This window comes from Pseudomonas sp. YA1 (assembly GCF_058680555.1).
Window position 1 is genome coordinate 57245 of record NZ_JBZWBG010000025.1, and the last position, 45985, is coordinate 103229.

The window sequence follows — 45985 nt, forward strand, 5'->3', positions numbered from 1 at the left end:
GGAGCACTGCTTCCACCACCTGGAGGCGCCGATCGAGCGCGTCACCGGTTGGGACACCCCCTACCCGCATGCCCAGGAGTGGGCGTATTTCCCCGGCCCCGCGCGCGTCGGCGCGGCATTCAAGCGTGTGATGGAGGTCTGAATGGGTACCCATGTGATCAAGATGCCGGACATCGGGGAAGGCATCGCCGAGGTCGAACTGGTGGAGTGGCATGTCCAGGTCGGCGACTCGGTCAATGAAGACCAGGTCCTCGCCGAGGTGATGACCGACAAGGCCACGGTGGAGATTCCCTCGCCGGTGGCCGGACGCATCCTCGCCCTCGGCGGCCAGCCGGGCCAGGTGATGGCGGTGGGCGGCGAACTGATCCGCCTGGAGGTGGAAGGCGCCGGCAACCTCGCCGAGAGTCCGGCCGCGGCGACGCCGGCCGCGCCCGTCGCAGCCGCCCCGGAGGAACCCAAGGAGACCCCGGTCGCGCCGCCGAAAGCCGCCGCCGAAGCGCCGCGCGCCTTGCGCGACAGCGAGGCGCCACGGCAGCGGCGCCAGCCCGGCGAACGCCCGCTGGCCTCCCCCGCGGTGCGCCAGCGCGCCCGCGACCTGGGCATCGAGTTGCAGTTCGTGCAGGGCAGCGGTCCCGCCGGACGCGTCCTCCACGAGGACCTCGATGCCTACCTGACCCAGGACGGCAGCGTCACGCGCAGCGGCGGCGCCGCGCAAGGGTATGCCGAGCGACACGACGAACAGGCGGTGCCGGTGATCGGCCTGCGTCGCAAGATCGCCCAGAAGATGCAGGACGCCAAGCGACGCATCCCGCATTTCAGCTATGTCGAGGAAGTCGACGTCACCGACCTGGAAGCCCTGCGCGCCCATCTCAACCAGAAATGGGGTGGCCAGCGCGGCAAGCTGACCCTGCTGCCGTTCCTGGTCCGCGCCATGGTCGTGGCGCTGCGCGACTTCCCGCAGTTGAACGCGCGCTACGACGACGAGGCCGAGGTGGTCACCCGCTACGGCGCGGTGCACGTCGGCATCGCCACCCAGAGCGACAACGGCCTGATGGTGCCGGTGCTGCGCCACGCCGAATCGCGCGACCTCTGGGGCAACGCCAGCGAAGTGGCGCGCCTGGCCGAAGCCGCGCGCAGCGGCAAGGCGCAACGCCAGGAGCTGTCCGGCTCGACCATCACCCTGAGCAGCCTCGGCGCGCTCGGCGGGATCGTCAGCACACCGGTGATCAACCATCCTGAGGTGGCCATCGTCGGCGTCAACCGCATCGTCGAGCGACCGATGGTGGTCGGCGGCAACATCGTCGTGCGCAAGATGATGAACCTCTCCTCCTCCTTCGACCACCGGGTGGTCGACGGGATGGACGCGGCGGCCTTCATTCAGGCCGTGCGCGGCCTGCTCGAACATCCTGCCACCCTGTTCCTGGAGTAAGCGATGAGCCAGATCCTGAAGACTTCCCTGCTGATCGTCGGCGGCGGTCCCGGCGGCTACGTCGCGGCGATCCGTGCCGGGCAACTGGGCATTCCCACCGTACTGGTGGAGGGCGCCGCCCTCGGCGGCACCTGCCTGAACGTCGGCTGCATCCCGTCGAAGGCGCTGATCCACGCCGCCGAGGAATACCTCAAGGCCCGCCACTATGCCGGCCGGTCGGCGCTGGGCATCCAGGTACAGGCGCCGAGCATCGACATCGCCCGCACCGTGGAATGGAAGGACGCCATCGTCGACCGCCTCACCAGCGGCGTCGCCGCGCTGCTGAAGAAACACGGGGTCGATGTCGTCCAGGGCTGGGCGAGGATCCTCGACGGCAAAAGCGTGGCGGTCGAACTCGCCGGCGGCGGCAGCCAGCGCATCGAGTGCGAGCACCTGCTGCTGGCCGCCGGCTCGCAGAGCGTCGAGCTACCGATCCTGCCGCTGGGCGGCAAGGTGATCTCCTCCACCGAGGCGCTGGCGCCCGGCAGCCTGCCCAAGCGCCTGGTGGTGGTCGGCGGCGGCTACATCGGCCTGGAGCTGGGTACCGCCTACCGCAAGCTCGGCGTCGAGGTGGCGGTGGTGGAAGCGCAACCGCGCATCCTGCCGGGCTACGACGAAGAACTGACCAAGCCGGTGGCCCAGGCCTTGCGCAAGCTGGGCGTCGAGCTGTACCTCGGGCACAGCCTGCTGGGCCCGAGCGAGAACGGCGTGCGGGTCCGCGACGGCGCCGGCGAGGAGCGCGAGATCGCCGCCGACCAGGTACTGGTGGCGGTCGGCCGCAAGCCGCGCAGCGAAGGCTGGAACCTGGAAAGCCTGGGCCTGGACATGAACGGCCGGGCGGTGAAGGTCGACGACCAGTGCCGCACCTCGATGCGCAATGTCTGGGCCATCGGCGATCTCGCCGGCGAGCCGATGCTCGCGCACCGGGCCATGGCCCAGGGCGAGATGGTCGCCGAGCTGATCGCCGGCAAGCGTCGCCAGTTCGCCCCGGTGGCGATCCCCGCGGTGTGCTTCACCGATCCGGAAGTGGTGGTCGCCGGGTTGTCCCCGGAGCAGGCGAAGGATGCCGGCCTGGACTGCCTGGTGGCGAGCTTCCCGTTCGCCGCCAACGGCCGCGCCATGACCCTGGAGGCCAACGAAGGCTTCGTCCGCGTGGTGGCGCGTCGCGACAACCATCTGGTCGTCGGCTGGCAGGCGGTGGGCAAGGCGGTCTCGGAACTGTCCACGGCCTTCGCCCAGTCGCTGGAGATGGGCGCCCGCCTGGAAGACATCGCCGGCACCATCCACGCCCATCCGACCCTCGGCGAAGCGGTCCAGGAAGCCGCCCTGCGCGCGCTGGGACACGCCCTGCACATCTGACTCCCGCGAACCTCGGTAGCCGGCCAACCACCGGCGCACATTACCCCCTTGCCCGTCGGGCAAGGGGGCTTTTTTCGTGGCCGCGAACCGGGTCGTCAGCAGGTCTCACCGCCCTGCGCGATCCCCCGCCCCTCACTCCGTCTCCAGCAACCCATGCCGCAAGCTCCCCGCCGCCAGGCGCTGGCGAATATCCTCGTCGATCCGCGGATCGTCCGGGCGGTACAGGCGCACCTGGCGGTAGGCGTTGATCCGGTTGATTTCCGCACCGAGGTACTCCCAGACCACCCGGCTGCATGCCGGGGTCCGCCGGTCACCGCTGGAAACGCCCATCTTCAGGCCGTTCAGGCGGGTGATACGGCTCTTGAAACTGGGAATGAGGATGGTCTGGCTCATCTCGTTGAGGGTCAGCGACTCGTAGTCGATCAGGAACACCCGGTCCTGCAACTGGAAGGCCGCGCCGAGATAGCGGCAACGCGCCCACTCCTCTGCCTGCACGTCGGTACTGCTGGTGCGCTCCTGGCGTTCCTGGCGCTCGAAGAGGAACACGCCGTCCTCCTCGTAGAGATGCACCAGGGAGAGCAGGATGCTGCCTGGCACCGACATGCAGTTGGCATATTCGAAGTAGTAGCCGCAGTAGCGGCCCAGGTCGCCGGCCTCGGCGCGCAGCGGTTGCAGCAGCCGCAACAGCGGGTCGTTGCTGGACTGGCGCGGCTGGGCGCTGGCACGGGCGCCGATCAGGCGGGCGAACTGTTCGGGCGGCAAGCCCAGCTCGTAGTCCTCGACGCCGAAGAAGTCGCCGATCCGCTTGCGGTTGTAGGGCGTCGGCTGGCTCTGGCCGCTGAGGTACTTGTTGAACTGCGCGCGATTGATCGCCAATTGCCGGCAAACCTCGGAAATCGAGCGGTAATGGCTGCAAAGCAGCTTGAGATTGGCGCCCAGGTGCTCGGACATCGGCGGCTCCGAAAGTGATGCTATGGACGCGATTCTAGCATCAGGTCGCATCAAGCAGGAGCAACCCGCGAAATTGTAACCGGGTGCGTCATGGCCAACCATGCGCCGCGCACCAAGGCGCTGCCGCAGCGCACGCCGACACCAGAATAAGAACCGAGGTAGACCTCCATGCTTGAAATGCTCAACGATTTCCTTTCCGGAAAAGTCCTCATCGTCCTGATCGTCGGCCTGGGTGCCTACTTCACGATCCGTTCGCGTTTCGTCCAGTTCCGCCACTTCGGCCACATGTTCGGCGTATTCAGGGAATCGCTGCGCGGCCAGGCCGGCCAGCTCAGTTCCTTCCAGGCCCTGATGCTGAGCCTCGCCGGCCGGGTCGGCGCCGGCAACATCGCCGGGGTCGGCATCGCCGTGACCCTCGGCGGTCCGGGGGCGGTGTTCTGGATGTGGGTCACCGCGCTGGTCGGCATGTCCAGCAGCTTCTTCGAATGCACCCTGGCCCAGGTCTACAAGCGCAGCGACGGCGACGGCCTGTATCGCGGCGGCCCGTCCTACTACATCCAGCACGGCCTGAAGCTGCGCTCGATGGCGGTGGTCTTCGCGGTGCTCCTGCTGGTCACCTACGGCTTCGCCTTCAACGGCCTGCAGTCCTACACCGTCACCCATTCGCTGCAGAACGCCTTCGGCTTCGCTCCGCAGCACACCGGGATCGCCCTGGCGGTGCTGCTCGGCGTGGTCTTCATCGGCGGCATCAAGCGCATCGCCGCGGTCTCCGACCTGCTGGTGCCGATCAAGACCCTGGCCTACATCGGCGTCACCCTGTACGTCATCGCCAGCCAGATCGAGCACGTCCCGGCAATGCTGGAAACCATCGTCAAGAGCGCCTTCGGCCTCGACCCGGCGTTCGGCGGCCTGCTCGGCAGCGCCATCGTGATGGGCGTCAAGCGTGGCGTCTTCGCCAACGAGGCCGGCCTGGGCAGCGCGCCGAACGTCGCCGCGGTCGCCGCCGTGCGCCATCCGGCGGCGCAGGGCGTGGTCCAGGCCTTCAGCGTGTTCCTCGACACCTTCGTGATCTGCACCTGCACCGCCCTGCTGATCCTGCTTTCGGGCTTCTACACCCCGGGCTTCGAAGGCGACGGCATCGTCCTCACCCAGAACTCCCTGGCCGCGGTGGTCGGCGACTGGGGCCGGGTGTTCGTCAGCGTGGCCCTGTCGCTGTTCGTCTTCACCTGCATCCTCTACAACTTCTACCTGGGCGAGAACAGCCTGCAGTTCCTCAGCCGCAACCGCCTGGTGCTGATCGGCTACCGCGCGCTGGTGCTGGCCCTGGTGGTCTGGGGCTCGGTGCAGGACCTGTCCACCGTGTTCGCCTTCGCCGACATCACCATGACCTGCCTGGCCTTCGTCAACCTGATGGCCCTGGCCCTGCTGTTCAAGGTCGGCCTGCGGGTGATGCGCGACTACGACGTGCAGCGCCGCGCCGGGATCAAGCAGCCGGTGTTCGACTCGGCGCAGTTCGCCGACCTCGACCTGGACCGCGAAGCCTGGCCCGCCGGCCAGCACGCCGAGCCCCCGGCGCAGGCGGACGCCGAGCCGCTGCCGAGCGGCACTCGCTGAGTTTCGCGCAGGCGCCCTCCCCCTGGAGCGGCGCCTGCGCCACAATGGCGTCCCCTCTTCGCACGTCCGTCGCGAAAAGGCCCGACACAAGGATTACGGATGCTCCCAGTCAAGAACCTCTTCGTGCTCTACACCGGCGGCACCATCGGCATGCTGCAGACCCCTCAGGGACTGGCTCCGGCCGGTGGCTTCGAAGCGCGCATGCGCGACCACCTGCAAAGCCTCGGCGACGCCCCGGACCTGCGCTGGCGCTTCGCCGAACTGCAACCGCCGCTGGACAGCGCCAACATGACCCAGGGCAACTGGCTGGCGATGCGCGACGCCATCGTCGCCGCGCTCGACGCCGGCCACGACGGCGTGCTGCTCCTGCACGGCACCGACACCCTGGCCTACAGCGCCGCGGCGCTGTCCTTCCTGCTCCTCGACCTGCCGATCCCGGTGCTGCTGACCGGCTCCATGCTGCCGGCCGGCGCGCCGGGCAGCGATGCCTGGGACAACCTGGTCGGCGCCCTGCGCGTCCTCCAGGAGGGCCACGCGCGCGGCGTACAGGTCTATTTCAACGATGCCCTGCTGCACGGCGCGCGGGTCAGCAAGCTGCGCAGCGATGCGTTCGACGCCTTCGCCGAACTGCCGCGACCACGCCACGCCGAGCATGCGCCGGTGCCCGCGGCGCTCGGCTACCGCCAGCCGCGCCGGGAAGTGAACCTCGCCGTGCTGCCGCTCTATCCAGGGCTGCGCGCCGTGCACCTGCGCGGGCTGCTCGACAGCGGCGTGGAAGCGCTGCTGCTGGAATGCTATGGCAGCGGCACCGGCCCGTCCGACGACGAGGAGTTGCTGGCGACCCTGCGTGAAGCCCACGCCCGCGGCGTGCTGCTCGCCGCGGTCAGCCAGTGCGCCTATGGCCAGGTCGAGTTCGGCGTCTACGCCGCCGGCAGCCGCCTGCGCGACGCCGGCCTGCTCTCGGCTGGCGGAATGACCCGCGAGGCGGCCCTGGGCAAGCTCTTCGGCCTGCTCGGCGCCGGCCTCGGACGCGACGAAGCGCAACGCTGGTTCGCCCTCGACCTGTGCGGCGAGAACGCCGACTGACCGCCCTGCGGCCGCCCGCCGGCGGCCGCTTCCTTCCGCCCTCCCCGCGATACGCGACAACGCCCGCGGCCCGCCCGTGCCCGGCGCCCATCGTCAAGCTTCAGCGAACAGTGTTTCCGGCCTTCCCCGGTTTATCCCCCGGCGGCGAGTCCACAGGATGTCGCCTTCCGCTGCCGGCCCCGCCGGCATCCGCCCACAAGGAGGAAACACCTGCATGTACGCCATCGCCGAAGACACCCTTCCCGCACGCGTATTGAAAGAACTGTTGCTCTATCGCCGCCGTTACCCCGAGCATCGCCAGAGCGCCAGCGAAGCGGACGAGATCCGCCGCATCGAACAGGTCCAGTTGCCGCGCATCGCCGCCTTCATCGAAGCCGGCGAGCCCATCGAGTTCGTCCTGCCAGCGTTTCCGGCCAAGTCGCCGAACCCCGGCAAGGTCCTCGACAGCCGTCCGGACATGGCCGAGCGCCTGTCGCTGTCGTTCCTCAACCACCTGTGCCAGCGCATCCAGCTGTTCTATGCACCGGGCGCGAAGATCACCGTCTGCTCCGACGGCCGGGTGTTCGGCGACCTGGTGAGGATCGGCGATGCGCACATCAGCGCCTACCAGGATGCCTTGCGCCTGATGATCGAGGAGATCGGCGCCACCCATATCGGCGTGTTCAACCTGGAGGACGTACGCGCCTTCGAGGCCCAGCGCGACAACCACGAGCAGCTCCGCCAGTTGCTGATCGACGGCTACGCCGAGCCGCTGGAAAGCATCCGCGAGACCCTGCTGGCCAGCGAAGAAGGCCTGCTGCTGTACCGCGCCATCACCCGCTTCCTCTACGAGGACGGCCTGACCCCCGACTACCAGGGCTCGAAGACCGCCCTGCAACGCGACGCCAAGGAGCGCGCCTACGGGGTGATCCAGCGCAGCTGGGCCTGGGGCGCGCTGCTGGCCGACCAGTTCCCCCACGCGATCCGCCTGTCCATCCATCCGCAGCCGGCGGACAGCCTGAAGTTCGGCATCCACATGATGCCGACCCGCGACGACTGGCTGACGCCCTGGCACGGCGTGGCGGTGAACACCGAAGACCGCTTCGTGCTGATGAAGCGCAGCGAGGTGCTGGAACTCGGCGGCGAACTGGTGCAGATCAACGGCCAGCCCAGTCACTACCGCCTGCCGGCCAGGGCCGCCCGGCGCGCCGCCGTGGCCTGAGCCCGAGGAGCCAGACGATGAACGCCTATCTCAGCGATCAACCGGTACGTCTCTCGCCGCTGCGCGACGAACAGGGCAACCAGCCGCGCTTCGGCCTGCTGCTGGAGCCCGGCCGCCCCGGCATGCACGTCGGCGAGCTGCCGGCGCAGTGGCTCAAGGGCCTGGCGCGCAGCCACCACCTGTTGCTCCTGCGCGGCTTCGCCGCCTTCGCCGACGCCGAGAGCCTGACCCGCTACTGCCACGACTTCGGCGAAGTCATGCTGTGGCCGTTCGGCGCGGTGCTCGAGCTGGTGGAACAGGAAGGCGCCGAGGACCACATCTTCGCCAACAACTACGTGCCGCTGCACTGGGACGGCATGTACCTGGAGACGGTGCCGGAATTCCAGCTGTTCCACTGTGTCGACGCGCCCGGCGACAGCGACGGCGGCCGCACCACCTTCAGCTCGACCCCGGCGGCGCTGCAACTGGCCGACAGTAGCGAGCTGGAACTCTGGCGCCGCGCCAGCGGCCGGTACCAGCGCAGCGCGGCGCACTACAGCAGCCGCTCGGCGGCGCCGATAGTCGAGCGCCACCCGCGCCGCGAATTCCCCATCCTGCGTTTCTGCGAACCGCCGGTCGAGGGCGACGCCAGCTTCATCAACCCCTCCGAGTTCCACTACGACGGCATCGCCCCGGAACAGCGCGGTGAACTGCTCGCCAGCCTGCGCCGCTGCCTGTACCACCCACAGGCGCACTACGCCCACCGCTGGCGCAGCGACGACCTGGTGATCGCCGACAACCTGACCCTGTTGCACGGTCGCGAGGCCTTCACCCACCGCGCGCCGCGCCACCTGCGGCGGGTGCATATCCACGCCGAGCCGGCGCTGCGCAACCCGCACCTGCAGCGCGACTGACCGCCCCGCCGGCCGTGCGCGCCACGGCCGGCGTCCCGACAAGGAACCAGCATGAGCCATTCCGTCCCCAACGCGCTGATGACCGGCGCCGACTATCTCGACAGCCTGCGCGACGGTCGCCAGGTCTACCTCAACGGCGAACGGGTCGCCGACGTCACCCGGCACAGGGCGTTCCGCAACGCCTGCCGCAGCATCGCCGGGCTCTACGACGGCCTCCACGGCGAGCAGCGCGACGTCCTCACCCGGGTCGATGCCCAGGGCCGCCGCAGCCACCGCTTCTTCACCCCCGCGCAGAACGCCGAGGACCTGCTCGGCGCGCGCGAGGCGATCGGCTGCTGGTCGCGCATGACCTACGGCTTCATGGGGCGTACCCCGGACTACAAGGCGGCGTTCATGTCCGGGCTGGAAGCCGGCGCCGGCTTCTACGGCGACTACCGGCAGAACGCCTGCGCCTGGCACCGCGCCTTCGCCGACCGCGGGCTGTTCCTCAACCACGCGATCATCAATCCGCCGCTGGACCGCAGCAAGGCGATCCACGAGATGCGCGACGTGTTCGTCCACGTCGAACGCGAGACCGACCAGGGTATCGTCGTCAGCGGGGCGAAGATGCTCGCCACCGGCAGCGCCATCACCAACGCCACCTTCGTCGCCCCGGTCGCCTCGGCGCAGATGGAGGCCGGCAAGGCCGAGGACTTCGCCGTTGTGTTCTTCACCCGCATGGACAACCCCGGCCTGCGCCTGATGTGCCGGCCATCCTACGAGGAGCGCGCGAGCAGTCCCTTCGACTACCCGCTGTCCAGTCGTTTCGACGAGAACGACAGCGTGCTGCTGTTCGACAAGGCGCTGATTCCCTGGGAGGACGTCCTGGTCTACCGCGACCTGCGCCGCGCCACCGGCTTCTATGCCGAGTCGGGCTTCGCCAACCTGTACAACTTCCAGTCCGGCATCCGCCTCGGGGTGAAGCTGGAACTGATGATCGGCCTGCTTTCCCTCGGCGTGCGCGCCAATGGCACCCAGGGCTTCCGCGGGATACAGGCGGCCCTCGGCGAGCTGATCGCCCTGCAGCACCTGCTGCAGGCGCTGACCACCGCCATGGCCCGCGACCCGGAGCGCAACGCCGCCGGTTCGGCGGTGCCGCGCCTGGAGTACGCCAATGCCCTGCGCATCCAGGTGCCGCAGATCTGGAAGCGTGTCCGCGAGTTGCTGGAAAGCGCCCTCGGCGGCGCCCCGCTGGTCACCGTCTCGGGCGCCGCCGACCTGCGCGACGGCGAGGCGCGGCGGCTGGTGGACAGCTACTACCGCGGTGCCGAGCTGGAGCCGGAGCAGCGCCTGAAGCTGTTCAAGCTGATCTGGGACGCCACCGGCAGCGAGTTCGGCGCGCGCCACGCGGTCTATGAGAGCCATTATTCCGGCAATGCCGAGCAGATCCGCCTCGACTCGCTGGCCTGGGCCAGCCGTCGCGGGCACCTGGCCTACTGCGAGGCGATGGTCCAGCGCTGCATGGCCGACTACGACATCCACGGCTGGCTGCGGGGGTCCTGGCAGCATGACTGAGCGTAAACGCTGGCTGGCCGGCTGCCTCTCGGCCCTGCTTTCCCTGCCGCTGGCCGCCGCCGTGCCGGGCCCGGACGCGCCGGCCGACCTGGCGCGCGGCAAGGCGATGGCGCAGAAGATGTGCTCGCGCTGCCACGACGACGACGGCAACGGCGGGCCACGACCGAACCGCAGCTACCCGAAGCTCGCCGGGCTCGACCGGGAATACCTGTACAAGCAGATCTACGACCTCAAGACCCAGCGCCGGCGCAACCCGGCCACCAACGGTCGCGGCGAGGAGCTGAGCGCGGCGGACGTGGTCAACGTCTCCGCCTGGTTCGCCGCCCAGCGCATGAGCGCCGGCGAGCAGACCCTGGCCGACCCGAGGCAACGCGAACGCGGCCGCCAGCTCTTCGAAGGCGGCCTGGCGCAGCGCGGCGTACCCCCCTGCGTCACCTGCCACGGCCCCGCCGCCCAGGGCCTGGCGGCGCTGAAGGCGCCGCGCCTTGCCGGGCAATGGGCGGAATACCTGGCAACCCAGTTGCACGGCTTCCGCGACGGCAAGCGTGGCAACAGCGCGACCATGCGCGCGGTCGCCGGCGGCCTGGAGGATAGCGACATCCAGGCGCTCGCCGGCTACCTGGGCAGCCTGGGGCCGTAAGGCGAATAGCCGCTCGCGGTTATCCGCCGCCTATCCATGACGTCGGTGGCGGATAACGCCGGTGGCGTTATTCGCCCTCCCGCCCAGGCACGGATGCCCGGCGTCATTCGCCCTGCGCCAGGCGGAACGGCTCGCGACCGAGATGCTCGCGCAGCGACTCGATGAACGCCCTGACCCGCACCGGCATGTAGCGCGCCGAGGGGTACAGGGCATAGATGCCGCCCTGCGGCAGGTGCCAGCCAGGTAGCAGCCGGACCAGCCGCCCGCGGGCGATCTCGCGGGCCACCAGGAAGCTCGGCAGCACGCTGACGCCGGCACCGTCGAGCACCAGGCGGTACACCGCCAGGGTGTTGTTCGCCAGCAGGCGCCCTCGGGTCTGTACCGTGGCACGCTCGCGCTGGCGTTCGAAGGTCCAGGTCCAGGGCGTGCTCAGGCGGGTATGGCCGATCCATTCGCAGCGCGCCAGGTCGTGCGGCTGGAGCACCGGCGACAAGCCGGCGAGGTATCCCGGCGTCGCCACGGCAACCTGCTGGAAGTCGCACAGCTTGCTGGCATGCAGGCCGGAATCGCGCGGCCAGCCGATACGCACCGCGAGGTCGATGCGCTGGCCGACCAGATCGCTGAACTGGTCGTCGGCCAGCATTTCCACCTGGACCTTGGGAAACTGCCGGATGAACGCCGCGGAAACGCTGCTGATGTGCCATTTGACGAAATCCTGCGGCGCGGTGATGCGCAACCGGCCGCTGGGCTCGCCCTGCAGGTCGCGCACATCGGAGAGCGCGCCGTCCAGCTCGCCGAGCATGCGCTGGGCCACGCCGAACAGCAGTTCGCCGCGATCGGTAAGGGTCATGCGACGGGTGGTACGGGTCAGCAACTGGATCCCGAGGTCGGCCTCCAGGCGTCGCAACTGCTCGCTGAGTAGCGATTTCGACAAGCCCAGGGCCTCCGCCGCGGCGGTGAAGCTGTTGTGTTCGGCGACGGCGACGAAGGCATACAAGTGATTCAGGTTCAGATGATTCAATCGCTCCAGGGCGGCGCTCATCCTGTCATTCCTTAGCCGGGAAGTGGGTCCGGACGGGTCTTGTCGAAAAAATCCTGCTGCGACGGAACGGCGGCATTCGACAGGACCCGCAACGATCGGTGAGCGTGATGACGCGACCGGGCGGTCAGGTCGTCGTTAAAGACCGCCAGGCGCGCATAAGTTTCAGCGCGCCACCTTCGTTTTCCGATAAGTGAGAACTGCTTCAGACGGTCGGCCGGGTGCTTTCATGTCAGCGAGCCCCGCCTGATTGATCGCTTTCTACCGACAAACCACTCTTAAAGTAGTTTCTCAAGTATTGGACAAACTTCCTTTTTATTTATGGAGATACGGCACATTCATTCCATTCGACATTAATAATCGAAAGCCATCATGCGAAACGATTATTCGTTTTTCATGAACAGCCTCCTGGCTGTCATGCCTGACCGCCCCTCGGTAGGCGTTTTTTTCCGTTGACGGGAATCGGCCTTCTGGTATTTTCTGAAACCGGTTTCAGCTCCTGGCATCCGCTGGCGAAGACCAGCCGGACACACCAATAAGAACAGCACCAAGAGGTACCAGGTCCGTGAATGGTTCAGTACTGCCCAGCCGTGGCCGCGTCACCATCAACCAGGTGGCCGAGGCCGCCGGCGTCTCCAAGGCCAGCGTGTCGCGCTATATCGGCGGCGACCGCCAGTTGCTCGCCGATGCCACCGCCCGGCGCATCGAGCGCGCCATCGACCAGCTCGACTACCGCCCCAACCAGATGGCCCGAGGCCTCAAGCGCGGGCGCACACGGCTGATCGGAATGCTGGTGGCGGACATCCTCAACCCCTACTCCGTGGCCGTCATGCATGGCGTGGAAACCGCCTGCCGCGAACACGGCTACAGCCTGGTGGTGTGCAATACCGACCGCGACGACGAGCAGGAACGTCATCACCTGGCCGCCCTGCAGTCCTACAACGTCGAAGGACTGATCGTGAACACCCTCGGCCACCATCCCGGCGAACTGCGCGCCCTGCACCGCGAACTGCCGATGGTGCTGGTGGACCGCCAGTTGGCCGAGCTGGATACCGACCTGGTCGGCCTGGACAACGCCGACGCCGTCGAACAGGCCCTCGACCACCTTCAACAACGCGGCTTCCGCGACATCCTGCTGGTCACCGAACCGCTCGACGGCACCAGCTCGCGGATCGAGCGGGTCCAGGCCTTCAATGCCTCCATCGGCCGGCGACCGGCGCTCAAGGGCCAGGTCCTGCAGACCGACGACTTCTTCCGCGACGGCCTGCGCGCCTTCCTTTCGGCCAGCGGCCCCGGGCCGAAGGCGCTGTTCACCTGCAACGGCGTCGCCACCCTCTGCGCCACCCGCCAACTGCGCGACCTCGGCTGCCGGCTGTTCGACGAGGTCGGCCTGCTGGCCCTGGACGAACTCGACTGGTACCCGCTGGTGGGCAGCGGCATCACCGCCCTCGCCCAACCCACCGACGAAATCGGCCGCACCGCCTTCGAGCGCCTTCTGGCGCGACTCGAAGGCGACCGCGAGCCGGCGCGCCGGGTGACCTTCCCGGCGCAACTGATCGTTCGCGGCTCGACCCATCCACGCGGCTAGCGGCCTGCCGCCGGCGCGTTGCCGGCGGCTTTCGCACGGCCTGAAATGAAACCGGTTTCAGAGGATCGCCAATGTCCCTTCACCCTGTCTCCATCAGTCTTTCCAGCTACGGCGCGGACCTCGTTCGCAGTCGCGGCCAGGCCAGCTTCCTGCCCCTGCTGGGGATGGCCGGCGCGCAGCGCGTGGAACTGCGCGAGGAACTCTTCGCCGGCCCGCCGGATACCGAAGCGCTGACCGCCGCCATCCAGTTGCAGGGGCTGGAATGCGTGTTCTCCTCGCCCCTCGAGCTGTGGCGCGAAGACGGCCAGTTGAACCCCGAGCTGGAGCCCACCCTGCGCCGCGCCGAAGCCTGCGGGGCCGGCTGGCTCAAGGTCTCGCTCGGTCATCTGCCGGAACAGCCCGACCTCGCCGCCCTCGCCCGGCGCCTGGCGCGCCACGGCTTGCAACTGCTGGTGGAGAACGACCAGACGCCCCAGGGCGGCCGGATCGATGTGCTGGAACGCTTCTTCCGCCTCGCCGAGCGCCAGCAACTGGACCTGGCGATGACCTTCGACATCGGCAACTGGCGCTGGCAGGAGCAGGCGGTGGACGATGCCGCCCTGCGCCTGGGCCGCTACGTCGGCTACGTGCACTGCAAGGCGGTGATCCGCAACCGCGACGGCAAGCTGGTCGCGGTACCGCCGTCGGCCGCCGACCTGCAGTACTGGCAGCGCCTGCTGCAGCATTTCCCGGAAGGCGTGGCGCGGGCCATCGAATACCCGCTGCAGGGCGACGACCTGCTCAGTCTCAGCCGCCGGCACATCGCCGCCCTCGCCCGCCTCGGCCATCCCCAGGAGGAACGCCAGCATGGCTGACTTCGAGATCCTCTGCTTCGGCGAGACCATGGCCATGTTCGTCGCCGAACAGCCCGGCGAACTGGACCGCGTCGAGCAGTTCGGCAAGCGCATCGCCGGCGCCGACAGCAACGTCGCCATCGGCCTCGCCCGCCTCGGCTTCGCGGTGGCCTGGCTGAGCCGGGTCGGCGACGACTCGCTCGGCCGTTTCGTACTCGACAGCCTGACTCGCGAGGGTCTCGACTGCCGCTTCGTCGAGGTCGACGCGCAAGCGCCCACCGGGTTCCAGATGAAGTCCCGCGAGGTCGATGGTGCCGACCCGCGGGTCGAGTACTTCCGCCGCGGCTCGGCGGCCAGCCGGCTGGGCCTCGCCCACATCCGCGAAGAAATGCTCGGCGCCCGCCACCTGCACGCCACCGGCATTCCGCCGGCACTCTCGGCGAGTGCCTGCGAACTGTCCCACGAACTGATGCGGCGCATGCGCGGCAAGGGCGCCAGCCTGTCCTTCGACCCCAACCTGCGGCCCTCGCTGTGGCCCAGCGAGCGCCGCATGATCGCCGAGATCAACGCCCTCGCCGCGCACGCCCACTGGGTCCTGCCGGGCCTGGAGGAAGGCCGCCTGCTCAGCGGCTGGCAGGAACCCGCGGATATCGCCGCGTTCTACCTGGACATGGGCGTCGACGCGGTGGCGATCAAGCTCGGCCCGAGCGGCGCCTACTATCGCGATGCCCACGGCGAAGGGCTGGTCCCCGGCGTACCGGTGGCGACCGTGGTGGACACCGTGGGCGCCGGCGACGGCTTCGCGGTCGGGGTGGTCAGCGCGCTGCTGGAAGGCCTGCCGCTGCCCGACGCGGTGGCGCGCGGCAACTGGATCGGCAGCCGCGCGGTACAGGTCCGCGGCGACATGGAGGGGCTGCCGAAACGCAGCCAACTGCTCGACCGCGAGCGCCGCAAGAGCGCCTGAACCCGCCGCCCACGCGGCACCTGTTGCGACAAGAACAAGACAAGCTCAGGAGATACCCGACCATGACCATGCCTCGCCTCGCCAGCAGCCGCTGGTGGTACATCATGCCGATCGTTTTCGTCACCTACAGCCTGGCCTACCTGGACCGCGCCAACTACGGCTTCGCCGCCGCCTCCGGGATGGCCGACGACCTGCGGATCACCCCCGGGCTGTCCTCGCTGCTGGGCGCGCTGTTCTTCCTCGGTTACTTCTTCTTCCAGGTGCCGGGGGCGATCTACGCGGAAAAGCGCAGCGTCAAGAAGCTGATCTTCGTCAGCCTGATCCTCTGGGGCGGACTGGCCACCCTGACCGGGATGGTCGCCAACGTCTACCTGCTGATCGGCATCCGCTTCCTCCTCGGCGTGGTCGAGGCGGCGGTGATGCCGGCGATGCTGGTCTACCTCTGCCACTGGTTCACCCGCGCCGAGCGCTCGCGGGCGAATACCTTCCTGATCCTCGGCAACCCGGTGACCATCCTCTGGATGTCGGTGGTCTCCGGCTACCTGGTGGAGCATTTCAGCTGGCGCTGGATGTTCATCATCGAAGGCCTGCCGGCGGTGATCTGGGCCTTCATCTGGTGGCGCCTGGTGGATGACCGCCCGCGCCAGGCCGCCTGGCTGAGCGGCTCGGAAAAACGCGCCCTGGAAGACGCCCTAGCCGCCGAGCAGCAGGGCATCAAGCCGGTGAAGAACTACCGCGAGGCGTTCCGTTCGCCAAAGGTCATCGTCCTCTCGCTGCAGTATTTCTGCTGGAGCATCGGCGTCTACGGCTTCGTCCTCTGGTTGCCGTCGATCCTCAAGCACGGCGCCAACATCGACATCATCGAAGCCGGCTGGCTGTCGGCGCTGCCCTACCTGGCGGCGGTGATCGCCATGCTCGGGGTGTCCTGGGCCTCGGACCGGTTGCAGAAACGCAAGCGTTTCGTCTGGCCGCCGCTGCTCATCGCGTCCATCGCCTTCTACGGTTCCTACGCCCTCGGCAGCGAGCACTTCTGGCTGTCCTACGCCCTGCTGGTGCTGGCCGGGGCCTGCATGTACGCGCCCTACGGACCGTTCTTCGCCATCGTCCCGGAAGTCCTCCCGGCCAACGTCGCCGGCGGCGCCATGGCGCTGATCAACAGCATGGGCGCGCTGGGCTCGTTCTCCGGCTCCTGGCTGGTCGGCTACCTGAACGGCATCACCGGCGGGCCCGGGGCTTCCTATCTGTTCATGAGCGGAGCGCTGCTGCTGTCGGTGCTGCTCACCGTGTTCCTCAACCCGCACGCCGACAAGCGCGAGCCCGATGCCGCTCGCGCGCACGCCTCGCGGCGGGCGGCGCCGGCCCACCCCTGACCGACTCCGGAGCATCCGATGAAGAAAGTGGTTCTCTACAAACGTCTCTCCGCGCCCCTGATGGAACGCCTGCGCGAACGGGTCGAGGTGCTCCTGGTCGAGGAGCCCGGCCGCGACGGCCTGGCCCGCCTGCGCGACGCCCTGCCCGAGGCCCACGGCCTGCTCGGCGCCAGCCTGCGCCTGGACGCCGGACTGCTCGACCTGGCACCGCGACTGGAAGCCATCGCCAGCGTCTCGGTGGGCGTCGACAACTATGACATCGACTACCTCGACCGCCGCGGCATCCTCCTCAGCAATACCCCCGACGTGCTCACCGAGACCACCGCCGACACCGGCTTCGCGCTGATCCTGGCGACAGCCCGGCGGGTAGTGGAACTGGCCGGCTGGGTGCGCGCCGGGGAATGGAAGAAGAGCGTCGGCGCCGCCCAGTTCGGTACCGACGTGCATGGCAAGACCCTCGGTATCGTCGGCATGGGCCGCATCGGCGAGGCCCTGGCCCGGCGCGGGCACCACGGCTTCGGCATGCGCGTGCTGTACCACAGCCATAGCCCGAAGCCCCACGTCGAAGAACGTTACGCAGCGAGCTACCGCCCCCTCGACGCGCTGCTCGAGGAATCCGACTTCGTCTGCCTGACCCTGCCGCTGACCGCCGCCACCGAAGGCCTGATCGGTGCCGCGCAGTTCGCCCGGATGCGCCCGCAGGCGATCTTCATCAACATCTCCCGTGGCCGGGTGGTCGACGAGGCGGCCCTGATCGAGGCCCTGGCCCAGCGGCGGATCCGCGCCGCCGGCCTCGACGTGTTCGAGCGCGAGCCGCTGTCTCCCGACTCGCCGCTGCTGCGCCTGCCGAACGTGGTGGCCACCCCGCACATCGGCTCGGCCACCGAGGAAACCCGCGAAGCCATGGCCCGCTGCGCGGTAGACAACCTGCTGGCCGCCCTCGCCGGCGAGCGGCCGCTGAACCTGGTCAATCCTTCGGCCTGGGCGCGACGGCGAGGCGCCTGAAGGCCGCGCCGGGCCGACGCCCGGCGCGCCGTTCTGCTTCACTTGCCGGTATTGGCCTGCCTGAATCCTTGCTGAAACGTTTTTTCAACGTGACACATGAACTTATAATTAGCCTGCTAATCATTATCAGAAAGACGAAACCGTGATGATCCAGAGAGGACCCCACCATGCCCGATGACAAGGCCGTCAACGGCCGCCGCGACTTCCTGCGCAAGACCCTGACCGTGATCCCGGCGGTGACCCTGGCCGGCTATGGCGTCGGCCATGCCATGCAGACGCCCGCCGCCGAGCAGGACAAACCCCGCGAACGCTACCAGCCTCGCTTCTTCACCAACACCGAATGGGCTTTCGTCAACGCCGCGGTGGCGCGACTGATCCCCAGCGACGACAACGGCCCCGGCGCCATCGAGGCCGGGGTGCCGGAGTTCATCGACCGACAGATGGAAACCCCCTACGGGCACGGCGCCCTCTGGTACATGCAGGGGCCGTTCGTCACCGACGCCGCGCCGGAGTTCGGCCATCAGTTGAAGCTGGTGCCACGCGACATCTACCGGGTCGGCATCGCCGCCCTGGAACGCTGGAGCAAGGCCAACCAGGGCAAGCCGTTCGCCGAGCTGGAGCCGTCGGCGCAGGACGACATCCTGCAACGCCTGGAAGCCGGCCAGATCGACCTGCAGGACCTGCCGGCCAAGCTGCTCTTCGGCCAGTTGCTGCAGAACACCCACGAAGGCTTCTTCTCCGATCCGCAGCACGGCGGCAATCGCGGCCTAGTGGGCTGGAAGCTGGTCGGTTTCCCCGGCGCCCGCGCCGACTTCATGGACTGGGCCGACCGTGGCGAGAAGTATCCCTTCCCGCCGGTGGCGATTTCCGGCGAGAGGGGCTGAACATGGCGACGACACTCAAACCGGTGGACGCGGTGGTGGTCGGCTTCGGCTGGACCGGAGCGATCCTCGCCAAGGAGCTGACCGAGGCCGGGCTCAACGTGGTGGCGCTGGAGCGCGGCGAGAACCGCGATACCTATCCCGACGGCGCCTACCCCAACACCCTCGACGAGCTGACCTACAACACCCGCGGCAAGCTGTTCCAGAATCTCTCCAAGAGCACCGTGAGCATCCGCCACGGGATCAACGACACCGCGCTGCCCTACCGCCAGCTCTCCGCCTTCCTTCCCGGCGACGGCGTCGGTGGCGCCGGCCTGCACTGGTCCGGCGTGCATTTCCGGATCATGCCCGAGGAACTGCGCTTGCGCAGTCACTACGAGGAGCGCTACGGCAAGAAATTCATCCCCGAAGGCATGACCATCCAGGACTACGGGGTCAGCTACGAAGAGCTGGAGCCGCACTTCGATTTCGCCGAGAAGGTCTTCGGCACCTCCGGCACCGCGCATACGGTCAAGGGCCAGGTGGTCGGCACGGGCAATCCGTTCGCCGCCGACCGCTCGGACGACTTCCCGCTGCCGGCGTTGCGCCAGGTGTACTCCGCGCAACTGTTCCGCAAGGCCGCCGAGGAACTCGGCCTGCACCCCTACGACCTGCCGGCGGCCAACGCTTCGGGGCCCTGGACCAACCCCTACGGGGTGCAGATGGGGCCGTGCAACTTCTGCGGCTTCTGCAGCGGCTACGCCTGCTACATGTATTCCAAGGCCTCGCCGAACCTGAACATCCTGCCGGCGCTGCGCCAGACCCCGCTGTTCGAACTGCGCGCCAACTGCAACGTGCTCAAGGTCAACCTCGACAGCGACGGCAGGCAGGCCACCGGCGTGACCTACGTCGACGCCCAGGGGCGCGAGATCGTGCAGCCGGCGAAGCTGGTGATCATCAGCGCCTTCCAGTTCCACAACGTGCGCCTGCTGCTGCTCTCCGGCATCGGCAAGCCCTACGACCCGCGCACCGGCGAGGGCGTGGTGGGGAAGAACTTCGCCTACCAGAACATGGCCACCATCAAGGCGTTCTTCGACAAGGACGTGCATACCAACCCCTTCGTCGGCACCGGCGGCGGCGGCGTGGCGGTGGACGACTTCAACGCCGACAACTTCGACCACGGACCGCTGGGCTTCGTCGGCGGCTCGCCGATGTGGGTCAACCAGGCCGGCTCCAAGCCGATCGGCGGCCTCGCCGTGCCGCCCGGCACGCCGAGCTGGGGCAGCGGCTGGAAACAGGCGGTCAAGGACGCCTACACGCACACCGTGTCGATGGACGCCCACGGCAGCAACATGACCTACCGCGACAACTACCTCGACCTCGACCCGACCTACAAGGACGCCTACGGCCAGCCACTGCTGCGCATGACCTTCGACTGGAAGGACAACGAGATCCGCATGAGCCGCTACGTCACCGAGCACATGCGCAAGATCGCCGAAGCGATGAACCCGAAGGCCATCTCGGTGAGCGTCAAGAACTTCGGCGACCACTTCAATACACGGGTCTACCAGACCACCCACCTGCTCGGCGGGGCGATCATGGGCAGCGATCCGAAGACCAGCGTGCTCAACCGCTACCTGCAGAGCTGGGACGTGCACAACGTCTTCGTCATGGGCGCCTCGGCCTTCCCCCAGGGCACCGGCTACAACCCCACTGGGCTGGTGGCGGCGCTGGCCTACTGGTCGGCCAAGGCGATCCGCGAGCAATACCTGAAGAACCCCGGTCCGCTGGTGCAGGCATGAGGAGCGCAACGATGAAACCGACAGCCTTCCTCGCCCTCTCCGCCCTCGCCTGCGGCATCGCCCAGGCCGCCGCAGCGCCGGACCCGGCCCTGGTCAGGCAGGGCGAATACCTGGCCCGCGCCGGCGATTGCGTAGCCTGCCACACCGCCAGGGACGGCAAGCCGTTCGCCGGGGGCCTGCCGATGGAAACGCCGATCGGCGCGGTGTACTCGACCAACATCACCCCGGACCGCAAGACCGGCATCGGCGACTACAGCTTCGAGGACTTCGACCGCGCCGTGCGCCACGGCGTGGCCAGGTCCGGCGACACCCTCTACCCGGCGATGCCCTACCCGTCCTACGCGCGAGTCAGCGAAGCGGACATGCGCGCCCTCTACGCCTACTTCATGCATGGCGTGGAGCCGGTGGAGCAGCCCAACAAGGCCAGCGACATCCCCTGGCCGCTGTCGATGCGCTGGCCGCTGGCATTCTGGCGCTGGACCTTCGCTCCCGAGGTGAAGGACTTCCAGGCCGCCGCCGGGCAGGACCCGGTGCTGGCGCGCGGCGCCTACCTGGTCGAAGGCCTCGGCCACTGTGGCGCCTGCCATACCCCGCGTGGGCTGGGCATGCAGGAGAAGGCCCTGGCGGCGAGCGATGGCGCGGCCTACCTGTCCGGCAGCGCGCCGCTGGAGAACTGGATCGCCAAGAGCCTGCGCGGCGACCACCGGACCGGACTGGGCAGTTGGAGCGAAGCCGACCTGGTCAGCTTCCTGCGCACCGGCCGCAGCGAGCGCAGCGCGGTGTTCGGCGGCATGTCCGACGTGGTGGTGCACAGCATGCAGTACATGACCGACGCCGACCTCACCGCCATCGCCCGCTACCTCAAGTCGCTGCCGCCGGCGGACCCCGCCGACCAGCCGCACGTCTACGACGAGAGCGTGGCCCAGGCACTGTTCCACGGCGACGACAGCAAGACCGGCGCGGCGCTCTACGTCGACAACTGCGGGGCCTGCCACCGCACCGACGGCAAGGGCTATGCGCGGGTCTTCCCGGCCCTGGCCGGCAACCCGGTGGTGACCGGCAGCGACCCGACCTCCCTGGTGCACATCGTGCTCAAGGGCGGCACCCTGCCGGCCACCCACCAGGCACCGTCGAGCTTCACCATGCCGCCGTTCGGCTGGCGGATGAACGACCAGGAGATCGCCGACGTGGTCAACTTCATCCGCACCAGTTGGGGCAACCAGGCGCCAAGCGTCAGCGTCGACGAGGTCAAGCGCCTGCGCAAGGACACCGGCGCGGCGGCGGTGGGCGACATTCCGCCGCCGGGACCGGCCGCGGCGGATCGCGGCTGAGCGCCAGACCTCTGGCGAAACGCCATTCCAGCCCCTCTCCCGCTCGCGGGAGAGGGTTGGGGAGCGGGAGCGCGCCGTACCGGGCACGGCCCTCCCCCTTCACTCATCACCCAAGCGCACATGCCGCCCCAGCTCGTCGAACAACGCGACCACCGAGCGCAACGCCCGGCAGTCCGGACGGGTCAGCAGCCACAGGGCGCTGGCGCAGCCCTCGAGGTCGGCGTCCAGTACCCGCAGGCCGTCGCCGTCGCGTAGCAGGTAGGCGGGGATCGCCGCCAGGCCGAGGCCGGCGCGGGCCATCTCGGCTACCGCCAGCACACCGTTGCAGCGGTAGGCCGGCAGCACCCCGGGATAGTGTCGACGACGCCAGACCACGCTCGGGTGGTCGGGAAGGAAATCGTCCGGGGCGATCCAGTGCAGCATGGCGGGCTCCGCCGCGTCGCGGCCCTCCAGGTAGCGTTCGCTGGCGCAGAGCACGTAGCGCACCTCGCCGAGGTTGCGCCCGACCAGGTGTTCCGGCGGCGTGCGGGTCATGCGCAGGGCGATGTCGGCGTCGCGCCGGCTGAGGTTGGCAAAGTCGTTGGAGGTCGCCAGCTCCAGTTGCAGGGCCGGATAGCCAGGCATGAAGCGCGCCAGCGCCGGCAGCAGCAGGCCATGCAGGACGGCGTCGGAGCAGGTCAGGCGCACGGTACCGCTGAGCACCTCGCGCTCCAGTTCGAGGCCGATGCGCGCCGCCTCCAGCGCCTGTTCCGCCAGTTCCGCCTGCTGCGCCAGGCGGCGGGCGGTCTGGTTCGCCAGGTAGCCGCTGCGGCTCTTGTCGAACAACGCCTTGCCGAGGTTCTTCTCCAGCCGGCGGATGGCCCGGAAGACCGTCGACACATCGACCCTGAGCAACTCCGCGGCCCGCGCCAGGCTGCCGCCGCGAACCAGGGCGAGGACCAGGGCAAGATCGGCATGGTCCAGGCGATATTGCAGCGGTGCATTCATCTTTTGCATTGGCGCCGATATCGAGTGCGGAAACGCAACTATAGAGTGAGCGCCAGGGCCCGCCAACCGGCGTGGCGAAACTGGAGCGAAAACGGATGTCCACCCCTCCCGCGGCGCCGCTGCGCATTGCCCTGGTCGGCGACCACGACCCGCACATCACCGCCCACCAGGCGATTCCCCTGGCCCTGCGCCTGGCCGGCGAGGCACTCGGCCTGGAGATCGCATTCGACTGGCTGGCCAGCGACCGCCTGCCCGCCGAACCGGCGCTGGAGCGCTATGACGGGTTCTGGTGCGTGCCGGGCAGCCCCTATCGCGACGCCGACGCGGTGCTGCGCCTGATCGCCCATGCCCGGGGCCGGCGCCGGCCGTTCCTCGGTACCTGCGCCGGCTTCCAGCACACGATCCTCGAGTTCGCCCGCAACGCCCTCGGCTGGCAGGCGGCGACCCATGGCGAGGAGCATCCGCACAGCGACCAGGCGGTGATCGCCGCCCTGCCCTGCGCCCTGCTCGAAGCCCGCGAGGAAGTCCGCCTGCTGCGCGGCTCGCGCCTGGCCCTGGCGTATGCCGCTAACTGGATCGAGGCGGACTACCACTGCCGCTACGCAATCGCCCCGCGCTTCGCCGCGGAACTTACCGGCGGCGCACTGCGGGCCAGCGCCTGGAGCGCCGACGGGGCGATCCGCGCGGTGGAGCTGGAACAGCATCCGTTCTTCGTCGCCACCCTGTTCCAACCCGAGCGGGCAGCCCTGGCCGGCGTCCTGCCGCCACTGCCGAAGGCGTTCGTCGAGGCGTGCCGGACGCAGCGCCGCGACCGCCCGCGGCGCGGCCCTACGCCCTATTACGCAGTGATCTTCAGCTCCCACCGCAGCGCCGTCGACGACGGCTACGCCGAAGCGGCCGAGCGCATGCTGGAACTGGCCAGCCGCCAGCCGGGCTATCTCGGCGTGGAGTCGGTCCGCGGCGCCGACGGTTTCGGCATCACCGTCTCCTACTGGGACAGCGAGGCGGCGATCCGTGCCTGGAGCCGCCACGCGGAGCACCGCGACGCCCAGGCGCGCGGCCGGCGCGACTGGTACGCCGGTTTCAGCGCGCGGATCGCCCGGGTCGAACGCGAATACGCCTTCCCGGCTCAGCCGGACACCGCGCAGTCGCCGGCCTCGTCCTGAGCCAGCACCCGGAAGCAGGCCAGGGCCAGCAGCCAGGCCAGCCAGCCGGCGCCGACCGCGACGAGGAAACCGCTGGCGGCGCCGTAGCCCTCCACCACCCAACCGGCCAGCGCCGAGCCCAGGGCCATGCCGATGCCCAGCCCGGTGATGGCCCAGGTCAGGCCTTCGGTGAGGCGCGCCGGGTCCACCGCGCGCTCGACCAGGCCCATGGCCAGGATCATCGTCGGCGCCACGCTGAAACCGGCCACCAGCACGGTCAGGGCAAGCGCGAGGATGCTCTCCACCCCTAGCAGCGGCATCAGGCTCAGGGCCATCAGCGTAACCATGCAGAGCAGTTGCCGGGAAAGCGCCAGGCGCCAGCGCAGCAGCCCGAACAGCAATCCCGCGAGACATGAGCCGACGGCATAGACCGACAACACCAGGCTTGCCGCAGCCTTGTTGCCGTGCGCCTCGGCGAAGGCCACGCTGACCACTTCCACCGCGCCGAAGATCACCCCGATGGCGGCCAGCACCAGCGCCAGCACGCGTACCGCCGGATAGGCCAGCGCGCTGCCGGCGCGGCGCCGCGGATGGGCATGCAGCGGCGGTTCGGTGCCGCGTTGCAGGCTGAACAGGCTCACCCCGGCGACCAGGAACAGCGTCGCCAGCAGCGGCCCCGCCTCGGCGAACCAGCCGACGCTGAGGCTCACCGCCAGCACCGGCCCGATGATGTAGCACACCTCGTCCATCACCGATTCGAAGGAAAACGCCGTGTGCAGCTTCGGCGAGCCCCGGTACAGTTCGGTCCAGCGCGCCCGCACCATGGCCGGCATGCTCGGCATCGCTCCGGCGAGCAGCGCGAACAGGTAGAGCCAGGCGTTCGGCGCTCGATAGTGCGTACACAGCAACAGCGCGCTCATCGCCAGGGCGCTGGCCAGCGCGGCCGGGAGCAGCACCCGGCCCTGGCCGAAGCGGTCCACCAGGCGCGATACCTGCGGCGCGAGCAAGGCATTGCAGAACACGAAGGTGGCCGCCACGGTACCGGCCAGCCAGTAGTCGGCATGCACCTGGGAAAGCATGGTGACGATGCCCAGGCCGGTCATCGACAGGGGCATCCGCGCCAGCAGGCCGGCGGCTGAAAAGCCCTTGGCGCCGGGCGCGGCGAACAGTTCGAGATAGGGGTTGCTCATGGAAAGCCTCGGCTGGCCGGCTCCAGCGGAACCGGCGACGACGGGAGAAGACGAAATTTACATACGCTGCGTATGTCAAAAATCATGGAGACATACGCAGCGTATGTCAATTATCCTGAAGCCCCTTCGCCACCCGGAGACCTCGCATGGCCCGCAAGCCTCGCGCCGAGATGATCGAGGAAACCCGCGCCAAGCTGATCGACGCCGCGCGCCGAGCGTTCGCCGACAACGGCTACGCCGGCGCCTCGATGGACGAACTGACCGCCAGCGCCGGCCTCACCCGCGGCGCGCTGTATCACCACTTCGGCGACAAGAAAGGCCTGCTGGCCGCGGTGGTGCAGCAGATCGACGACGAGATGAACCTTCGCCTCGGCGCCATCCTGGCTGCCGGCGAAGACCTCTGGAGCGGCTTCCGCGCCTACAACCGCGCCTACCTGGAAATGGCCCTGGAAGCGGAAATCCAGCGTATCGTCCTGCGCGATGCCCCGGCCATCCTCGGCAGCCCCAGCAGCGAGGCCAGCCAACTGCGCTGCCTAAGCTCGATGACCGGGCAACTGCGCGAACTGATGGACAGCGGGCGGGTCCGCCGCACCGACGCCGAGGCCCTGGCATGGTTGCTCAACGGCGCGCTGGTGGACGCCGCCCTGCGTATCGCCAACGCCGAACACCCGCCGGAGAGCCTGGCCAGGGCCTGCCAGGCCCTGGACGTGCTGCTCGACGGCCTGCTCATGGAGTGAAAAGCCAATGGACTACCGCATCAGAACCAGCCGCGACGAGGACGCCGCGCTGCTCCCGGCCATCGAGCGCTCAGCCGGAGAAAGCTTCCGCCTGCTGCCCGAGCTGGCCTGGATCGCCGACGCCGGGGTCGCCGGGGTGGACTTCCATCGCCGCCTGATCGAGCGCGGCAGCCACTGGCTGGCGGAAGACGCCGATGGCCAGCCGGTCGGCTTCCTCGCCGCCGAACGCTGCGCCGACGAGTTACACATCGCCGAGTTGTCCATCGCCCAGGCCCACCAGCAACAGGGCCTGGGCCGCCGCCTGCTGGAGCGCGCGGTGACCTACGCCCACGCCAGCCACTGCCGGGCGCTGACCCTGACCACCTTCTGCGACGTGCCCTGGAACGCGCCGTTCTACGCACGCCTGGGCTTCCAGCGGCTGACCTGGCAGGAAGCCGGCGAGCGCCTGCGCGCGATCCTCGGCCACGAGCAGGAGATCGGCTTCGCCGCCGACAGCCGCTGCGCGATGCGCCTGCTGCTCTAGGCGGCGGCAAAGGGCTTGACCGGCGGGTGGCGGGTGGCGGTACAGTTGCCAACTGCAACAGGATGTTTCAGCGCTGCCCCGGACGGGCTTCCGCTCTCCCTCTTCCCCAGTGTGCCCTTGCATGAGCAGCCAACGCCGAAACTACCGCTTCATCCTTGTCGTCACCCTGTTCGTCCTCGCCTCCCTGGCCGTCTCCGGACGGTTGGTCTATCTCCAGGTCCACGACCACGAATTCCTCGCCGACCAGGGCGACCTCCGCTCGATCCGCGACCTGCCGATCCCGGTCACCCGCGGCATGATCACCGACCGCAACGGCGAGCCGCTGGCGGTATCCACCGAAGTCGCGTCGATCTGGTGCAACCCCAGGGAAATGGCCGACCACCTCGACGAGGTGCCACGCCTGGCCGGGGCCCTGCACCGCCCCGCGGCGCCGCTGCTGGCCCAGCTCCAGGCCAACCCGAACAAGCGCTTCCTCTACCTCGAGCGCGGCCTGTCGCCGATCGAGGCCAGCGAGGTGATGGCCCTGGGCATAACGGGGGTACACCAGATCAAGGAATACAAGCGTTTCTACCCCAGTTCCGAGCTGACCGCGCAGTTGATCGGCCTGGTCAACATCGACGGCCGCGGCCAGGAAGGCACCGAACTGGGCTTCAACGACTGGCTGAGCGGCAAGGACGGGGTACGCGAGGTGGCGATCAACCCGCGCGGCTCGCTGGTCAACAGCATCAAGGTGCTGAAGACGCCCAAGGCCAGCCAGGACGTGGCCCTGAGCATCGACCTGCGACTACAGTTCATCGCCTACAAGGCGCTGGAAAAGGCCGTGCTCAAGTTCGGTGCGCACTCCGGCTCGGCGGTCCTGGTGAACCCGAAGAGCGGGCAGATCCTGGCGATGGCCAACTTCCCCTCCTACAACCCGAACAACCGCGCCAGCTTCGCCCCGGCCTTCATGCGCAACCGCACCCTCACCGATACCTTCGAGCCGGGCTCGGTGATCAAGCCGTTCAGCATGTCGGCGGCGCTGGCCTCCGGCAAGTTCGACGAGAACAGTCAAGTCAGCGTGGCACCGGGCTGGATGACCATCGACGGGCACACCATCCACGACGTCGCCCGGCGCGACGTACTGACCATGACCGGGGTGCTGATCAACTCCTCGAACATCGGCATGAGCAAGGTCGCCCTGCAGATCGGACCCAAGCCGATCCTCGAACAGCTCGGCCGGGTCGGTTTCGGCGCGCCGCTGTCGCTGGGCTTCCCCGGCGAGAACCCGGGCTACCTGCCGTTCCACGAGAAATGGTCGAACATCGCCACCGCCAGCATGTCGTTCGGCTACAGCCTGGCGGTGAACACCGCCGAGCTGGCCCAGGCCTACTCGGTGTTCGCCAACGACGGCAAGCTGGTGCCGCTCAGCCTGCTCCGCGACAACCCGCAGAACCAGGTGCGCCAGGCGATGGACCCGCAGATCGCACGGCGCATCCGGGCGATGCTGCAAACCGTGGTGGAAGACCCGAAGGGCGTGGTCCGCGCCCGCGTGCCGGGCTACCACGTGGCGGGCAAGAGCGGCACCGCGCGCAAGGCCTCGGGCCGGGGCTACGCGGACAAGTCCTACCGTTCGCTGTTCGTCGGCATGGCGCCGGCGTCCGACCCGCAACTGGTGCTGGCGGTGATGATCGATTCGCCGACCAGGATCGGCTACTTCGGCGGCCTGGTCTCGGCGCCCACCTTCAGCGACATCATGGCCGGATCGCTACGCGCCCTGGCGATCCCGCCGGACAACCTGCAGGACAGCCCGGCCGTCGCCGACCGCCAGCACCACGGCTGACCGCTGCCTAGCCGTCGTGCTCGCGGCCCTCGGCGTCCAGCCAGTGCGCTCCCGGCCCCTCGGCGGAAAGCTGGTCGCCGGGGTTGCGCAACGGGCAGGCCTGGAGCGACAGGCAGCCGCAACCGATGCAGCCGTCCAGTTGGTCGCGCAACAGCAGCAGCTTGTCGATGCGCTCGGTGAGATCCTCCTTCCACTGCGCCGACAGGCGCGCCCAGTCCGCCGCGCTAGGGCTACGCCCCGCCGGCAGGGTCTGCAGGGCGCGAGCGATCTCCGCGAGGGGAATGCCGACCCGCTGGGCGACCTTGATCACCACCACCCGGCGTAGCGTCTCGCGACTGAAGCGCCGCTGGTTGCCGGCGTTGCGCTGGCTGCTGATCAGCCCCTTGGTTTCGTAGAAATGCAGGGCGGAGACCGCCACGCCGGCACGCCTGGCCAGTTCGCCGACGCTCAGTTCGCGGGATGCGCAGGAATTCTTCATGATTGGCTTGACCTCAAGTTTGCTTGAGGTTTTACCCTGGGCCGGCCCTCGACACAAGTCCCCCGGAGTAACCCGCCATGCTCATCCCCTCCTCCTACTGCTGCACCGACGACCAGTGCCCGGCCGCTAGCGAGCGGTCGCCGTGCTACGCGCAACTCATCGATATCGAGGTGGAACCCGCCAGCCAGTTGTCGCTGGCGCTGGAACAGAACGCGCACCTGCAACGCCTGGAACGCTGCTTCAGGAACTGCCCGGGCTACCTGTCCGCCAGCCTGCACCCCAGCGAGGACGGCCAGCACGTGCTGAACTACACCTGCTGGCGTTCACGCGAGGACTGCGAACGCGCCTGGCAAGCCCGGGAGGACGCGCCAGGCCCGCTGAGCGCGGGCGTCTGGCGGCTGGGGGCGAAAAGCGTGCGTTTCGAGACCTTCCTGGTCGACGCCGAGGGCTGCTGAGCCCGCCGGCGCCGACGGCCCGTCTCAGAAGGACTTCTGCAGGGAGGCCATGTCGATCACGAAGCGATACTTCACGTCGCTGGCCAGCATCCGCTCGTAGGCCTGGTTGATCTGCTGGATCTCGATCATCTCGATGTCGCAGGCGATCCCGTGGGCCGCGCAGAAATCCAGCATTTCCTGGGTCTCGGCGATGCCGCCGATGGCCGAGCCGGCGATCGAGCGGCGCCCCATCACCAGTTGCGCACCGTGCACCGCCGGCTCCAGCGGCTCGAGCAGGCCGACCAGCACGAGGGTGCCGTCGCGCTTGAGGGTCGCCAGGTAGGGATTGAGGTCGTGCTGGTGCGGCACGGTGTCCAGGATCAGGTCGAAGCGTCCGGCGACGGCGGCCATCCGCTGTGGGTCGGTGGAAAGGATCACCTGGTCGGCGCCGAGCCGCCGCGCTTCCTCCTCCTTGCCCGGCGAGCGGGTGAACAGGGCCACCTCGGCACCGAGCGCCCTGGCGAACTTCAGGCCCATGTGACCGAGGCCGCCCAGGCCGACCACCGCCACCCGGCTACCGGGGCCGATCTTCCAGTGACGCAGTGGCGAGTAGGACGTGATCCCGGCGCACAGCAGCGGCGCCGCCGCCTTCGGGTCGAGCCCCTGGGGAATGCGCAGGACGAACCTGGAGGAGACCACGATGCGCTCCGAGTAGCCACCGAAGGTCGGCAGGCCGTCGTGGCGGTCGCGGCCGTTGTAGGTCAGGGTCGGGTATTCCGCGCAATACTGCTCCAGGCCCTCGGCGCAGGCGGCGCAGTGCCGGCAGGAGTCGACCATGCAGCCGACGCCGACCAGTTCGCCGACCGCGAACCCGCTCACCGCCTCGCCGACGCTGGCGACCCGGCCGATGATCTCGTGGCCCGGCACCAGCGGGTACAGGCTGTTGTGCCATTCGTTGCGCGCCTGATGGAGGTCCGAGTGGCAGACGCCGCAGTAGAGGATGTCGATCACCAGGTCGTCGGCGCGCGGCGCGCGGCGTTCGAAGCGATGGGCGGCCAGCGGGGCGCTGGCGGACTGGGCGGCGTAGCCGCGGATCTGTAGGGTCATCGGTGTGTCCTCTTCGCAGGATGGCGGGCCGCGACGACCTGCTGGCGGCGGTCCGTTCGGGGGGCAATTGTTCGCCGGATGGGCGCCGCCGCAGAATGTCCATTCCTGTCGAAGCCTTGCCCATTCGTGCCGATGTTGCGTCCCGCCACTGCCCAGGCGCGCGCGGGGTTGCTACGTTTGCCTCCCCTCCTGGAGAAACAGCCAAGGCATGAGCACTACTTCCACCGACATGGCGTCGCTGATCACCACCCTGCAAGGCGAACCGGGTTTCGACGCCACCCGCATCCCCGGCGTCCGCCTGATGCGCGCCGAACAGGCCTATCCGCGCAGCCCGGTGTTCTACGAGCCGCGCATCTGCATCCTCGCCCAGGGCCAGAAGATCGGTTTCCTCGGTGGCGAAACCTACCGCTATGACGCCGAACGCTACCTGGTGATGTCGGTGCCCCTGCCGTTCGAATGCGAAACCCACGCCTCCGCCGCCGAGCCCTTGCTGGGAGTGAGCGTCGACGTGGAAATCGGCACCTTGAAGGAACTGCTGCTACAGATGGAAGAGGCTCCCGGCAGCGACGACGACAACGAACTGGCGCCCAGCGCGCCGATGGCGTCAGTACCGCTGGACGCGGGCATGGCCGATGCGGTGATGCGCCTGCTGCGCTGCCTGCAGAGCCCGCTGGACAGCCATATCCTCGGCCCGCAACTGGTCCGCGAGATCATCTTCCGCGCCCTGCGCAGCGAGCAGGGCAACGCCCTGCGTGCGGTGGCCGGCCGGCACAGCGGCTACGGGCGCATGGCCAGGGCCCTGCGGCGCATCCACACCGACTACGCCAGTGCGCTGGACATCGACACCCTGGCTCGCGAGGCGAACATGAGCGTGTCGACCTTCCACCACAACTTCAAGGCGATGACCTTCACCTCGCCCCTCCAGTACCTGAAGAGCGTGCGCCTGTACAAGGCCTGGAGCCTGATGGTGCAGGACGGGCTGAACGCCAGTACCGCCGCCAACCAGGTCGGCTACGAGAGCCCCTCGCAGTTCAGCCGCGAGTTCAAGCGCTACTTCGGGCGCACGCCGAGCGAGGAAGTCCAGGCCGCCCGCCGCTAGCCGGCGGGAGCGGGGGCGCTTGCAATACATACGGATGTCCGTATATTCGGCTTTCCATATATTCAGGAAGGCCCAGCGATGCCCAGCCCCGCCGAAGTGTTCAAGTGCCTGGCCGACGAGACGCGCGTTCGCGCCACCCTGCTGATCGTCGACCAGGGCGAACTGTGCGTCTGCGAACTGATGTGCGCCCTCGCCGACAGCCAGCCGAAGATCAGCCGCCACCTGGCCCAGTTGCGTAGTGCCGGGCTGCTCCTCGACCGTCGCCAGGGCCAGTGGGTGTATTACCGCCTGAACCCTGCGCTGCCGGCCTGGATCCACGAAGTCCTGCAAGTGACCCTGCGGGCCAACGGCGACTGGCTGCAAGCCGACGCCGCGCGCCTGCGCGACATGGACGGCCGCCCGCAGCGCGCCTCCGCCTGCTGCCAATAGCGCGAGCCGCCCCATGCTGATCGCCTTCGCCATCTTCCTGTTCACCCTGGTCCTGGTCATCTGGCAGCCCAGGGGCCTCGGCATCGGCTGGAGCGCCAGCATCGGCGCCCTGCTCGCCCTGGCGCTGGGCAGCGTCGCGCCGGGCGACATCCCGACCGTCTGGAACATCGTCTGGAATGCGACCGCCACCTTCATCGCGGTGATCGTCATCAGCCTGCTGCTGGACGAGGCCGGCTTCTTCGAATGGGCAGCGCTGCACGTCGCGCGCTGGGCCGGCGGCGACGGCCGGCGCCTGTTCGCCTTCTGCGTGCTGCTCGGCGCGGCGGTCTCGGCGCTGTTCGCCAACGACGGCGCGGCGCTGATCCTCACGCCCATCGTGATGTCGATGCTGCTGGCCCTGCGCTTCAGCCCGGCGGCGACCCTGGCCTTCGTCATGGCGGCGGGCTTCATCGCCGACAGCGCCAGCCTGCCGCTGGTGGTCTCGAACCTGGTGAACATCGTCTCGGCCGACTACTTCGGGCTCGGCTTCGGCGAGTACGCCGCGGTGATGTTGCCGGTAAACCTGGTGAGCGTCGCGACCTCCCTGCTGGTGCTGTTCCTCTATTTCCGCCGCGACCTGCCGCCGGTCTATGCGCTGGAGCAATTGAAGCCGCCGCGGGCGGCGATCCGCGACCGCGCGACCTTCGTCGTCGGTGGCTGGATGCTGCTGGTCCTGCTCGCCGGGCTGTTCGCCCTGGAGCCGCTGGGCGTCCCCGTCAGCGCGGTGGCCGCGACCTGTGCGGCGCTGCTGCTGGCGGTGGCCGGGCGCGGGCGGGTGATCTCGACCCGGCGGGTGCTGCGCGAAGCGCCCTGGCAGATCGTGGTCTTCTCGCTGGGCATGTACCTGGTGGTCTACGGCCTGAAGAACGCCGGTCTCACCGACCTCCTGGCGCAGCTCCTGAACCGCCTGGCCGAGCACGGCGTATGGGCGGCCGCGCTGGGTACCGGACTGCTTTCCGCCGCCCTCTCGTCGGTAATGAACAACATGCCCAGCGTGCTGCTCGGCGCCCTGTCGATCCAGGCCAGCGACACCGCCGGCGCGGTGCGCGAAGCGATGATCTACGCCAACGTCATCGGCTGCGACCTGGGGCCGAAGATCACCCCTATCGGCAGCCTGGCGACGCTCCTCTGGCTGCACGTGCTGGCGCGCAAAGGCATGCGCATCACCTGGGGCTACTACTTCAGGGTCGGCGCCCTGCTGACCCTGCCGGTCCTGCTGGCGACCCTTTCGGCCCTGGCCCTGCGCCTGGCCATCTGACGGCCGCCGGCGACGGCGGCAGGAGCATCCCATGCGAGTCCTGTTCATGTGCACGGCCAACAGTTGCCGCAGCATTCTTTCCGAAGCCATGTTCAACCACCTGGCCCCGCCGGGTTTCGAGGCATGCAGCGCCGGCAGCCAGCCCAGCGGGCGGGTGCATCCGCGCAGCCTGGCGACCCTCGAACAGGCCGGCATCGCCACCCACGGCCTGTACAGCAAGGGCAGCGAAGCCTTCGAAGGCGCACCGCCGGACATCGTCATCACCGTTTGCGACGCCGCCGCGGGGGAAGCCTGCCCGCTGTATCTCGGCGCAGCGCTGAAGGCCCATTGGGGCCTGGCCGATCCCTCCGCCCTGGATGGCGACGAAGCCCTGCGGGATGCGGCGTTCCACGCCACCCTGGCACGCATCGAACAGCGTTGCCGAGCCTTCCTCGGCCTGCCCTTCGCCACCCTGGATCGCGACCAGCTCAAGCGCGAGCTGGAGCGCATCGGCTCGCTCTGACCGGAGGAAGCATGTCCGAACAACTACCCAACCTCGATTCCGCACTGCTCGGCGACCTGCCCCCCGTCTCCGGGCACAGGCCGCGCATCCTCCTGCTCTACGGCTCGACCCGCGAGCGCTCCTTCAGCCGCCTGCTGGTGCTGGAGGCCGCACGCCTGCTCGAACGCTTCGGCGCCGAAACGCGGATTTTCGACCCTTCCGGGCTGCCATTGCCCGACGATGCACCGGTGGAGCATCCCAAGGTCCGCGAGTTGCGCGACCTGGTGCAGTGGTCGGAAGGTCAGGTCTGGTGCTCGCCCGAGCGCCACGGTGCGCTGTCCGCGGTATTCAAGGCGCAGATCGACTGGATTCCCCTGGCGCTCGGGGCGGTGCGCCCGACCCAGGGCAAGACCCTGGCGCTGATGCAGGTCTGCGGCGGCTCGCAGTCGTTCAACGTGGTCAACCAGTTGCGCGTGCTGGGTCGCTGGATGCGCATGTTCACCATCCCCAACCAGTCCTCGGTTCCCAAGGCCTACCTGGAGTTCGACGAAGCGGGCCGGATGAAGCCATCGCCCTACTACGACCGGGTGGTCGACGTGATGGAGGAGTTGTTCAAGTTCACCCTGCTCCTGCGCGAGCGCACGGAGTTCCTGGTGGACCGCTATTCGGAGCGCAAGGAAAGCGCCGCGCAGCTTGCCGCGCGGGTCGACCAGCGTTCGCTCTGAGCCGCGCCCGCCTCACTCGCGCCCCGGCGGATGGCCGAAGCGCGCGCGGTAGGCATGGGTGAAGTTTTCCGGACTGGAGTAGCCCAGGCGATAGGCTATCTGCGCGATCTGCCAGCGACCCTCGCGGACCATCTGCCGGCCGATCTCGAGACGCCGGTCGCGGACGTACTGCAACATCGAGCGACCGAACTCGTTCTTGAAAATCCGCCGCAGGGTGGTTTCGCCGACCCCCAGTTGGCGCGCCAGTTCGAGGCTGGCAGGCGGCTCACCGAGGTTCGCCTCCAGCAGGCGGCGCGCTTCGTGGGCCAGGTCGCGCTGGGCGCGTGGGGTGCGCGCGCGACGAAGGTCCGCGCCACCCAGGTAGGCGGCCAGCTCCACCAGCAGGCCCAAGGTCAGGCTCTCTTCGTGCAGGCGTCCGAGGGCGCCGCGGTATGGATTCTGGTAGAGGCGCTCGAACAGGGCGCTGATGGCGCCGCAACGGGACAACTGGGTGAAGCTCGCGCCGTCGCCCTTCAGCCGCGCCAGCGGCCGCAGGGCGCCATCGCCGGTTTCCAGTTCCTCCTCCAGGTAGCTGGCGGCGATCCGCAGCCCGCCCAGGCGCACGCGGCTGCCCGCCGGCAGGATGTCGAAGGCTTCCATCGGCTCGCCGGTGCCGAGCACCGAAGGACCGCCCAGGTTGTAGAGATAAGGCTCGCCGCCGTCGACGCTGTGCCGCCACTGGCCGTCGAACATCTGCACGATGCACAGGCCTTCCGGCAGCACCTTGTGGGTTCGCAGCGGCTCGGTGAAGCTCAGGTCGCAATCGAAATACTGCATCGACGGGCGCACCGTCCGCGCCTGGTAGTGACCGGTGGCGCTGCCGAGCATTTCGCGCGCGTCGAGGATCTGCGACTGGCACAGGGGCGAAGGAGCGTCGAAATAAAGCTCCGTGTCGTGGTAGGGATTCCAGCTTTCCATGGCGTAGGTATCGGTGGGACGCAACCATCTGAACCGGTTCAGGCAGCGGCTTTCCAGGATGGTTCCGTGCGCTGATCGAACCGAACCTGTGGGCGACGACGCTTTTCCTGTGAGCGGCGGCCGCCTCGGTTGTTCATGGTCCGAGCCTGTATTAATAGATGCGCCCCTTTTACATCGCGTTGCCAAAGGGGGCGAGAATGATAGCAAAGTGGACTGCGGCGCTGCTGATGGGCGCGCTGGCCTGGGGATCCTGCACGGCGCAGGCCGAACAGGCGCGGCCGCCGGTTGCCGACAAGGTGGTGGCCTACCAGGGTCAGCAGGGGCTCAAGGTCTGGACCCTGCGTATCGGCGAAGCGGCGGCCGGCGAAGCGCTGTTGCAGGTCGAAGGTCTGGACCACGACTGGGACCGCCTGATCCACAAGGTAAAGGTGGAAAAGAGCGCCAGGGACAGTCGCTACTCCACCGAACTGAACGGCAGCAAGTACGTGATCCTGATCGTGCGCGACGGCTGGGGCGAACTCTACCTGCCCGGCGAACAGCAGACGCGGCAGGTCGCCTATAGCGAGGCGCTGTCGTCCGCAGGCGAGCCCCAGGCGTTCCTGACCGACTACCTCGAGCAGAAATAAACGCGGATGAGCCACGATACGCTGCGGGTAAGGCTGCTCGCGTTCCTCTTCCTGATTCCCCTGGCGCTCTACGCCTGGTCCGCCGTGCAGGCCTTCCGGGTCGACTCGACCCTGCGCGACGAACGTTTCATGCGCGACTGGAGCGCCTCGGCGCGCAACGACCCGGACGCCGCCGGCGCCATTCCCCGTCACCTGTTCCGCCCGGCCTATGGCGTCGAAGGTCATCTTCACCAGTTCGCCGAGGACGCCGAGGCCATCCGCCGCGACCATCCTTGGCTGGCCCTGCGTGGCTGGCTGGCCGCTTTCGGCAAGCTCTGCGCGCTGGCGTCGGCACTGGTTGCGGCCGCCTTGCTGGCGAAACTGGAATACGACGGGCGCCGCTCGATGCGCTCGCAAGCCTACCTGCTCGGCCACCTCGCGCCGGCCTGGCGGCGCCTCGGTCGACTGGTCCCGTTGCACGCCGGCCTGCTGGTCGCCGCCCTGGCCAGCCAGTTGCTCTACGAAGCGCTGTGGAGCTACAGCCACTGGCACAGTCACGGTTTCGTCGCCCTGCTCTTCTCGCTGCCGCTGTGGCTGCTGTTCCTCGGCGGCCTGCTCATGCTGCGGCGCCTGCGCGGCGAACTGCTGCCGCTGGAGGAACCGGTGCTCCACCTGCTCGGCCGCGAACTCGACCGGGTTGCCGCGCCCGGCCTCTGGCAATGGCTGGGACAGATCGCCGACCGCGCCGGAGCGCCGCTGCCGGACCATGTCGTCACCGGCATCGAGCACTGCTACTTCGTCACCCAGGCCAAGATCCTGCTGGCCCCCCGCGGCATTCCGCTGGAGGGGCGTACCCTGTACATCCCGCTGACCTACGCCACGGTCATGAGCGAGGCCGAAAGCGCCGCGATCATCGGCCACGAACTGGGCCACTTCGCCGCCGGCGACACCGCCCACGGCGCCTCCCTGTCGCTCCTGCAACGGCAGGTGCGCCTGCGCATCGAACGCATCGCCGCACCCGAGGATGGGCGTGTCGGCCTGCTCGGCAAGCCGGGCCTGTGGGCCGCGCTGTACTTCCTCGAACGCTTCGAGCGCGCCTACCTGCACTGGAATCGCCGCCAGGAACTGGCCGCCGACAAGGTCGGGGTGCGGGTAGCCGGCGCGCGGGTCTTCGCCATCGCCCTGCTACGCACCTGCGCCCTGGCAGGGCTGATCGAACGCCTGCTGGCCAGCCCGCAGACGCGCAACCTGGTGCATGCGCTGACCGACCATCTGCGCGGGCACTCCCTGGAACTGGACGAACAGGACAGCGCGCGCCGCCTGGAACACCCCTTCGACAGCCACCCGCCGACCTACCAGCGGATCGCGGACCTTTCCCTGGCGCTCGACGACGATCTGCTGCGGCAGGCAAGGCGCATCGTCAGCGCCGACGACACGCAGTGGCTCAACCGCCTGCTCGATGCAGGCCACGGGGAAAGCCGATGATCCCGCCGGGCGCGCAAGCACCCTGCCCCGCCGGGGCAAGGGACGACGAAGCCACGCGGTTGCGGCGCTTCGTCGCCAGCGTTCCCAACCGGATAAGCATCGGCGCCGCCCGTGGCGCGGCGCCGCTGTCCGCCCTGCTCGGCCTGCTGCTGCTCGGCGGCGCCTGGACCTTGCGCGACCACCCCGGACCCGGGCATGAGGCGGCGGCGCTGTGCCTGCTGGCGGCGGCCGCCCTCCTCATGTGCCTGGCCTGCCTGCAGCGCAACGCCAGGAACGCGCCGTTCCTCGTCCTCGGCCAGGGGCGCCTGCGCGCCCGCAGCCTGTCGGCGCCGCTGGACCTGCTGGAGGTCGCCGACCTGCGCCTGGAGGACGGGGTCTGGTTCTCCGCGATAGTCCTCGAACTGCACGGCAAGGCGCTACCGGCGCCATCCACGCGCCCACTCGATCCGTTCGCCGCGCGTGCCGTCAGCGAATGCCGGGACGGCCCACAGGTTCGCCTGCTGTCCCCCGGCTGGCGCCTCAACGGTCGCAACCTGTCGCTACTGGAAGCCGCGGAGGTCATCGACCTCTACCTGGACATCGCCCGCGCCCAGGCCCGGCTCCGCCAACTGGGCGAGATCCCGCCCAGTGTTTCCTCTTCACTCCCAACTCCAAGGATATTTCCATGAGCAACCAGGAACCCCGGGACCTCGTCTCCAACCTCGCCGAAACCCTCGGCGCCGAACACAAAGAACTGAACCAGGAGAAGACCGCCGAGGTCATCGCCCATCTGGAGCGGGTGATCGCCAACGTGCCGCCGGCCACCGAGTTCACCAATACCCGCAAGTACGTGGTGCTGGGTCCGCTGCTGAGCATCGTGCCCTTCATCATGAGCGGCATGTGGTTCACCCAGGGCAAGCCGGGGGTCGGCGTCGTCGGCTTGCTGCTCGGCCTGTTCGGGCTGTTCCTCGGCTACCAGCATCGCAACTCCGGCAAGACCCCCTTCATGCGCCTGACCCGTACCCAGCTCTGGGCCGACAGCCTGTCGGCTCCGGTCGAGCTGGCCGACGTCATCGATTTCAGCGTCAAGGCCGACATGCTGCAAACCACCCAGACCCTCCACCTGCGGCCCGAAACGCCCCTGCCGACCCATCGCGCCGTACGCCAGGTGTTCGCCTCCCAGGCCATGGCTTTCAAAGGCAAGGACCCGCGCATCACCATCATGTCGGCCGGCCTGCAGAGCGACGGCAAGAAGCTGGACTGCGACGACATGGCGGCGATCCTCGACGCCTACATCCAGGCCGCCCACGCCCAGCGCTACCTGCAACAACTGCGCAGCCAGGGCTGAGTGAAGGGCACGGTCCATCCGCGAAGGCTGCTGCTTTGCCTGGTGCTGGTTCCAGCGCTGCTGGCGGGGCTCGGCGCCTGGCAGTCCTGGCGCGCCGAGCAGCAGGCCGAGCGACTGGGCGCCGCGCAGCAGCGGGTCGAGCGCGCGCTCGCCGAAGCGCGGGCGCTGCCGCCGAGGGCCAGCGTCCGGGTGGACGGCCGGGCCTATGTGCGCGACCTGGCCCTGGCGCGGCTCGACGAGCAACTCGCCGACACACGAAGCGTACAGCGCCTGAATCGCTTCGCCGCCGTCCTCGCCGATAGCGGAGCCTGCCTGGCGGCGCTGGTCGCCGTGCTGGGAGCCGTCTCCCTGGCCGGCATCGCCGGCGCCGCACGCAGCGCACTGCGCTCGCGGCGCAGCCTGCTCCTGTGGTTCGAGCTGGGCCGACGCCTGCTGCCCTGCCTGCTCCTCGCCCAGATCGGCCTGCTCGCCCTGGCCCTGGCCTGTGCCGGAACGTTCGAGATCCTCGGGCTGTGGCGGGTCGGCCAGGTTCCGGTCAGCGAAGGACGCACCCAGCTGAGCGTGGCGCTGATCCTTCTCGGCCTGCTGGCGTCGGCGTGGCAAATGCTGGCGAAGATCGGCCGCTTGCGACTGCGCCCGGCGCCGGCCCTGGAAGTCGTCGGCCGCCGGCTGGGCGAAGAGGATGCACCGGAACTCTGGACGCTGCTGCGCGAGCTGGCGGCGCGCCTCGACACGCCAGCCCCGCAGCACCTGTTGGTAGGTCTCTGCGACGGCTTCTACGTGACCGCCAACCGCGTCTGCCTGCAACCTTCCGGTGAGCATCTGGAAGGACGCAGCCTATACCTCTCGCTACCGTTGCTGGGCCTGCTGGACCGCGCCGAACTGAGTGCCGTGATGGCCCACGAACTGGCCCACTTCGCCGGCCGCGACGCCCATTACAGCCTGCGCTTCCTGCCGATCTACCAGGGCGCCGCGAGCCAACTGGCCGCCATCGAGGAGCAGGAAGCCAACGTCTTCGAACGTGCGGCACTGGAACCGGCGCGACTGTTGGCCGGGTACTTCCTCGAACGTTTCGCCCTCGCCGTGAACCACTGGAGCCGCCTGCGCGAATTCGCCGCCGACCGCCGCGCCGCGCAACTGGCCGGTGCGCCGGCGATGGCCTCGGCCCTGCTGCGCAGCGCGGCGGCCGGCGCGCCGATACGGGCGTTCCTCGAACACTGCCTGCTCGCTCCGGCGCGCGCGCCGGACAACCTGGTGGACGCCATCCACGTCTATCTGGGCCAGTCCGGCCTGGAAGCACCAGACCCCGGGGCGGAGGGACTCCAGGTCCATCCGCAGGATACCCACCCTCCGCTGGGCCTGCGCTGCAAGGCGCTGGGAGAGGGCTTCGAACGCACCTGGGCCGGGACCGCCGGCCGGGCCGTTCCGACACGACCGCCGAGCCAGGCGCTGAGCGTCTGGTTCGGCGCCCCCCTGGCGTTGAGCCGAGCGCTCAGCGCCGACCTGCTCGGCAAGACCTGTGAGAATCCCCATGCAAGAAATTGACGAAACCCTCGACGAACTGCCGCCGCTGGAAGCCCGCTGCGAGATCCGCGAGGTCTCGCGGGGCACCGCCTGCGTCGCCCTGCTCGCTGGCCTGGTGGCTGGCGCCACCGGTCTCTGGCTCGCTTCGCTGCCCCACGCCTGGCGTCTGGCCAGTGGCCAATGGCTGTTCTGGCTGCCAGCCGCGCTGCTGCTGGGCGGCGGCCTGTACGCCTGCCTGGCGGGCGTGTTCCTCTACCGGCGCCACGGCCAGGTCGCGCTCACCCTGACCCCGGAGAGCATCGCCTTCGCCAACGCGCCGCAGGTGCCGATGTACACCTTCCAGTCGCTGGAGATCGAGCGCGGGCGCTGGCTGGAACTCACCTTCGCGACCACCTTCGACTGCACGGCGCCGCGCTTCGACAACCATGCCCGTTTCGACCCACGGGCTTTCGCCCGCCCCGCAGCCCGCGCAGTGGCCGGCGGCAAGCGGGTCAAGCTGGCGCTATGCGGCGCCGCGCTGGACGGCCAGGAAATGGAGCTGGAGTCGCTCGCACGACTGATCTACCGGTACATCCTCGCCGGCCATCGCCAGCGCGCCCTGCAACATCATCGCGCGCCCGGGAGCGACGGCAGCGGGGCCTGAAGCGAGCAACGCTCAGGCTGCGCGCTGGCGTTGCCAGTCCACCGCGGCTTTCAGGCGCGCCACCACCTTGCGCACGAAGAGCGGGTCGTCCGCCACGCAGAGTTCCGCGCTGACCCACTCCGGCCAGCCGGCCCCCTGGCGTTCGCGGGCACCCAGCAGGCGCTCGACTTCGTCGCGCACGGCGCGCTCCAGGCGTTCGCTGGCACGATTGCGGGACAGGTGGAGGCGCAGGCAGGCCTGTTTCTCGCGCTCCAGGGCGCGGCGTCGGGACAGCGGCAGTTCGGCAAGGTTGTGGCTCATGATCGGTGCTCCTTGTCGCGCAGGCAGGCGATTTCCGATTACTGTACATTCATACAGTAATCGGAATTGACGACGCTGACAAGGGCTGGCCGGGTAGCGCGAACAAGCGCGCCCGGCACTTCAGAACTGGTATTCGACCCCGGCTCCCGCGTACCAGGACAGCCCGGGGGCCGCTTCGTAGTAACGCCGGTTGCCGTCGCCGACGATGACCGAGCCGACGTACTGGCGGTCGAACAGGTTGTCCAGGCGCACCAGCTGGTGGAAGGTCCAGGCCCCCAGGCGCTGTTCGAAGCGGGTGCGCCAGTTGAATACCGCATAGCTCGGCGCGGCCTTTTCGCTGTTGCTGTCCTCGACGTAGACCTGGCTGCGGTACATGCCTTCCCAGCCCATGCTGATGCCCTCCGCGGGCTTCCATACCAGTTCGCCGAACAGGCTGCTTTCCGGCACGCCCGGCAGGTGCTTGCCCTTGCCGATGGTCTTGCCACCGGCCTCGAAATCCGAATCGTAGGTGGCGGATAGCCGGGTATAGGCCAGGTTGGCGTTCCAGTGCTCGCTCAGTTCGCTCTCCACGCCCAGTTCGAAGCCGCGGCGCAGGGTCTTGCCGGCGTTCTGGTAGCTGGTGCGACCGCCGAGGGAGCTGGCGACGGCGATCTCGTCCTCGGTGCGGATCTGGAAGATCGCCGCGTTGACCCGCGTATTGCCCCACAGGCGCGCCTTCAGCCCGGCTTCGTACTGGCTGCTGGTGGCCGGCTTGAGGCCGAAGTTGAAGACGTCCGGCGCGTTCGCCGCCACAGGCGCATAGGCCATCTCCGCCTGGGTCGGGGTCTCGAAGCCCTTGCCGGCGCTGAGGTAGCCGTGCAGGTCGGGGGTGAAGGCGTACATCACCGAGAACGACGGGGTGTTCTTCCGGTAACGCCGCGAGCCGCTGGCATCGCCGTTGCTCAGGTAGCGGTCGTCGACCTCCATCTTCATGGTGCTGTGGCGCACCCCGGCCTGCAGGGTCCAGGCGTCGATGGCCCAGCTCGCCTGCAGGTAGGGATCGAGGCTGGTGGCGGTGTCCACCTCGTCGCGGCGCAACTCGCCCTTCACGCCGAGTTGGTCGCCGTTGAAGTTCTGGTAGCCGCGACGGTCGTCGCGGCTCTGGTCGTAGTCGAGGCCGACGGTCAGGTTCAGCTCGCCCGGCGCCTGGCGTACCGGTTGCAGCCAGCGCACGGTGCCACCGTGGAAGTCGCGGTCGAAGTCCACCACGCCGCCGCCACGCTGACTGTTGGAGACCACCCCCCTGGGGATCGACAGGTACTGCACGACACTGCGCTTGCCCACGTAGGCGTTGACCTGCAAGGTCGCCTCGCCGAAGTAGCGCTCGTAATTCATCCCGGCCTGCTGGTGGTCGATGCTCTTGCGCGTGTCGTACAGCTCGGCGTTGGCGGTGACGGAGCGCGGGTCGTGCTTGTAGGCGTCCCAGGTCTGCCCCAGCGGATCTTCAGTGTCGTTCTGTTCCAGGCTGCTGTAGATCAGCGCCAGGCGGCTGTCGGCGTCGGGCCTGAAGTTGAGCTTGGCGAAGGTCTGGTCGCGGCGCGCGGCGCTGTGGTCGCGGTAGCCGTCGGTGTCCATCCGCGAGGCATCCACCAGGAAACCGACCCCGTCGCCCTCGCCTTCCGTGTACAGGTGGTTGCGGCTCAGGCCATCGCTGCCGACGGTGGTTTCCGCGCCGACCCGCGGGGCGCCCTGGCCGTCGCGGGAGAACATCTGGATCACCCCGCCGGCGTTGCTGCCGTAGATCGTCGAGGCCGGCCCGCGCAGTACCTCGATGCGCTCGGCGACGTCGAGGTTGAGGGTCGCGGCCTGGCCCTGGCCATCCGGCGTGCTGGCCGGGATGCCGTCGGCGAGCAGCTTCAGCCCGCGGATACCGAAGGCCGAGCGGGCGCCGTAGCCGCGCGAGGAGATTTGCAGGTCCTGGGCGTAGTTCTGGCGGTTCTGCACCACCAGGCCGGGTACCCGCGGCAGGACTTCGGAGAGGTTGATGCCGAGCTGGCCGTCGGCGATCTGCCGGCGCTCGATGCTATCCACCGAGAACGGCAGGTCGAAGGTGTCGCTGGGGTTGTAGCTGCCGGTCACCACCATGGGTTCAAGGCTGCGTCGCTCCTCGCCCTGGGCGGCGCAGGCGATGGCCAGGCCGCAGAGCGCGAGGGAGCCGGGCAGCAGGTGGGAGACGAAGCTGGGACGGGGTCGGGACGGCATGCAGGGTTCCGCGGATCGCAAGGTATCGAAGGGGCTTTGCCAAGGGCGGGAACGCGCCTCCCCTTGGCAAAGCCCCTTCCGGGCCGAAGCCCGGAAGGCCGGGAGCCGGCTGTGGGCTCCCGGTGGGCGGGTCATTGCCTGGGCAGGGCGTAGGCGATGATGTAGTCGCCCATGCGGGTGCCGAAGGAGCCGTGTCCGCCAGCGACGATCAGCACGTACTGGCGACCGTCCTTGCCGGTGTAGCTCATCGGCGTGGCCTGGCCGCCGGCCGGCAGGCGCGCCTGCCAGAGCTGCTTGCCGTCCTTCACGTCATAGGCGCGCAGGTACTGGTCGAGCGTACCGCTGAGGAAGGCCACGCCGCCGGCGGTGGTGATCGAGCCGCCCATGCTCGGTACGCCGACGGTGAGGCCGATCGGCACCGGGGTGTTGTCGCGGCTGGTGCCGTTCTTGTGCTGCCAGACGACCTTGGCGGTGGTCAGGTCGATACCCGCCACGTCACCCCAGGACGGCGCCTGGCACGGCAGGCCGATGGGCGACATGAACGGATGCATGATCACCGCGTAGGGCGCGCCGGTGTTCGGCTGCACGCCGCTGGTCTCGCCCTCGCGCTTGCTTCCGCTGGGCACCTTGTCGCGCGGCACCATCTGCGAGACGAAGGCCATGTAGTTGGGACTGGTGAAGAGGATCTGGCGCACCGGGTCGACCGACACCCCGCCCCAGTTGAACACCCCGACGTTGCCCGGATAGATCAGGCTGCCCTGCTCCGACGGCGGGGTGTACTGGCCCTCGTAGCGCAGCGAGCGGAACTGGATACGGCAGAGCATCTGGTCGAACGGGCTGCTGCCCCACATGTCGCGCTCGGTCAGCGGCGGGCGCAGCAGGTTGAGGTCGGAACGCGCCTGGGTCGGCGCGGTATGGTCGCCCTCCACCGCGCCCTGCGGCGCCGGCACTTCGCGGATCGGCACGATCGGCGTGCCGTCGCGGCGGTCCAGCACGTACAGGCTGCCCTGCTTGGTCGGCGCGATCAGCGCCGGCTTGACGCCATCGGCGGTCTTCAGGTCGAGCAGGGTCGGCTGGCTGCCGACGTCCATGTCCCACAGGTCGTGGTGGGTGAACTGGTAGTTCCAGCGCAGCTTGCCGGTGTTCAGGTCGAGGGCCACCAGGCCGGCGCTGAACTTCTCGGCGCCGGGGGTGCGGTTGCCGCCCCACTGGTCGGGCATCTGGTTGCCCAGCGGCAGGTAGACCTGGCCGAGCTTCTCGTCGACGCTGGCCAGCGACCACATGTTCGGCGAGTTGCGGGTATAGAACTTGCCGGGGGCCAGGGGCTCGGTCTCGTCCGGGTTGCCGCTGTCCCAGTTCCACACCAGCTTGCCGTCGTGCACGTCGAAGGCGCGGATCACCCCGGACGGCTCGTTGGTCGACTCGTTGTCGGTGACGTGGCCGCCGATGATCACCAGGTTGCGGGTGACCGCCGCCGGCGAGGTGGAGTAGTAGCCGCCCGGGGTGAACGGACCGATGCCGGCCGTCAGGTCGACCGCGCCCTTGACCCCGAAGTCCTCGCAGACCTTGCCGTTGTCGGCGTTGATCGCGATCAGGCGGGCGTCGGCGGTGGGCAGGAACAGGCGCCGCGGGCAACTGGCGGCGACCGCCTTGCCGGCCTCGGAGAGCGCGGCCGGCGGCGCGCCGACGTCGCTCCTGGCGTACTGCTCTTCGTCGTAGTAGGAGACGCCACGGCAAGTCATGTGGGCGAAGCCCTTGAAGCCTACCGGGCTCTGGATCTGCGGATCGAAGTGCCAGATTTCCGCGCCGGTGTCCGGGTCGAGGGCCAGCACCTTGCTGTGCGCGGTGCAGGCGTAGAGCATGCCGTTGACCTTCAGCGGGGTGTTCTCGTTGGTCAGTTCGAGCGGATCGTCGGCGGTCGGCAGGTCGCCGGTACGGATGCGCCAGGCTTCCTCGAGCTGGCCGACGTTGGCCGGGGTGATCTGCTTCAACGGCGAGTAGCGGTCGCCGAACTCGGTGCGGCCGTAGGCCTGCCAGTCGCCGTCCGGCATCGCCGGGGCGGTGCTGGTCATGCCACTGTCGCGGTCGATGCGGCCGACGATCTGCCCCGGATTGGTGAACTGGCTGCCCACCGCGGCGGCGCCGGCCAGGACCACCGCCACGCCCAGCGCCGCGGTGCCCAGCGGCGCCGGACCCTCGGCCAGCAGCGGACGACGGAACCAGGGCAGCCAGAGCAGCAGGCCGAAGACGAACCACAGGGCCAGGCGCGGCACCAGTTGCCACCAATCCAGGCCGACTTCCCACAGCGCCCAGACGGTGCTGGCGAACAGCACCAGGGCGTACAGGCCTAGCGCCGCACGCTTGCCCAGCAGCAGCAACAGCCCGCTCAGGGCCAGGCCGATGCCGGCCAGCAGGTAGTACAGCGAGCCGCCCAGGCTCGCCAGCTTGATGCCGCCGGCCAGCAGCGCCAGGCCGGACAGCAGGATCAACAGGCCGAGCAGGCTCGGCAGCAGGCGCGATCGACTGTGGTTACCTTCGCTCATCGTCCGGTACTCCCTTCGGGGTTGATGACAGGCATTGCTTACTCTCCTATTACGTTCTGCACGCCGGGCTGTTCAGCCCGCCGCGCCGCGTTGGGCGGCGCTGAAGAAATGGCCGCTGGCCATGACCGAATCGCGGTTGTCCGAAGCAACAGCCTAGAACACCGTCTGGATCTTGATCCCCGCCACCAGCGCGTTGTCGACCTCGTCGACCCCGCCCGGCTGCTTGATGTATTGCAGGTTCGGCCGCACCGTCAGCCAGTCGGTCACATGCACCCCGTAGTACAGCTCGGCGTTGTACTCGGTGTCCTGCAGCGGCTGGTACAGCGGGTTGTCGTAGTCGTCGATGCCGTT

The 45985-nt window shown here is 68.8% G+C and carries 44 protein-coding genes (1 of these 44 only partly in view); 33 read left to right on the plus strand and 11 right to left on the minus strand.

What is annotated here, in order from left to right:
- The 3 genes in view from AC4OR5_RS27800 to lpdA are tightly spaced (at most 3 nt apart) and all read left to right on the plus strand, a layout consistent with a single transcriptional unit that may run on beyond the window.
- A protein-coding gene (locus AC4OR5_RS27800; protein ID WP_003089248.1) for an alpha-ketoacid dehydrogenase subunit beta crosses the window boundary here: on the plus strand, window positions 1–142 show its final stretch. 911 nt of this gene lie to the left of the window's left edge; the window shows 142 of its 1053 coding nt (coding positions 912–1053); the start codon falls outside the window, past its left edge; the stop codon is at window positions 140–142.
- The gene (locus AC4OR5_RS27805; RefSeq protein WP_034027025.1) at window positions 143–1429 is read left to right on the plus strand and encodes a dihydrolipoamide acetyltransferase family protein; all 1287 of its coding nucleotides are present in this window, start codon (window positions 143–145) and stop codon (window positions 1427–1429) included.
- Window positions 1430–1432: 3 nt separating this feature from the next.
- A complete protein-coding gene (gene lpdA, locus AC4OR5_RS27810) occupies window positions 1433–2827 on the plus strand; it encodes a dihydrolipoyl dehydrogenase (protein WP_003120146.1) in 1395 nt (464 codons plus the stop codon).
- A 132-nt stretch (window positions 2828–2959) separates the two neighbouring features.
- On the opposite strand, the gene AC4OR5_RS27815 is transcribed toward lpdA, so the two are convergent.
- Window positions 2960–3778 carry a transcriptional regulator gene (locus AC4OR5_RS27815; RefSeq protein WP_003089253.1) on the minus strand — a complete coding sequence of 273 codons (819 nt, stop codon included), beginning with the start codon at window positions 3776–3778 and terminating at the stop codon, window positions 2960–2962.
- Window positions 3779–3946: 168 nt separating this feature from the next.
- On the opposite strand from AC4OR5_RS27815, the gene AC4OR5_RS27820 reads away from it, so the two are divergent.
- From AC4OR5_RS27820 to pvcD, 6 genes are all read left to right on the plus strand, one after another.
- Window positions 3947–5392 carry an alanine/glycine:cation symporter family protein gene (locus tag AC4OR5_RS27820; RefSeq protein WP_003089254.1) on the plus strand — a complete coding sequence of 482 codons (1446 nt, stop codon included), beginning with the start codon at window positions 3947–3949 and terminating at the stop codon, window positions 5390–5392.
- A gap of 99 nt (window positions 5393–5491) precedes the next feature.
- On the plus strand, window positions 5492–6478 hold the full coding sequence (locus AC4OR5_RS27825; protein ID WP_029610308.1) for an asparaginase: 987 nt from the start codon (window positions 5492–5494) through the stop codon (window positions 6476–6478).
- Between the two features lie 214 nt (window positions 6479–6692).
- Window positions 6693–7679 (plus strand): paerucumarin biosynthesis protein PvcA, encoded by a 987-nt coding sequence (gene pvcA / locus AC4OR5_RS27830; RefSeq protein WP_003110739.1) that lies wholly within the window; start codon window positions 6693–6695, stop codon window positions 7677–7679.
- A gap of 17 nt (window positions 7680–7696) precedes the next feature.
- A complete protein-coding gene (gene pvcB, locus AC4OR5_RS27835) occupies window positions 7697–8572 on the plus strand; it encodes a paerucumarin biosynthesis oxygenase PvcB (protein ID WP_029610307.1) in 876 nt (291 codons plus the stop codon).
- A gap of 51 nt (window positions 8573–8623) precedes the next feature.
- The gene (pvcC, locus tag AC4OR5_RS27840) at window positions 8624–10126 is read left to right on the plus strand and encodes a paerucumarin biosynthesis protein PvcC (protein ID WP_058160000.1); all 1503 of its coding nucleotides are present in this window, start codon (window positions 8624–8626) and stop codon (window positions 10124–10126) included.
- On the plus strand, window positions 10119–10766 hold the full coding sequence (gene pvcD / locus AC4OR5_RS27845; RefSeq protein WP_003120142.1) for a paerucumarin biosynthesis heme-binding protein PvcD: 648 nt from the start codon (window positions 10119–10121) through the stop codon (window positions 10764–10766). Before pvcC ends, pvcD begins: the two co-directional genes overlap by 8 nt.
- 103 nt (window positions 10767–10869) lie before the next feature.
- On the opposite strand, the gene ptxR is transcribed toward pvcD, so the two are convergent.
- Entirely contained in the window at window positions 10870–11808 is a 939-nt protein-coding gene (gene ptxR, locus AC4OR5_RS27850) for an HTH-type transcriptional regulator PtxR (protein WP_003124663.1), read from the minus strand.
- Between the two features lie 562 nt (window positions 11809–12370).
- Here ptxR and ptxS point away from each other — a divergent pair.
- The 8 genes from ptxS (at window position 12371) to AC4OR5_RS27890 (ending at window position 21558) form a co-directional block, all read left to right on the plus strand.
- Window positions 12371–13393, plus strand: a complete 1023-nt coding sequence (ptxS, locus tag AC4OR5_RS27855; protein ID WP_003089268.1) for a transcriptional regulator PtxS — start codon at window positions 12371–12373, stop codon at window positions 13391–13393.
- A gap of 71 nt (window positions 13394–13464) precedes the next feature.
- Complete coding sequence (locus AC4OR5_RS27860) at window positions 13465–14247, plus strand: apurinic/apyrimidinic endonuclease family protein (protein WP_003139446.1); 783 nt, start codon at window positions 13465–13467, stop codon at window positions 14245–14247.
- Window positions 14240–15190, plus strand: a complete 951-nt coding sequence (locus AC4OR5_RS27865) for a sugar kinase (RefSeq protein ID WP_003110743.1) — start codon at window positions 14240–14242, stop codon at window positions 15188–15190. The genes AC4OR5_RS27860 and AC4OR5_RS27865 overlap by 8 nt, the downstream gene beginning before the upstream one ends.
- A 62-nt stretch (window positions 15191–15252) precedes the next feature.
- Window positions 15253–16560, plus strand: coding sequence for an MFS transporter (locus AC4OR5_RS27870; protein WP_003110744.1), 1308 nt, complete (start codon window positions 15253–15255; stop codon window positions 16558–16560).
- An 18-nt stretch (window positions 16561–16578) separates the two neighbouring features.
- Window positions 16579–17565, plus strand: coding sequence for a 2-hydroxyacid dehydrogenase (locus AC4OR5_RS27875; protein ID WP_003120140.1), 987 nt, complete (start codon window positions 16579–16581; stop codon window positions 17563–17565).
- A gap of 167 nt (window positions 17566–17732) precedes the next feature.
- A complete protein-coding gene (locus tag AC4OR5_RS27880) occupies window positions 17733–18449 on the plus strand; it encodes a gluconate 2-dehydrogenase subunit 3 family protein (RefSeq protein WP_003110746.1) in 717 nt (238 codons plus the stop codon).
- 2 nt (window positions 18450–18451) lie between these two features.
- Window positions 18452–20227 carry a GMC family oxidoreductase gene (locus AC4OR5_RS27885; protein ID WP_019484369.1) on the plus strand — a complete coding sequence of 592 codons (1776 nt, stop codon included), beginning with the start codon at window positions 18452–18454 and terminating at the stop codon, window positions 20225–20227.
- Between the two features lie 11 nt (window positions 20228–20238).
- Window positions 20239–21558: a cytochrome c gene (locus AC4OR5_RS27890; protein ID WP_015502926.1), complete on the plus strand. Its 1320-nt coding sequence runs from the start codon at window positions 20239–20241 to the stop codon at window positions 21556–21558.
- Window positions 21559–21657: 99 nt separating this feature from the next.
- On the opposite strand, the gene AC4OR5_RS27895 is transcribed toward AC4OR5_RS27890, so the two are convergent.
- Complete coding sequence (locus AC4OR5_RS27895; protein ID WP_009315794.1) at window positions 21658–22554, minus strand: LysR family transcriptional regulator; 897 nt, start codon at window positions 22552–22554, stop codon at window positions 21658–21660.
- An 86-nt stretch (window positions 22555–22640) separates the two neighbouring features.
- On the opposite strand from AC4OR5_RS27895, the gene AC4OR5_RS27900 reads away from it, so the two are divergent.
- Window positions 22641–23711, plus strand: coding sequence for a CTP synthase C-terminal region-related (seleno)protein (locus AC4OR5_RS27900; protein ID WP_058159999.1), 1071 nt, complete (start codon window positions 22641–22643; stop codon window positions 23709–23711).
- Here the strand turns inward: AC4OR5_RS27900 and AC4OR5_RS27905 are convergent.
- Window positions 23675–24880 (minus strand): MFS transporter, encoded by a 1206-nt coding sequence (locus AC4OR5_RS27905; RefSeq protein WP_003117816.1) that lies wholly within the window; start codon window positions 24878–24880, stop codon window positions 23675–23677. The two genes, AC4OR5_RS27900 and AC4OR5_RS27905, sit on opposite strands and share 37 nt — an antisense overlap.
- A 146-nt stretch (window positions 24881–25026) precedes the next feature.
- On the opposite strand from AC4OR5_RS27905, the gene AC4OR5_RS27910 reads away from it, so the two are divergent.
- From AC4OR5_RS27910 to AC4OR5_RS27920, 3 genes are all read left to right on the plus strand, one after another.
- The gene (locus AC4OR5_RS27910) at window positions 25027–25617 is read left to right on the plus strand and encodes a TetR/AcrR family transcriptional regulator (protein WP_003113746.1); all 591 of its coding nucleotides are present in this window, start codon (window positions 25027–25029) and stop codon (window positions 25615–25617) included.
- Between the two features lie 7 nt (window positions 25618–25624).
- Complete coding sequence (locus AC4OR5_RS27915; RefSeq protein ID WP_003139434.1) at window positions 25625–26140, plus strand: GNAT family N-acetyltransferase; 516 nt, start codon at window positions 25625–25627, stop codon at window positions 26138–26140.
- 121 nt (window positions 26141–26261) lie between these two features.
- Window positions 26262–27959: a peptidoglycan D,D-transpeptidase FtsI family protein gene (locus AC4OR5_RS27920; RefSeq protein WP_023125959.1), complete on the plus strand. Its 1698-nt coding sequence runs from the start codon at window positions 26262–26264 to the stop codon at window positions 27957–27959.
- 7 nt (window positions 27960–27966) lie between these two features.
- Here AC4OR5_RS27920 and soxR read toward each other — a convergent pair whose 3' ends face one another.
- The gene (soxR, locus tag AC4OR5_RS27925) at window positions 27967–28437 is read right to left on the minus strand and encodes a redox-sensitive transcriptional activator SoxR (RefSeq protein WP_003089301.1); all 471 of its coding nucleotides are present in this window, start codon (window positions 28435–28437) and stop codon (window positions 27967–27969) included.
- A 77-nt stretch (window positions 28438–28514) separates the two neighbouring features.
- Here soxR and pumA point away from each other — a divergent pair, with 77 nt between their 5' ends.
- Entirely contained in the window at window positions 28515–28892 is a 378-nt protein-coding gene (gene pumA / locus AC4OR5_RS27930) for a monooxygenase PumA (RefSeq protein ID WP_033959030.1), read from the plus strand.
- A gap of 24 nt (window positions 28893–28916) precedes the next feature.
- On the opposite strand, the gene AC4OR5_RS27935 is transcribed toward pumA, so the two are convergent.
- Window positions 28917–29978: an NAD(P)-dependent alcohol dehydrogenase gene (locus AC4OR5_RS27935; RefSeq protein ID WP_023097611.1), complete on the minus strand. Its 1062-nt coding sequence runs from the start codon at window positions 29976–29978 to the stop codon at window positions 28917–28919.
- Between the two features lie 208 nt (window positions 29979–30186).
- Between AC4OR5_RS27935 and AC4OR5_RS27940 the strand changes: the two genes are divergently transcribed.
- From AC4OR5_RS27940 to arsH, 5 genes are all read left to right on the plus strand, one after another.
- Window positions 30187–31077 (plus strand): AraC family transcriptional regulator, encoded by an 891-nt coding sequence (locus AC4OR5_RS27940; protein WP_003110753.1) that lies wholly within the window; start codon window positions 30187–30189, stop codon window positions 31075–31077.
- A 78-nt stretch (window positions 31078–31155) separates the two neighbouring features.
- The gene (locus AC4OR5_RS27945; RefSeq protein WP_003089312.1) at window positions 31156–31506 is read left to right on the plus strand and encodes a metalloregulator ArsR/SmtB family transcription factor; all 351 of its coding nucleotides are present in this window, start codon (window positions 31156–31158) and stop codon (window positions 31504–31506) included.
- Between the two features lie 13 nt (window positions 31507–31519).
- Complete coding sequence (locus tag AC4OR5_RS27950) at window positions 31520–32803, plus strand: arsenic transporter (RefSeq protein WP_003089314.1); 1284 nt, start codon at window positions 31520–31522, stop codon at window positions 32801–32803.
- Window positions 32804–32834: 31 nt separating this feature from the next.
- Window positions 32835–33305 (plus strand): arsenate reductase ArsC, encoded by a 471-nt coding sequence (locus AC4OR5_RS27955; protein ID WP_003112098.1) that lies wholly within the window; start codon window positions 32835–32837, stop codon window positions 33303–33305.
- An 11-nt stretch (window positions 33306–33316) separates the two neighbouring features.
- On the plus strand, window positions 33317–34009 hold the full coding sequence (arsH, locus tag AC4OR5_RS27960) for an arsenical resistance protein ArsH (protein WP_058159998.1): 693 nt from the start codon (window positions 33317–33319) through the stop codon (window positions 34007–34009).
- A 12-nt stretch (window positions 34010–34021) separates the two neighbouring features.
- Here the strand turns inward: arsH and AC4OR5_RS27965 are convergent, their stop codons facing one another.
- Window positions 34022–34876: a helix-turn-helix transcriptional regulator gene (locus AC4OR5_RS27965; protein WP_003131783.1), complete on the minus strand. Its 855-nt coding sequence runs from the start codon at window positions 34874–34876 to the stop codon at window positions 34022–34024.
- Between the two features lie 287 nt (window positions 34877–35163).
- Here AC4OR5_RS27965 and AC4OR5_RS27970 point away from each other — a divergent pair, with 287 nt between their 5' ends.
- From AC4OR5_RS27970 to AC4OR5_RS27995, 6 genes are read left to right on the plus strand one after another with little or no spacing between them, the layout of a single operon-like run.
- Window positions 35164–35592, plus strand: a complete 429-nt coding sequence (locus AC4OR5_RS27970; protein ID WP_003131782.1) for a hypothetical protein — start codon at window positions 35164–35166, stop codon at window positions 35590–35592.
- 6 nt (window positions 35593–35598) lie between these two features.
- Window positions 35599–37056: a M48 family metalloprotease gene (locus AC4OR5_RS27975; protein WP_033939079.1), complete on the plus strand. Its 1458-nt coding sequence runs from the start codon at window positions 35599–35601 to the stop codon at window positions 37054–37056.
- A complete protein-coding gene (locus tag AC4OR5_RS27980) occupies window positions 37053–37724 on the plus strand; it encodes a hypothetical protein (protein ID WP_023125953.1) in 672 nt (223 codons plus the stop codon). Before AC4OR5_RS27975 ends, AC4OR5_RS27980 begins: the two co-directional genes overlap by 4 nt.
- A complete protein-coding gene (locus AC4OR5_RS27985; RefSeq protein ID WP_058159997.1) occupies window positions 37721–38383 on the plus strand; it encodes a hypothetical protein in 663 nt (220 codons plus the stop codon). The genes AC4OR5_RS27980 and AC4OR5_RS27985 overlap by 4 nt, the downstream gene beginning before the upstream one ends.
- Entirely contained in the window at window positions 38384–39928 is a 1545-nt protein-coding gene (locus AC4OR5_RS27990) for a M48 family metallopeptidase (protein WP_023118494.1), read from the plus strand.
- A complete protein-coding gene (locus tag AC4OR5_RS27995) occupies window positions 39915–40550 on the plus strand; it encodes a hypothetical protein (RefSeq protein ID WP_023118495.1) in 636 nt (211 codons plus the stop codon). The genes AC4OR5_RS27990 and AC4OR5_RS27995 overlap by 14 nt, the downstream gene beginning before the upstream one ends.
- A gap of 12 nt (window positions 40551–40562) precedes the next feature.
- Here the strand turns inward: AC4OR5_RS27995 and AC4OR5_RS28000 are convergent, their stop codons facing one another.
- From AC4OR5_RS28000 to AC4OR5_RS28015, 4 genes are all read right to left on the minus strand, one after another.
- Window positions 40563–40850, minus strand: a complete 288-nt coding sequence (locus AC4OR5_RS28000) for a hypothetical protein (protein WP_003089338.1) — start codon at window positions 40848–40850, stop codon at window positions 40563–40565.
- A 120-nt stretch (window positions 40851–40970) separates the two neighbouring features.
- Window positions 40971–43091, minus strand: coding sequence for a TonB-dependent receptor family protein (locus AC4OR5_RS28005; RefSeq protein WP_058159996.1), 2121 nt, complete (start codon window positions 43089–43091; stop codon window positions 40971–40973).
- Between the two features lie 131 nt (window positions 43092–43222).
- Window positions 43223–45634: a glucose/quinate/shikimate family membrane-bound PQQ-dependent dehydrogenase gene (locus tag AC4OR5_RS28010; RefSeq protein ID WP_058159995.1), complete on the minus strand. Its 2412-nt coding sequence runs from the start codon at window positions 45632–45634 to the stop codon at window positions 43223–43225.
- A 153-nt stretch (window positions 45635–45787) separates the two neighbouring features.
- Window positions 45788–45985, minus strand: a 198-nt coding sequence (locus AC4OR5_RS28015; protein WP_043087342.1) for a carbohydrate porin, incomplete at its 5' end; no start/stop codon positions are given.

Excerpts from the sequence above, each read along its gene's own strand:
- AC4OR5_RS28000 (WP_003089338.1), bottom strand. The coding sequence starts at position 40,850 with ATGAGCCACAACCTTGCCGAACTGCCGCTGTCCCGACGCCGCGCCCTG.
- AC4OR5_RS27965 (WP_003131783.1), bottom strand. The coding sequence starts at position 34,876 with ATGCTCGGCAGCGCCACCGGTCACTACCAGGCGCGGACGGTGCGCCCG.
- AC4OR5_RS27920 (WP_023125959.1), top strand. The coding sequence starts at position 26,262 with ATGAGCAGCCAACGCCGAAACTACCGCTTCATCCTTGTCGTCACCCTG.
- AC4OR5_RS27900 (WP_058159999.1), top strand. The coding sequence starts at position 22,641 with ATGTCCACCCCTCCCGCGGCGCCGCTGCGCATTGCCCTGGTCGGCGAC.
- AC4OR5_RS27955 (WP_003112098.1), top strand. The coding sequence starts at position 32,835 with ATGCGAGTCCTGTTCATGTGCACGGCCAACAGTTGCCGCAGCATTCTT.
- AC4OR5_RS27865 (WP_003110743.1), top strand. The coding sequence starts at position 14,240 with ATGGCTGACTTCGAGATCCTCTGCTTCGGCGAGACCATGGCCATGTTC.
- AC4OR5_RS27995 (WP_023118495.1), top strand. The coding sequence starts at position 39,915 with ATGCAAGAAATTGACGAAACCCTCGACGAACTGCCGCCGCTGGAAGCC.
- AC4OR5_RS27910 (WP_003113746.1), top strand. The coding sequence starts at position 25,027 with ATGGCCCGCAAGCCTCGCGCCGAGATGATCGAGGAAACCCGCGCCAAG.
- AC4OR5_RS27825 (WP_029610308.1), top strand. The coding sequence starts at position 5,492 with ATGCTCCCAGTCAAGAACCTCTTCGTGCTCTACACCGGCGGCACCATC.
- pumA (WP_033959030.1), top strand. The coding sequence starts at position 28,515 with ATGCTCATCCCCTCCTCCTACTGCTGCACCGACGACCAGTGCCCGGCC.
- AC4OR5_RS27905 (WP_003117816.1), bottom strand. The coding sequence starts at position 24,880 with ATGAGCAACCCCTATCTCGAACTGTTCGCCGCGCCCGGCGCCAAGGGC.
- AC4OR5_RS27975 (WP_033939079.1), top strand. The coding sequence starts at position 35,599 with ATGAGCCACGATACGCTGCGGGTAAGGCTGCTCGCGTTCCTCTTCCTG.
- AC4OR5_RS27885 (WP_019484369.1), top strand. The coding sequence starts at position 18,452 with ATGGCGACGACACTCAAACCGGTGGACGCGGTGGTGGTCGGCTTCGGC.
- pvcD (WP_003120142.1), top strand. The coding sequence starts at position 10,119 with ATGACTGAGCGTAAACGCTGGCTGGCCGGCTGCCTCTCGGCCCTGCTT.
- pvcC (WP_058160000.1), top strand. The coding sequence starts at position 8,624 with ATGAGCCATTCCGTCCCCAACGCGCTGATGACCGGCGCCGACTATCTC.
- AC4OR5_RS27935 (WP_023097611.1), bottom strand. The coding sequence starts at position 29,978 with ATGACCCTACAGATCCGCGGCTACGCCGCCCAGTCCGCCAGCGCCCCG.
- AC4OR5_RS27950 (WP_003089314.1), top strand. The coding sequence starts at position 31,520 with ATGCTGATCGCCTTCGCCATCTTCCTGTTCACCCTGGTCCTGGTCATC.
- AC4OR5_RS28010 (WP_058159995.1), bottom strand. The coding sequence starts at position 45,634 with ATGAGCGAAGGTAACCACAGTCGATCGCGCCTGCTGCCGAGCCTGCTC.
- arsH (WP_058159998.1), top strand. The coding sequence starts at position 33,317 with ATGTCCGAACAACTACCCAACCTCGATTCCGCACTGCTCGGCGACCTG.
- AC4OR5_RS27895 (WP_009315794.1), bottom strand. The coding sequence starts at position 22,554 with ATGCAAAAGATGAATGCACCGCTGCAATATCGCCTGGACCATGCCGAT.
- AC4OR5_RS27880 (WP_003110746.1), top strand. The coding sequence starts at position 17,733 with ATGCCCGATGACAAGGCCGTCAACGGCCGCCGCGACTTCCTGCGCAAG.
- ptxR (WP_003124663.1), bottom strand. The coding sequence starts at position 11,808 with ATGAGCGCCGCCCTGGAGCGATTGAATCATCTGAACCTGAATCACTTG.
- AC4OR5_RS27875 (WP_003120140.1), top strand. The coding sequence starts at position 16,579 with ATGAAGAAAGTGGTTCTCTACAAACGTCTCTCCGCGCCCCTGATGGAA.
- AC4OR5_RS27970 (WP_003131782.1), top strand. The coding sequence starts at position 35,164 with ATGATAGCAAAGTGGACTGCGGCGCTGCTGATGGGCGCGCTGGCCTGG.
- AC4OR5_RS27805 (WP_034027025.1), top strand. The coding sequence starts at position 143 with ATGGGTACCCATGTGATCAAGATGCCGGACATCGGGGAAGGCATCGCC.
- AC4OR5_RS27985 (WP_058159997.1), top strand. The coding sequence starts at position 37,721 with ATGAGCAACCAGGAACCCCGGGACCTCGTCTCCAACCTCGCCGAAACC.
- soxR (WP_003089301.1), bottom strand. The coding sequence starts at position 28,437 with ATGAAGAATTCCTGCGCATCCCGCGAACTGAGCGTCGGCGAACTGGCC.
- AC4OR5_RS27860 (WP_003139446.1), top strand. The coding sequence starts at position 13,465 with ATGTCCCTTCACCCTGTCTCCATCAGTCTTTCCAGCTACGGCGCGGAC.
- AC4OR5_RS27980 (WP_023125953.1), top strand. The coding sequence starts at position 37,053 with ATGATCCCGCCGGGCGCGCAAGCACCCTGCCCCGCCGGGGCAAGGGAC.
- AC4OR5_RS27820 (WP_003089254.1), top strand. The coding sequence starts at position 3,947 with ATGCTTGAAATGCTCAACGATTTCCTTTCCGGAAAAGTCCTCATCGTC.
- AC4OR5_RS27815 (WP_003089253.1), bottom strand. The coding sequence starts at position 3,778 with ATGTCCGAGCACCTGGGCGCCAATCTCAAGCTGCTTTGCAGCCATTAC.
- AC4OR5_RS27890 (WP_015502926.1), top strand. The coding sequence starts at position 20,239 with ATGAAACCGACAGCCTTCCTCGCCCTCTCCGCCCTCGCCTGCGGCATC.
- AC4OR5_RS27945 (WP_003089312.1), top strand. The coding sequence starts at position 31,156 with ATGCCCAGCCCCGCCGAAGTGTTCAAGTGCCTGGCCGACGAGACGCGC.
- AC4OR5_RS27915 (WP_003139434.1), top strand. The coding sequence starts at position 25,625 with ATGGACTACCGCATCAGAACCAGCCGCGACGAGGACGCCGCGCTGCTC.
- AC4OR5_RS27940 (WP_003110753.1), top strand. The coding sequence starts at position 30,187 with ATGAGCACTACTTCCACCGACATGGCGTCGCTGATCACCACCCTGCAA.
- AC4OR5_RS28005 (WP_058159996.1), bottom strand. The coding sequence starts at position 43,091 with ATGCCGTCCCGACCCCGTCCCAGCTTCGTCTCCCACCTGCTGCCCGGC.
- pvcA (WP_003110739.1), top strand. The coding sequence starts at position 6,693 with ATGTACGCCATCGCCGAAGACACCCTTCCCGCACGCGTATTGAAAGAA.
- AC4OR5_RS27870 (WP_003110744.1), top strand. The coding sequence starts at position 15,253 with ATGACCATGCCTCGCCTCGCCAGCAGCCGCTGGTGGTACATCATGCCG.
- lpdA (WP_003120146.1), top strand. The coding sequence starts at position 1,433 with ATGAGCCAGATCCTGAAGACTTCCCTGCTGATCGTCGGCGGCGGTCCC.
- pvcB (WP_029610307.1), top strand. The coding sequence starts at position 7,697 with ATGAACGCCTATCTCAGCGATCAACCGGTACGTCTCTCGCCGCTGCGC.